Annotated in this window: 57 protein-coding genes and 2 tRNA genes (1 of these 59 running past the window's edge); 30 read left to right on the top strand and 29 right to left on the bottom strand. The window is 44.8% G+C overall.

Annotated features, from left to right (window positions below; all coding sequences use genetic code 11):
- Positions 1–546, top strand: the 3' portion of a protein-coding gene (locus tag QXR92_04730) for an amidohydrolase (GenBank protein MEM0319304.1). Its footprint begins 984 nt before the window's first position; the window shows 546 of its 1,530 coding nt (coding positions 985–1,530); the start codon falls outside the window, past its left edge; it ends in the stop codon at positions 544–546.
- 198 nt (positions 547–744) lie between these two features.
- On the opposite strand, the gene QXR92_04725 is transcribed toward QXR92_04730, so the two are convergent.
- The 6 genes from QXR92_04725 to QXR92_04700 form a co-directional block, all read right to left on the bottom strand.
- A complete protein-coding gene (locus QXR92_04725) occupies positions 745–1,167 on the bottom strand; it encodes a hypothetical protein (protein MEM0319303.1) in 423 nt (140 codons plus the stop codon).
- Between the two features lie 88 nt (positions 1,168–1,255).
- The gene (locus QXR92_04720; GenBank protein ID MEM0319302.1) at positions 1,256–2,344 is read right to left on the bottom strand and encodes an ABC transporter ATP-binding protein; all 1,089 of its coding nucleotides are present in this window, start codon (positions 2,342–2,344) and stop codon (positions 1,256–1,258) included.
- A gap of 6 nt (positions 2,345–2,350) precedes the next feature.
- Positions 2,351–4,159 (bottom strand): iron ABC transporter permease, encoded by a 1,809-nt coding sequence (locus QXR92_04715; GenBank protein MEM0319301.1) that lies wholly within the window; start codon positions 4,157–4,159, stop codon positions 2,351–2,353.
- 7 nt (positions 4,160–4,166) lie between these two features.
- Positions 4,167–5,720, bottom strand: coding sequence for an ABC transporter substrate-binding protein (locus QXR92_04710; GenBank protein MEM0319300.1), 1,554 nt, complete (start codon positions 5,718–5,720; stop codon positions 4,167–4,169).
- A 127-nt stretch (positions 5,721–5,847) separates the two neighbouring features.
- Complete coding sequence (locus QXR92_04705; GenBank protein MEM0319299.1) at positions 5,848–7,200, bottom strand: hypothetical protein; 1,353 nt, start codon at positions 7,198–7,200, stop codon at positions 5,848–5,850.
- A gap of 144 nt (positions 7,201–7,344) precedes the next feature.
- The gene (locus QXR92_04700; GenBank protein MEM0319298.1) at positions 7,345–9,417 is read right to left on the bottom strand and encodes a metallophosphoesterase; all 2,073 of its coding nucleotides are present in this window, start codon (positions 9,415–9,417) and stop codon (positions 7,345–7,347) included.
- 169 nt (positions 9,418–9,586) lie between these two features.
- On the opposite strand from QXR92_04700, the gene QXR92_04695 reads away from it, so the two are divergent.
- A complete protein-coding gene (locus QXR92_04695) occupies positions 9,587–10,900 on the top strand; it encodes an MFS transporter (GenBank protein MEM0319297.1) in 1,314 nt (437 codons plus the stop codon).
- Between the two features lie 5 nt (positions 10,901–10,905).
- On the opposite strand, the gene QXR92_04690 is transcribed toward QXR92_04695, so the two are convergent.
- From QXR92_04690 to QXR92_04670, 5 genes are all read right to left on the bottom strand, one after another.
- A complete protein-coding gene (locus QXR92_04690) occupies positions 10,906–11,982 on the bottom strand; it encodes a family 1 encapsulin nanocompartment shell protein (protein ID MEM0319296.1) in 1,077 nt (358 codons plus the stop codon).
- 40 nt (positions 11,983–12,022) lie between these two features.
- The gene (locus QXR92_04685; GenBank protein MEM0319295.1) at positions 12,023–13,246 is read right to left on the bottom strand and encodes a thiamine-phosphate synthase family protein; all 1,224 of its coding nucleotides are present in this window, start codon (positions 13,244–13,246) and stop codon (positions 12,023–12,025) included.
- A 108-nt stretch (positions 13,247–13,354) separates the two neighbouring features.
- Positions 13,355–13,556, bottom strand: a tRNA-Trp gene (locus QXR92_04680).
- 87 nt (positions 13,557–13,643) lie between these two features.
- Positions 13,644–14,381: a proliferating cell nuclear antigen (pcna) gene (gene pcn / locus QXR92_04675; GenBank protein ID MEM0319294.1), complete on the bottom strand. Its 738-nt coding sequence runs from the start codon at positions 14,379–14,381 to the stop codon at positions 13,644–13,646.
- A gap of 139 nt (positions 14,382–14,520) precedes the next feature.
- A tRNA-Lys gene (locus QXR92_04670) sits at positions 14,521–14,594 on the bottom strand.
- A gap of 191 nt (positions 14,595–14,785) precedes the next feature.
- Here QXR92_04670 and QXR92_04665 point away from each other — a divergent pair.
- The 7 genes from QXR92_04665 (at position 14,786) to QXR92_04635 (ending at position 21,204) form a co-directional block, all read left to right on the top strand.
- A complete protein-coding gene (locus QXR92_04665) occupies positions 14,786–15,667 on the top strand; it encodes a cyclase family protein (protein ID MEM0319293.1) in 882 nt (293 codons plus the stop codon).
- 49 nt (positions 15,668–15,716) lie between these two features.
- On the top strand, positions 15,717–17,360 hold the full coding sequence (locus QXR92_04660; GenBank protein MEM0319292.1) for a hypothetical protein: 1,644 nt from the start codon (positions 15,717–15,719) through the stop codon (positions 17,358–17,360).
- Between the two features lie 5 nt (positions 17,361–17,365).
- A complete protein-coding gene (locus QXR92_04655; GenBank protein MEM0319291.1) occupies positions 17,366–17,536 on the top strand; it encodes a hypothetical protein in 171 nt (56 codons plus the stop codon).
- Positions 17,537–17,573: 37 nt separating this feature from the next.
- Entirely contained in the window at positions 17,574–18,839 is a 1,266-nt protein-coding gene (locus QXR92_04650; GenBank protein ID MEM0319290.1) for a DUF1116 domain-containing protein, read from the top strand.
- Positions 18,840–18,949: 110 nt separating this feature from the next.
- Positions 18,950–19,708, top strand: a complete 759-nt coding sequence (locus QXR92_04645) for a DUF2877 domain-containing protein (protein ID MEM0319289.1) — start codon at positions 18,950–18,952, stop codon at positions 19,706–19,708.
- Positions 19,701–20,594, top strand: coding sequence for an XdhC family protein (locus tag QXR92_04640; GenBank protein ID MEM0319288.1), 894 nt, complete (start codon positions 19,701–19,703; stop codon positions 20,592–20,594). The genes QXR92_04645 and QXR92_04640 overlap by 8 nt, the downstream gene beginning before the upstream one ends.
- Positions 20,581–21,204, top strand: coding sequence for a nucleotidyltransferase family protein (locus QXR92_04635; protein ID MEM0319287.1), 624 nt, complete (start codon positions 20,581–20,583; stop codon positions 21,202–21,204). Before QXR92_04640 ends, QXR92_04635 begins: the two co-directional genes overlap by 14 nt.
- Before the next feature lie 89 nt (positions 21,205–21,293).
- Here the strand turns inward: QXR92_04635 and QXR92_04630 are convergent, their stop codons facing one another.
- The 4 genes from QXR92_04630 to QXR92_04615 all read right to left on the bottom strand — a co-directional run bounded on the left by QXR92_04630 (position 21,294) and on the right by QXR92_04615 (position 25,956).
- The gene (locus QXR92_04630) at positions 21,294–22,028 is read right to left on the bottom strand and encodes a hypothetical protein (protein ID MEM0319286.1); all 735 of its coding nucleotides are present in this window, start codon (positions 22,026–22,028) and stop codon (positions 21,294–21,296) included.
- 63 nt (positions 22,029–22,091) lie between these two features.
- Entirely contained in the window at positions 22,092–22,703 is a 612-nt protein-coding gene (gene iorB / locus QXR92_04625; protein MEM0319285.1) for an indolepyruvate ferredoxin oxidoreductase subunit beta, read from the bottom strand.
- Positions 22,703–24,586: an indolepyruvate ferredoxin oxidoreductase subunit alpha gene (iorA, locus tag QXR92_04620; protein MEM0319284.1), complete on the bottom strand. Its 1,884-nt coding sequence runs from the start codon at positions 24,584–24,586 to the stop codon at positions 22,703–22,705. The genes iorB and iorA overlap by 1 nt, the downstream gene beginning before the upstream one ends.
- Positions 24,583–25,956 (bottom strand): CoA-binding protein, encoded by a 1,374-nt coding sequence (locus tag QXR92_04615; protein MEM0319283.1) that lies wholly within the window; start codon positions 25,954–25,956, stop codon positions 24,583–24,585. The genes iorA and QXR92_04615 overlap by 4 nt, the downstream gene beginning before the upstream one ends.
- Before the next feature lie 68 nt (positions 25,957–26,024).
- Between QXR92_04615 and QXR92_04610 the strand changes: the two genes are divergently transcribed.
- The 4 genes from QXR92_04610 to QXR92_04595 all read left to right on the top strand — a co-directional run bounded on the left by QXR92_04610 (position 26,025) and on the right by QXR92_04595 (position 29,102).
- A complete protein-coding gene (locus tag QXR92_04610; protein MEM0319282.1) occupies positions 26,025–27,020 on the top strand; it encodes an RsmB/NOP family class I SAM-dependent RNA methyltransferase in 996 nt (331 codons plus the stop codon).
- Positions 26,996–27,505, top strand: coding sequence for a hypothetical protein (locus QXR92_04605; protein ID MEM0319281.1), 510 nt, complete (start codon positions 26,996–26,998; stop codon positions 27,503–27,505). The genes QXR92_04610 and QXR92_04605 overlap by 25 nt, the downstream gene beginning before the upstream one ends.
- 82 nt (positions 27,506–27,587) lie before the next feature.
- Positions 27,588–28,349 (top strand): FKBP-type peptidyl-prolyl cis-trans isomerase, encoded by a 762-nt coding sequence (locus tag QXR92_04600; GenBank protein ID MEM0319280.1) that lies wholly within the window; start codon positions 27,588–27,590, stop codon positions 28,347–28,349.
- A gap of 198 nt (positions 28,350–28,547) precedes the next feature.
- On the top strand, positions 28,548–29,102 hold the full coding sequence (locus QXR92_04595; GenBank protein MEM0319279.1) for a rubrerythrin family protein: 555 nt from the start codon (positions 28,548–28,550) through the stop codon (positions 29,100–29,102).
- Between the two features lie 59 nt (positions 29,103–29,161).
- Here QXR92_04595 and QXR92_04590 read toward each other — a convergent pair whose 3' ends face one another.
- On the bottom strand, positions 29,162–30,226 hold the full coding sequence (locus tag QXR92_04590; GenBank protein MEM0319278.1) for an NAD(P)-dependent glycerol-1-phosphate dehydrogenase: 1,065 nt from the start codon (positions 30,224–30,226) through the stop codon (positions 29,162–29,164).
- A gap of 106 nt (positions 30,227–30,332) precedes the next feature.
- Here QXR92_04590 and psmB point away from each other — a divergent pair, with 106 nt between their 5' ends.
- Positions 30,333–30,947 carry an archaeal proteasome endopeptidase complex subunit beta gene (gene psmB, locus QXR92_04585; GenBank protein ID MEM0319277.1) on the top strand — a complete coding sequence of 205 codons (615 nt, stop codon included), beginning with the start codon at positions 30,333–30,335 and terminating at the stop codon, positions 30,945–30,947.
- A 66-nt stretch (positions 30,948–31,013) separates the two neighbouring features.
- Here psmB and QXR92_04580 read toward each other — a convergent pair whose 3' ends face one another.
- Positions 31,014–32,192: a hypothetical protein gene (locus QXR92_04580; GenBank protein MEM0319276.1), complete on the bottom strand. Its 1,179-nt coding sequence runs from the start codon at positions 32,190–32,192 to the stop codon at positions 31,014–31,016.
- Positions 32,193–32,449: 257 nt separating this feature from the next.
- Here QXR92_04580 and QXR92_04575 point away from each other — a divergent pair, with 257 nt between their 5' ends.
- On the top strand, positions 32,450–33,871 hold the full coding sequence (locus QXR92_04575; GenBank protein MEM0319275.1) for a cytosine permease: 1,422 nt from the start codon (positions 32,450–32,452) through the stop codon (positions 33,869–33,871).
- 61 nt (positions 33,872–33,932) lie between these two features.
- Here the strand turns inward: QXR92_04575 and QXR92_04570 are convergent, their stop codons facing one another.
- The 6 genes from QXR92_04570 to QXR92_04545 are packed head-to-tail and all read right to left on the bottom strand — an operon-like array spanning position 33,933 to position 38,029.
- Positions 33,933–34,391, bottom strand: coding sequence for a RecB-family nuclease (locus QXR92_04570; GenBank protein ID MEM0319274.1), 459 nt, complete (start codon positions 34,389–34,391; stop codon positions 33,933–33,935).
- The gene (locus QXR92_04565; GenBank protein MEM0319273.1) at positions 34,388–35,368 is read right to left on the bottom strand and encodes a DNA cytosine methyltransferase; all 981 of its coding nucleotides are present in this window, start codon (positions 35,366–35,368) and stop codon (positions 34,388–34,390) included. The genes QXR92_04570 and QXR92_04565 overlap by 4 nt, the downstream gene beginning before the upstream one ends.
- Positions 35,334–35,897 carry a hypothetical protein gene (locus QXR92_04560; GenBank protein ID MEM0319272.1) on the bottom strand — a complete coding sequence of 188 codons (564 nt, stop codon included), beginning with the start codon at positions 35,895–35,897 and terminating at the stop codon, positions 35,334–35,336. Before QXR92_04560 ends, QXR92_04565 begins: the two co-directional genes overlap by 35 nt.
- The gene (locus tag QXR92_04555; protein MEM0319271.1) at positions 35,881–36,453 is read right to left on the bottom strand and encodes a tRNA (cytidine(56)-2'-O)-methyltransferase; all 573 of its coding nucleotides are present in this window, start codon (positions 36,451–36,453) and stop codon (positions 35,881–35,883) included. The genes QXR92_04560 and QXR92_04555 overlap by 17 nt, the downstream gene beginning before the upstream one ends.
- Positions 36,414–37,520: a GTPase gene (locus tag QXR92_04550; GenBank protein MEM0319270.1), complete on the bottom strand. Its 1,107-nt coding sequence runs from the start codon at positions 37,518–37,520 to the stop codon at positions 36,414–36,416. The genes QXR92_04555 and QXR92_04550 overlap by 40 nt, the downstream gene beginning before the upstream one ends.
- Positions 37,517–38,029, bottom strand: coding sequence for a multiprotein bridging factor aMBF1 (locus QXR92_04545; GenBank protein MEM0319269.1), 513 nt, complete (start codon positions 38,027–38,029; stop codon positions 37,517–37,519). The genes QXR92_04550 and QXR92_04545 overlap by 4 nt, the downstream gene beginning before the upstream one ends.
- Before the next feature lie 85 nt (positions 38,030–38,114).
- Between QXR92_04545 and QXR92_04540 the strand changes: the two genes are divergently transcribed.
- The 6 genes from QXR92_04540 (at position 38,115) to QXR92_04515 (ending at position 43,357) form a co-directional block, all read left to right on the top strand.
- Positions 38,115–39,293: a proteasome-activating nucleotidase gene (locus QXR92_04540; GenBank protein ID MEM0319268.1), complete on the top strand. Its 1,179-nt coding sequence runs from the start codon at positions 38,115–38,117 to the stop codon at positions 39,291–39,293.
- Positions 39,294–39,408: 115 nt separating this feature from the next.
- Positions 39,409–40,932, top strand: a complete 1,524-nt coding sequence (gene radA, locus QXR92_04535) for a DNA repair and recombination protein RadA (protein MEM0319267.1) — start codon at positions 39,409–39,411, stop codon at positions 40,930–40,932.
- Between the two features lie 15 nt (positions 40,933–40,947).
- Positions 40,948–41,457 carry an HIT domain-containing protein gene (locus QXR92_04530; GenBank protein ID MEM0319266.1) on the top strand — a complete coding sequence of 170 codons (510 nt, stop codon included), beginning with the start codon at positions 40,948–40,950 and terminating at the stop codon, positions 41,455–41,457.
- A gap of 74 nt (positions 41,458–41,531) precedes the next feature.
- Positions 41,532–41,741 carry a hypothetical protein gene (locus tag QXR92_04525; GenBank protein MEM0319265.1) on the top strand — a complete coding sequence of 70 codons (210 nt, stop codon included), beginning with the start codon at positions 41,532–41,534 and terminating at the stop codon, positions 41,739–41,741.
- Positions 41,716–42,123 (top strand): hypothetical protein, encoded by a 408-nt coding sequence (locus QXR92_04520; GenBank protein ID MEM0319264.1) that lies wholly within the window; start codon positions 41,716–41,718, stop codon positions 42,121–42,123. Before QXR92_04525 ends, QXR92_04520 begins: the two co-directional genes overlap by 26 nt.
- A gap of 13 nt (positions 42,124–42,136) precedes the next feature.
- Positions 42,137–43,357 carry a threonyl-tRNA synthetase editing domain-containing protein gene (locus QXR92_04515; GenBank protein MEM0319263.1) on the top strand — a complete coding sequence of 407 codons (1,221 nt, stop codon included), beginning with the start codon at positions 42,137–42,139 and terminating at the stop codon, positions 43,355–43,357.
- A 48-nt stretch (positions 43,358–43,405) separates the two neighbouring features.
- On the opposite strand, the gene QXR92_04510 is transcribed toward QXR92_04515, so the two are convergent.
- The gene (locus QXR92_04510; protein MEM0319262.1) at positions 43,406–44,269 is read right to left on the bottom strand and encodes a DMT family transporter; all 864 of its coding nucleotides are present in this window, start codon (positions 44,267–44,269) and stop codon (positions 43,406–43,408) included.
- Between the two features lie 100 nt (positions 44,270–44,369).
- On the opposite strand from QXR92_04510, the gene tenA reads away from it, so the two are divergent.
- The 3 genes from tenA to QXR92_04495 are packed head-to-tail and all read left to right on the top strand — an operon-like array spanning position 44,370 to position 48,113.
- Positions 44,370–45,056: a thiaminase II gene (gene tenA / locus QXR92_04505; protein ID MEM0319261.1), complete on the top strand. Its 687-nt coding sequence runs from the start codon at positions 44,370–44,372 to the stop codon at positions 45,054–45,056.
- A 57-nt stretch (positions 45,057–45,113) separates the two neighbouring features.
- Positions 45,114–46,955, top strand: a complete 1,842-nt coding sequence (gene glmS, locus QXR92_04500) for a glutamine--fructose-6-phosphate transaminase (isomerizing) (protein ID MEM0319260.1) — start codon at positions 45,114–45,116, stop codon at positions 46,953–46,955.
- Between the two features lie 6 nt (positions 46,956–46,961).
- Positions 46,962–48,113, top strand: a complete 1,152-nt coding sequence (locus QXR92_04495) for an NDP-sugar synthase (protein ID MEM0319259.1) — start codon at positions 46,962–46,964, stop codon at positions 48,111–48,113.
- Positions 48,114–48,228: 115 nt separating this feature from the next.
- Here QXR92_04495 and lysA read toward each other — a convergent pair whose 3' ends face one another.
- Complete coding sequence (lysA, locus tag QXR92_04490; GenBank protein MEM0319258.1) at positions 48,229–49,473, bottom strand: diaminopimelate decarboxylase; 1,245 nt, start codon at positions 49,471–49,473, stop codon at positions 48,229–48,231.
- Positions 49,474–49,544: 71 nt separating this feature from the next.
- Between lysA and dph5 the strand changes: the two genes are divergently transcribed.
- Positions 49,545–50,330 carry a diphthine synthase gene (gene dph5, locus QXR92_04485; GenBank protein ID MEM0319257.1) on the top strand — a complete coding sequence of 262 codons (786 nt, stop codon included), beginning with the start codon at positions 49,545–49,547 and terminating at the stop codon, positions 50,328–50,330.
- A complete protein-coding gene (locus tag QXR92_04480; GenBank protein MEM0319256.1) occupies positions 50,327–51,079 on the top strand; it encodes a DUF357 domain-containing protein in 753 nt (250 codons plus the stop codon). The genes dph5 and QXR92_04480 overlap by 4 nt, the downstream gene beginning before the upstream one ends.
- Here QXR92_04480 and rtcA read toward each other — a convergent pair.
- Entirely contained in the window at positions 51,060–52,112 is a 1,053-nt protein-coding gene (gene rtcA, locus QXR92_04475) for an RNA 3'-terminal phosphate cyclase (protein MEM0319255.1), read from the bottom strand. The genes QXR92_04480 and rtcA overlap by 20 nt on opposite strands.
- A gap of 163 nt (positions 52,113–52,275) precedes the next feature.
- Between rtcA and QXR92_04470 the strand changes: the two genes are divergently transcribed.
- Genes QXR92_04470 through QXR92_04455 form a run of 4 tightly spaced genes read left to right on the top strand, consistent with a single transcriptional unit; the run spans position 52,276 to position 55,403 of the window.
- Positions 52,276–53,256, top strand: a complete 981-nt coding sequence (locus tag QXR92_04470) for an ATP-binding cassette domain-containing protein (protein ID MEM0319254.1) — start codon at positions 52,276–52,278, stop codon at positions 53,254–53,256.
- Positions 53,256–54,023, top strand: a complete 768-nt coding sequence (locus QXR92_04465) for an ABC transporter permease (protein MEM0319253.1) — start codon at positions 53,256–53,258, stop codon at positions 54,021–54,023. The genes QXR92_04470 and QXR92_04465 overlap by 1 nt, the downstream gene beginning before the upstream one ends.
- Positions 54,024–54,075: 52 nt before the next feature.
- On the top strand, positions 54,076–54,867 hold the full coding sequence (locus QXR92_04460) for an SAM-dependent chlorinase/fluorinase (protein MEM0319252.1): 792 nt from the start codon (positions 54,076–54,078) through the stop codon (positions 54,865–54,867).
- Complete coding sequence (locus QXR92_04455; protein MEM0319251.1) at positions 54,855–55,403, top strand: nicotinamide-nucleotide adenylyltransferase; 549 nt, start codon at positions 54,855–54,857, stop codon at positions 55,401–55,403. Before QXR92_04460 ends, QXR92_04455 begins: the two co-directional genes overlap by 13 nt.
- Positions 55,404–55,411: 8 nt before the next feature.
- Here the strand turns inward: QXR92_04455 and iadA are convergent, their stop codons facing one another.
- From iadA to QXR92_04440, 3 genes are all read right to left on the bottom strand, one after another.
- Complete coding sequence (iadA, locus tag QXR92_04450; GenBank protein MEM0319250.1) at positions 55,412–56,584, bottom strand: beta-aspartyl-peptidase; 1,173 nt, start codon at positions 56,582–56,584, stop codon at positions 55,412–55,414.
- Entirely contained in the window at positions 56,584–57,552 is a 969-nt protein-coding gene (locus QXR92_04445) for an ABC transporter ATP-binding protein (GenBank protein MEM0319249.1), read from the bottom strand. The genes iadA and QXR92_04445 overlap by 1 nt, the downstream gene beginning before the upstream one ends.
- Positions 57,552–57,671 (bottom strand): oligopeptide ABC transporter ATP-binding protein (locus QXR92_04440; protein MEM0319248.1); only part of this gene is annotated, 120 nt, incomplete at its 5' end. The genes QXR92_04445 and QXR92_04440, both read right to left, overlap by 1 nt.

Genomic DNA, 57,671 nt, shown 5'->3' with positions numbered 1-57,671 from the left:
GACAATGTAATTGGGGCTTTTAAGAAGTCGGGAATTAGAGGAAACCTGGGGAGGGTGGAGCATGCCTCAATTGTTATGGACGACCAGATACAAAAACTGGCTTCACTTGGTATTGGAGCTTCGGTACAGCCTCATTTCATAATATCAGACTGGTGGCTCGTGAAAAGGCTTGGCATGGAGAGAGCTAAATATGCTTATCGATTCAAAACAATGATGAAAGCGGGTATAGATATTGGCTTTTCAACCGATTCTCCTGTTGAGCCTCTTGATCCTTGGATCACGCTCGATGCAGCTGTTAATAGAGGAGAAAAGGAGGGGGTGGAGCTGTTCAATCTAACTAGAGATGAAAGGCTGAGCATCGAGGAGGCTCTCCATGCTTATACAGCTGGTTCAGCAAAGCTGATGAGAGCAGAAGGCATTGGAAGGCTAGAGCCTGGGAACTTTGCAGACTTCGTAATTGTCAGCGGTGATCCTTTCAACGAGGATCTAGCATCACTTCGAGTGCTTGAAAGCTATATTGGTGGGAAAAGAGTACATCCTATTTAATCTTCTGCACATCGTTTCGCTTTTTTCTATGACGGGTAGGCTCGCCCCATTATGCTATGCATCTGTAGGATTGAGGTCTGACGTCTTTTCCGCGCTAAAGGGTGAAGCTTTCATTTGTAAATTGTGAAAAGCTGAATCCGACAATCCATCGTAGGAATACTTACAAAAGCCCGGTACAGAAGAAGTTGAGAGATAACGCTATATCTCTTCGCCCTCCTCAGGAGTGAACAGCTCGATGTTCTTCAGCTTCTCCATGACCTCCTTAACTAAGTTTTCAAGTCTATCCAAATCTCCCCCTTTCTTTTTATACTCATCCATAACTATTTTTTCCACGATTCTATAGCTCTTGTACCTTTCATTGAGTGCTCTCCACTTTACTCCTATGAGTTTTGATGCTAAATCCTCATTATATGGAAGGGCTCCTTTGAGCATCATCAATGCCAGTATGGGGTAGCCTATGTATCCTCTAAACTTGGTGCCATTGTCGGTTGATGATGCTATGCCCCTATCCAGATCCAAATAAACTTTATATTCTCTCTGCTCGTCTGAAGAAACGACTGTAGCCTCCTTATCGCTCAGTTGCTTTATTCTTCCCTCAGCTACAGCTGAAAGTGCCTCCAAGATCTTTATTCTGGGAGGAAGTGCGAGTTTTTTCAGTTTCGGTGCACCAAGTTTCTTTAAACTTTGTTAATAAAAAGGCTTTTCTATTTCATTTTTTAGCTTTGAAGATAATTGCCCTTATTGCTGGTATCTCTATTTCTATATCCTGTCCAACAGCTATAGATAGATCGGATGATGCAGAAGCGTAGATGAAGGGACCTTCCTCCCCTTTCATGCTTATCTTTATCTCCTGGCTCACTCCCGTGAACATTCTCATGACTACTTTTCCGGTAAGCTTTGTTGTTTCTCCTGAGCTGCTTCTGCCTCTTCCCTGTACGTATATATGCTCTGGTCTTATGACGACCTTTACGCTTTCCCCTTCCTTGATTTCCTCTTCACTGACGGCTGGAGTTGCCTGAATCTCTATGCCATCTCCTATCTCAACTCTCCCCTTTCCGCTATACTTTCCATCTAGGATATTTGGCTTACCGAAGAAGGTAGCAACGAACAAGTCTTTCGGTGAAAAGTAAAGTTCCTCCGGTGTTCCAACTTGAGCTATTCTTCCTGAGTTCATCACAGCAATTCTATCAGAAAGGCTCATAGCCTCCTCTTGGTCATGCGTGACATAAATCGTGGTTATCTTCAGCTTTCTCTGAAGCTCCTTCAGAAAGCCCCTTACCTCAACCCTTACCTTGGCATCAAGGTTGCTAAGGGGCTCATCGAGCAGAAGAACTCTTGGCTGAACAACGAGTGCTCTTGCTAGAGCAACCCTCTGCTGCTGCCCACCAGAGAGCTGTGAAGGATGCCTATCTTCCAATCCAGAGAGCTTGACTAGCTCGAGAACTTCCTTTACTCTTCTTTTAATCTCGTCTTCCTTGACTTTCCTTATCTTCAGTCCATATGCTATATTTTCAAAGACAGTCATGTGAGGCCATAGAGCATAGTTCTGGAACACCATAGCGGTGTTTCTCTCATATGGCTTCTTATAAGTAACCTCCTCATTACCAAAGAATATTTTTCCGCTATCCGGGAATTCGAAGCCAGCTATTAGCCTAAGTGTAGTCGTCTTCCCACAACCACTTGGACCGAGGATTGTGAAGAATTCCCCCTCATCGATTGATAGGGATACATCATCCACTGCTACTACTCTTCCTCCACTATATGTTTTCCTTAGATTTTCCAGCACAACTTTTACCAAATTTCATCACACTCCTATGAAGGCATAGCTCTGCTTGAATATCATTGTTATAATAACAATAACAGCTATTTGGATCCCCATGAGCAGAACTCCCAGAGCGGCTGCCAAGTTCACTCCAGCCAACCTCCCACTCGTTATTAAATCCAACATTACCATGGTTATTGGTCCCTTATGGTTTGGACTGGATACGTCTCCGCCCAGCCCTCCAAGGGTTATGCTTGCACTGGTTTCTCCCATGCAGTAAACAAAGGTTATCATTGCTCCGCTTGCTATATTTAGGGCAATCAGAGGAATCACTATATAACCCAGGGTTCTTAGCCTAGAAGCCCCTAAATTGAGGCTTGATTCCTCCAGGGAAATATGGGTTTGCTGAAGCCCTGCGAACACGCTTCTCGAGGTGAATGGGAGCCTTCTCACTGAATAGACTAGTATGAGTGGGAGTGCAGGGTTGTAGAGGGGATCCAGTATTGTATTTGGAAAATATTCATGGAAGAAATAGAAGTAACCAAAAGCAAATATTAATCCTGGTATTGCGAGAGGCATTGTAGACAAATAGTCAAGCAAGCTTATACCTCTGAGCCTGATTCTCGCTACAACATAGCTGGCGCTCAGTCCTAGAAGAACAATAATGGCCACTGCTGCAGTTGAATAGAAAAGACTATTTAGTATTCCCCTGAAGACCCCCTTTATTTCAACAAGCTGTACAAAGTTCGATATTGTGAATCCTGATGGGAGCGGATCCGATCCCCATCTTTCCGAGAATGCCAGCATGAAAACGCCTATTTGGGGAAGCATGGTTATTATTACCAATGGGAAAACGAGCAGGTATACTGCTAGCTTCCCTTTAATCCCGAGACTTCTTTCTCTTGGGATCCACCTTCCTCCCTTGCTTATCATGGCATATTGCCTCAGGCTCGTCTGTCTCCTTATGAGAATGAATATTGTTAGTGATATTAGCAACATTGTTAGGGCTAGAGCTCCTGTCTCAGGCGAGGTCACATTCACCCTTACTCCTTGGAAGTAGTTGTAGATCTGGTATGAGAGAACGTCCCTTACCCCGAAAATTATTGGAGCTCCAACATCTTCCAGGCTAAATATGAAGACGAGAGCAGATCCAGCTATTAGACCTGGAAAGCTCAAAGGGAGAGTTATGCTGCGAAAAAGCTTAAAGCCCCTTGCTCCCATATTTTCTGCCTGTTCCTCCATACTTGGGTCTATATTCATCATTGATGAGAACACGTTCAAGTAAACTATTGGATAATATGTGATTATCTGTGTGAGTATAACTCCGGCTATTCCACTGAATGATAGCCTTATGTCCAGTCCTGTTAATCCATGTATTATCCAGCTCAAAGTATTGTAGCCAAATCCAGGCCCTATCAGCTTCTTTACGACGTAGGCGTTTATAAATGGGCTCATGAGAAGGGGTATTATTGCCATGATCCTCAGCGCCATCTTAAACTTGAATTTGTACCTAGCTAGTACAAATGCCACTAGAATTCCCAGTAGGCTAGCGAAAATTGTTACTACAGAAGCAACTATTATGGAGTTCAAGATAACCCCAAATGAAAGGCCAGTCACTTGTATGAAAATTGTATCTCCAAACCTATTAACAGAGATTGGAGATCCTATCGGATGCAGATTGAAGTACATGGGCTGAAATAGAAGAGATAGGCTATAGTTTCTAGCTGAGAGAAGAATTGTGAGAATAGGAAGAATCATGAAGATAACCAGATAGGTTAAGGGGAAAAAAATTTGAAACATGAGAAGTCTATCGAGCTCGAACCTCAGCCTTCTAAAAATGGCAGAGGACATTCCTCTTTCATCCTCCTATTGCCTGTATGACCGCCGCATATTTCTGAGCAGCAGCTGTTCTCCATTGGGACATCAAGTTATCGAGCAATGAAGGATTGCTCAGAACTGCGCTATTCAGTTGAATAGCAACATCCTGTGTTAATGTTGTCTTATTCCCAGTGAGGGGATTAGTGAACACAATGAAGTCTGTGAGCATTTGCTGTAGCTGCTGGAACCTTGTTTGGTTAATTTTTCCGCTTGTATATGCCTTTACCAGAGCTATCCAAGCATTCTGCAGATTCTGAGCCTGGTCTGTGAGAGTCGCCTTGAAATAGTTCTGCATTATGTACTCATAGCTAAGGGCAAGGTTATCGCTAAAGTTTATTGAAGGTGTCTGAGATGCCGCTAGGAATGCTTGATAGAGATCCTGTCTTGCCTTCCCTTCTGTTGTGTTGAATATGTTTGGATTAGCTGGTAGCCTGTTTATGTTCTTGTCAAGCCAGACCTTCTGCCCATCAGTTAATACCCATGCAATAAATGCTTGCGCTTCGACGGGATGCTTTGAAGTTGTGAAGAGAGCTATGGGATCTCCATTAACGATGCTCTCGTTGGCAGGAATTATGTATATGCATGCCGGGTTCTGGTAATGCGCTGTATAGCCATAGAAGTCTATTGTTATGCCAACTATCCTCTCTCCCCTTATTACTACATCTCTCACTTCCTCGCTGCTCGATGAAATATATGCATTAGCTGCCATAAGGGTTAGAAGCCTCCACCCCTGGTCCCATCCAAATGCCTGAAGGATTATCTCATACATCCTTGTGTTGCTAGTACTGCTTGTGGGATCTGCTATAGCTAGAGGAGCTTGCCCAGTACTGGCAAAAACCTTTCCGAAAGCTAGTGATCCTAGGTCCTCCCATTTTTGTGGTATTGGAAGATTATACTGTTTTGCCAAATCTGTATTAACCGTGAATCCAAACGAAGATATTGCTGCAGCAACCCAATATATTTCTCCATTAGGCCCAACTCTCTTCATTGGAACACCGGCTATTTGGTTTGGAATCTGGGCTGATGCATTCAAGGCTAGTGGAAGTGTTAGAGGAGCTGTGAGATTGTTCAAGTACATCGTATCAAAGAGTGTTGGACCCCCTCCCCAACCTAGGTCAACACTCTTTGCTACGGCCGTCTGGGGCCAAAGGCCTGGAGGAACAACGATGAATTGAAGATCCACAATATTGTACTGCTTGGCAATTGTGGAGTTAAGGAACATTCTCCTTGCCAAGTCAAGTATATCTGTAGAATGTCTTGTGAGAATTGTCAGTGTAACTCCTTGTGCTTGGGGTGTTGTTGTAGTTGTAGGTGTTGTAGTTTGCGCTGGCGTGGTTTGTGTTTGCGTTGGAGCTGTTGTGGTTGTTGTCATAGTAGGTGTTGTTGTAGTCTGTGTGGTTGTTGTTGGAGAAGGAGTTGTTGTGGGAGCTCCACCTCCTCTTGTGGCGAGATAGGCTCCAACGATCGCAATAGCAACAACGATAATAACGATTCCAACTACTAAGGTTGTAGAGATGGATCTTTCTCTATTCATTTCTATCGCCTTTCTGAATCTCCCAATTTTTATATTTTTTATAATTAAAATTTTCTCCCTTTTTTCCAATGGAATCTTGTATGAGAGCATTTAAAAAATTAATTGAATATTGCTAGAAGAGAAGCTCTCACTTCTTCGGCTTCATTGCTATAGCAACAATTGCTACTATGAGGGCAATCAGTCCAAGGGCTAATCCACCATATGCTAGACCTGAGCTTGCAGCTCCGCTAGCTGTTTGAAGCGCTGAATTGGCTGTGGAGTTGACCTGGCTCAGAGAAGCTTTGAGCTGATTAAGCTGGTTAGTTAGCTGAGAGATCTGGTTGTTGGCCGAAGACAGAGCACTCTGTGACTGCTGCAACTGCTGCTGAAGCTGCGAAATTGTCTGCTGCGCAGCCTGCAGGGCACTTTGCGAATTTGAGAGCTGTGTACTCAAAGTCTGCTTGTCAGCTATATATTGCTGCACAAAATTGAGCTCGCCCATATAGCCAGATATCCAGAGTATTAGGTTTCTGAAGAATCTGGGACCATCGAGGTTCACACCAACGTAGGAAGTGGATATTCCTGGCTGATAGCCTCCGATTGGAGTCTCTCCGCTCACAACAACGAACCTAGTTCCGTTGGTCCCCCCTATATTAAGTATCATTTTCTCAGCAGCCAAGAGAACGTATTTTCCAGTATCTCCTGCGCTTGCTGTCTTTCCTAGGTCACCAGGAGCACCAGGTTGCTGTGGCTGATTCTCCGAAATCTTTCCCTGACTAGTTGTCCACACAATTCTGTATATGTTTGGAAGCGTCGACGTGTTCAAGTTGTGCCAATTGCCTTGATCGTCTACATAAGCAACGATTCCTGGGCCATGGAATAGAACCTTCTGCGCAGCAAATCCAACAACTTCTGCTCCTGGATCTGGCTGAACAAGACCAACAACTCTGTATGTTGCTCCAGCATTGCTTGCATAGTCATCAACTGAGACAAAGTCCTCCCTTAGGTGGGAGCCTATAGCTTCGGCGATCTTGTCGATCTGATGCATTGCTATTTCCTGGCTACCTCCCTGTGCCGGATAGTCGCTATCTCCCGCAAGCCATATGGCTTTCTGCATTGTTGCTGTAGTGTTGAACCAGTTAACTATGGCCTGTATCTCTGCTGGTGAGAAAGCCATTGTTGGCTGAGGAATTATAATGACGTTGACGTTCTTGAGATCGTTTGTAATTGTATCAAATGTTCCGATAAGTATCTTGTAGGCTAGCTCTTTCACTATTGGGGAAAGAGAGTTCGCTTGATCTTGGCTTGAGACCAGAACGTAGAATTCAGCTTCGGGAAGAACCTTTATAGCTATATCTAGACCAGCGGCTGATTCACCATGAGCAAGATCCACGAGGACAACGATTCCTGGCTCCGATGCTCTTGCCACAATTGCTGGAGATGCAATGGATGCCAACAGCAGTGCAACAGTTATGAAAGGTATTATTTTTTTATTTAACATAATAAATTCACCCCAATTTTTGCAATATAGTTTTAATGGGATTGTATAAAAACATTACCTATTACTTTCTCTGATGGTCATTATAATTAAACTGGAGAAAATTGAGCCAGTTTTCAAAAAAGGAAAATTGTTATTTGAGGAATATCACTTCTTTCTAGTTAGAAGAGCTGCCAGAACTCCTATGATTACTATTACTACTACTGCTATAGCTATTGTTCCAGTGGTTCCAACACCTCCAATCGCTTGAGTAGTAGTTTGCTGGACTGTAGTTGTAGGTGTTGTAGTTTGCGCTGGCGTGGTTTGTGTTTGCGTTGGAGCTGTTGTGGTTGTTGTCATAGTAGGTGTTGTTGTAGTCTGTGTGGTTGTTGTTGGAGAAGGAGTTGTTGTAGCTACAGAAGTTGTTGTTGGTGATGAGGTTGTTGTAGCAAGCGTTAGGGAAAGATTGCTCCAGCCAGTTTCACTCTGTAAGCCCCCAGCATTTTCAGCTACAATATCATAGAGGAGGTATGGAACGCTTATTGGTGGTATGCTTGCTTCATAATATCCCTGTCCCACACTCCTCATCAGGAGCTGTGATTGGGTACCGTTGGGCAGCTTGAATATGAGAACTACTTTTCCAATGCCCCATTCGGGATCTGAGACCTGGACATCGATTGTGATGCTGTCTCTGCCAGCTATTGGCTTCTTCGGAGAAACTAGAGTCCCGCTTATTGAGGGTGGTGTAGTATCGTTCACTGAGCTAAGGATTATTCTCGCATTTTGATCGGATGAAAGTGGCAAAACCAAGTTTATTATGCAAGATGTTGGGCCGCAGCTCATAGAGCTGGATGATATGTTGCCCAGAGTTATCAGCTTAGCTCCCTGCGGAATAGTGCTTAAGGGAACATGTATGGATAGATTCAGCTGTGCTCCCTTACTAAAAAGCTGAAGCTCCTTGACTCCGTTTGTCTGAAGTATCCATGCTTCTGTAAAATCCGTCGCTACGTATTTTGAATATATGTTCTCAACCGATATCGAAGTTGGTCCAGAAAATACATCTGGATTGTCCGCTTTTGGAACAACAACGACAGTTCCATTAGCATAAACATCAATGAGCCTGAAGCCGTGATAATCAGCATGTCCATGATATGGTGCTGTGCTTATGGGTCCAACGGGCCCTCCTAGAGCTGTAGTGGTAATGAACCACGTTTTTCCGTTGTAGAGCACTGCACCATCGCTGTGCACGTGACCGGAAAGAACTAGAGAAACATTATACTTTTCGACGAGTTCAAGGACTTTTGAGGCAAGGGTTAAATCATCTGCCCATGAGCTGTAGAAGTACTGCTGAAGGGCAGCAATGTTTGTGTATGAGCCATTTATTTTTCCATAGAGGTCTGTTCTAAATAGGGGGTGGTGAAATGCTATGATTTTAACTGAAGCATCAGTGTTGTTTTGGAGAACCTTCTCAGCCCAGGTGAGCTGATCAAGTGGAACTGTTCCTGTGGCGCCAGAGTCAAGAGCTATTATGAGATAGGGCCCCCATCTAAGGTAGAAGTAGTTTGCACCAATATATTTGCGCCAATTTGTTAGCGAGGAATCACCTGAATAGTCATGATTGCCTGGAAGGATGATCGTTGGGAGCGATGAGAACTGTGTTATCTTCACAAAGTCAACATATTGTTGCGCAACCGCAGCAGTATCTGCTATGTCTCCAGTCTCAATTATTACATTGGCTCCAAGAAGCTGTGCAAGGAAGAGGGCATTAGAATATAAATCTATGGCATCCTCCGTCTTAGGATAGCTGTTGACGACTCCTATATGAACATCGGTGAACTGAGCAACTCTGAGCTTTGAAGGCCACTCCTGGAAAACTACAACGGATCTGTAGGAGTAAATGCTCTGGTTACCTGCTACTATGAGAACATCATAGAGCCCTGGCTGAATGCTCCCTATGTTGGAGTGCAGCACCAGCCCTGTTCCAGTGACCTCATAAGTGTAGTTCAAATTGTATGTGAGGTTCCCAGAAGAGAGCATCAGGCTGAGTCCAGAAGGGTCGGTTATTCCAGAAACAGTAACGTTCAAAATGCTTCCTGGAACCACAGCTTCTGGCTCGCTGAAAAGCGGGAAAGAAATCGATGGAGCAGTAGCAGCATGCGTGACAATTGGTGATAGAAGACTGACAACCGCAACGAGAACAGCAATTGCTAGAAAACCCTTTATCGTTTTGTTTTTGTTCATCCTTTTATCACCATTATTGTTAATAATGAAAGGTAGGAATATATATAATAAATTTTGGTTTGGAAAATACAAATGTGAAGATTGCTGAATTGTTGATTGAACATTCAATAAATATTTTATAGGTGCATTTATAACCTGTTTATAACACATAGATATTTTGGTGTTGATATTGACAGCTGATAATCCCTTGGACAAGGCTCCACTTGGATGGGAGCACTGGAAGCTCTTCACTATAATTTCAATGAGCCTTTTTCTCGACGGCGTCCTCTTCTCTCTGGTTCCAACTACACTGTACTTGCTTCCTGAGCTTTCATCAAGAGCCTCAACAATTTTAATGGTGAACTCCCTTTCCTTTATGCTTGGCTCTCTCACCTTTGGAGTTCTCTCAGACAGGGTTGGAAGGAGAATTGGACTCATTCTTTCTCTATCGATATACACTATTTCTGCTTCCCTATTTGCAATTCTGACATACTCTGGAGTGCTCAGCTTCATTGAGGCAATACTGCTAACTAGCCTGATAAACTATGGAGTTGGGGCAGAAGTCGGACCATCTTATGCAGCTCTCTCCGAGCTCATGCCAGCTAGGCATAGAGGAAAGATGCTCATGCTCTCTCTCAATTTCTGGAATGTTGGGGCTGCAATCATTGCGTCTCTCTCTCTATTCTATACAAAGCTCACAACTGACCTGCAAACAGTCATGATATACACACTTCTGACTGCCATCTCTCTTTCCATTTTAGTGTTTATTGCCAGACTCCATATTCCTGAATCTCCCAGATGGCTCCTTCTGAGAGGTAGGAGGGAACAGGCAGAAATGATAGTTGAGAGATTTACTGGAAGAAGAGACATTGTTTCCATTGCTAGCGAGAGCAAGGCAATTTCCCTCTCACAGGCCCTGAGTCGCTATGTTGGAAGATTTACTGTTCTTATCATTGTGGTTACATCGCAGCTTCTGACTTATAACCTGGCAGCCTATTACGTTCCATATGCTCCAGGCTTCACTTTCGGAGAACAATCAGCGCCGCTTGTGGTTGCTATATCTAATCTTGGAGCTTCGCTCGGAGCCTTGCCATTCATATGGCTGATAGACAGAAGCAGAAAGCATGCATTGCTCTTCTCCTTTGCTTTTGGCTTCTTCTCGTCTATTTCGTTAATTGCTCTGTTGGAAAGCACTTCTTTTGTTCCCTTTGCTATATCGCTATTCATAAACATGATATTCGCTGAGTGGGCATATGGCTCGATAGCCGTGCTGGAAGGAGAGCTCTTTCCCACGGGCATGAGAGCATCCGCAGCGGGGTTCATAACAGGAGTAGCGTGGCTTCTCAATTCTGCTTTTGTAGGTTCAATGATTCTATTGGAAGCGAAGACCATGCTAGTTTTGAACTCGTTCATCTGGTTTCTTGGGGTTATTGCTTCGGTATATTGGATGAGCAAAGGCAAGGAAACTGCTGGCAGATCCTTGGAAGAAACTGAAAAAGTGTAAAAAAATTACTTCTTTTCCAGAACAACTATTCCCGCTGGATACTTTATTCTGAGCAGTATTGTTTCCCAAACTCTATATTCTACTTCATCTTCCCTCGGCCCAACCTCATCTACCTCAGTATCTCCGCCCAGAACAATATCAGCAACTACGCTGTTCAGAGAGAGGGCTACGGCCTTTCCCTCTTCAAGGCTTGGAATCATCACTACTCTGTCAAATATCTCCTTAATTCTCTGGAGATCGGAAACTCCAGTTCTCTCTGTATGTCTGAGCAGATTTGCATAATCTCTTGGGCTTAGAAGCAGCGCATATGGTCTGGGAGCGCCCTTGGAAAATAGGGCTCCAATAGCAAGCGCAGCATCGGCCACGCTGTTGTTGGGCTGACTCCAGTCACTTATTTGTAATCTCTGCACAGATTCACAAGTGAGCAGTCCTGGATATTTTTCCTTCTCTGAACCTCTAAGTATGAAGTCGTCCTCGAGCATAGCCAGCTTTATTCCAGCATTTTGTGCCTGGACCAGCTCGGGTATTTGTCCTGTTTTCTTCCAAAAATCAAGTTCTCTCTGCTTTATTGAGAATGAGAGGCTTATTTCATGCAGTTGGGAGAATTTTAGTTCACCGTTTGATGATACAACTTGAACGAATTCCGTCCCTCTTCCTAGCTTGAGGACAGGAAGGATGTTTCTGAGGAATCTGGCTCCCTCAGCTGCATCTAGAACCTTTTTGCTGATTCCTTCCAAAAAAGTTCCGTTCCTAGAGCCCAATTCTGCTTGGGAAATGGGGGGATCCTCTGCTGATATTCCTGTGAGTTTCTTCACCTCTTCAGCCCCAGCTGCAAGCTCTGCTACTTGCTCTGGATCTAGGCTCTTCAGCAGAGCAAGGAACTCACCAGCGTGAGTTTTCTCCTCCTTTGCTATATCGAGCAGAACCTTTCTAACATTATCGTCTGAAGTGTAGTTTGCTAATTGTTCGTACAGGTTCACTGCATCAAGCTCAGCAATTATGTTGAGCCTCAGGGCCTCCATTATTTCCTCCCTTGAGAGCTGTCTCTTGGGAGGAAGCTCCAGAGGATGTTTTGAGAGCATGTACATTCCCCAAATATCTTTCTCATCGTTATATATAAAATCACTTGAGAGCTTCCTCTGCTGTTTTTATCAGCTTTTCAACTGCTTCCGGTGCTGTTCTCCCAAAAAAGCGAATCATTGCCTCTTTTCCTACATCTCCCACATCATAAATTGCATCTGGAGCCTCTCCCCCAAGCATTCTATAGGCCTCTGATATTACCCATCCCATGGTAGCTCCTTCCTTTTCCCTGATTTCTGGAGGCTCCTTTCTTCTGTCCACAAATACTATCTTCAGCCCAATTCTCCTTGATGCCTCCACCAGTTCTGGGCTGTATGCTATGTTTACGACTCCTCTGATGGAAGATGAGTGCCGGCAGCTCTCAATCAGCGCTCTAGCAAGATGACTCGAAGCACCTAGCTCCACACATCCAACCTGCCTTAGAGTATCTTTGACCCTGACAATTCTTCCTTCTACGGCAGCGACATCTTCCCTTCCAGTTATCAGCCAGCATGGGACGCTCTCTGCAACGTTAATACCAACCTCAGGAGAGATTTTGCTCAGAAGCTCGGACCTCTTTATTATCATATCTACTGCTGTTTTCACGGATCTAATTGCCCTCATCCTCTCCTTCTCTCTTATAAGGGGAAGGATTGGGTTCGAGTGGGATCCTGATAATTTGAGCAGGTCTTCCAGCTCGCTCTCTGCACGATCGACTGCACTCTCTGCGTCAAAACCAGAAGCGATAAGAGCTGTTATATGAGCTGAGAGAATCTCGGCCCTCCACCCAGGTTCTTCCCCTCTCTTTGTGAAGAGCTTAGTTCTTCCTTTCGAAAAGAAGATGTCTTCGTCTCTGTCCAAGAGTAGAACATGGGATGATCCTGAGGACGAGGAAACGCATTTTGCCTTCTCTGTAGAATCACCCATGCATCCTAAGCCAGTTGGGATGCTCTCGTCAGCCAAGATCACCGATGGTCTTATGCCAAGATCTGCTACAGAGAATATTGCATCTTTATCCCTCGCGTAATGTATGATAGGTGTGTCGAGCTCTGATATGAACCTCAAAGCTTCAGCTGGAAAGTCTCTGGCAAAAAGAGCTAGCTTAACTGCTTTTGTTTGCTTTAGGATAGCATTTTCCCTCCCCAATGTTTTGGAGAGCATGGGATCGATTATTATCGCTTCAATGTTGTGAATGGAGAAAACAAGTGAGTCTAGAAATGCTCCATCCTGAGATGCTCCGCTGAAGTAATTAAAAGTTGCTGCTTTTCCTATCCACGGCTCTACCATTTGGACAATCCCTCAATTGAGAATAATATCTATCTCTAAATTAATCTACTTTATTTGAGAGGGAAAAGTGGAGGACCGAGATGCCAGGAGCCCTTTTTCCCTTATATGTGGTGGGCCCGGGGGGATTTGAACCCCCGACCTTCGGGTCTCTCTCAAGCTATCCTATTCCAGTCACATTTCATCCCCAATGGGTCAACAGACCCGTCAAGTTATAGCATGACGGGCCAGGCCAGCGATAGCTGACTGGAGCTTCAGCCTCCGGACGGGAATGCCCGAAGACCGCTGCTCTGCCTGGCTGAGCTACGGGCCCTCTACTGAGCATCATTTATTTTTTAAATGAGAGCAATTTTATATTTTTCCTCATTTAAAAAAAGGGAAGAATAACTCCATCTGAAACTCAGACTTGAGTTGGGGCGAGGAAATAAACTATTTTCCCCTTCCCCATTACCTCGAACTCCATTTTCAATGGTGCCTGCGATGAAAACTCCAAGGAGAGGGAGTCGCTCACTTTAGTCAGAGAGAGAATGTTAGAAAGATAGAGAATATCATAGGAGCTCTTTGCTCTCTCTTTTACCGTTAGCTCAAGAACAGAGCTGGAGTCTTTGGTTATTTCAGTTCTGTATTTTCCTCTTTCCTCGCTGTAAATAAGCAGCTTTCCATCTTCAGTTGCCTCAAACACAGCACTGCTCCCAGCCAGCTCAGCATCCTTCAAAATAACCTTTAAGGGATCTGATAGCAACCTAACCTTCACAGTGAAGCTCAAGTTCAGCTCTGGGATTTCCTGTGATGCTACCTCTATGTTTCTCAGCCTGTATTCTCTTCTAGACGAGGATATCAGCCTCATGAGCACGTTTTCCTCGTCTGCCTCTATTTCTAGCCTGTCTCCTCTCCTCGCCCTCTTCATCACCTTCAGCACTGTGCTCAAGCTTAGCCCAACGCTCATTGGATTCTCTACCTGGTACTCTGAGAATGAATCCTGGGTGAATGATACGTCGATGAGGGCAACGTTGCTAGGATCCATGGCTTTTATCTTCATTCCTTCCTCTGAAAAGGATATTCTTACCTCCTCAAGTAGCTTTGATATTGCTTCGAATAGATTCTTGAAGACTGCAGCTTCAGGATATTCTACGAGCACTTTTGACAAATTGAATCACCATGTAGACAAGCACTCACTTCTTTATAACTTGACCATCCATTATTTTAGATTTGTGATCGATTTCTTTGTATTTTAAGGAGCAGAGAGCATCAAGCTCAAGCAAGTGAGATATGAGATGCGGGCCCGCCGGGATTTGAACCCGGGACCAACGGGTTAAAAGCCCGCTGCTCTACCTGGCTGAGCCACGGGCCCGCAATCATTTCAACAATAAAAAGATTCCGTAAGGGAATTTAAAACTTTGCAGGCAAGAGGCTAGGATTGGAGGTTAAAATGGAGCCAAATTTATGATGATGGATTTTCTGCCTGAATTCAGGTAATATTAGAGGAAAACTTTTATAATTGTTAAGTTTAGTTATTAATAATTGTAATAAAAAAGTGAAGTGATGGAATTGAGCATAAACTATTCTTCTAGGTTGGAAAAACCATACATAAAGGCATACATACCAAAACCAAAATACAAGTGGAGCAAGCTCATTAATTGGGACGAGGCAAGAATTTACGACTTGAGTCAGCCCCTCGGTATATATGCGCCGCCCTTTCCAACATATCCACCATTCAAGATGTACTGGATAAAGACTCTTCCTGAGAACAAAGTCCAAGCGCAGGCTATTGAAACTGCGTGGCACATCGGAACACACATGGATGGTCCAATTCATTTTGACCCTGGAGCCCCATCAATAGACATGATTCCTCTTGACCATTTTGTTGGAGAAGGAGTGATCGTTGATATAAGTGATGAAGTGGAGGATCTGAGTATATACACATCGGAAATGATTGAGAGGAAGCTGAAGGAGCACAACCTCGAATTGAAGCCAGGAGATATTTTGATTATTCACACGGGATATCACAAGTATCAATGGGATCAGCCAACCGCTGATACTGTGAGGTATCAGCTAATGCATCCCGGACCTACTGCTGAGTTTGCTGAGTGGTGTGTTAAGAAGCAGCTCAAGTGGACTGGTGTAGATGCCATAAGCCAGGACCACCCGCTCGATACAGTTATTAGGAGAGTTAGACCAGATATTGCAGATCTCTTCAAGGAGAAGTTTGGAAAGTCTGTTGACGAAGTGATGCCGTGGCCAAAGAACTACCAGGTGCTTCACACATACACTTTCCCAAGAGGAGTGCTGCATGCTGAGAACCTCGGAGGGGAGATATCAAAAGTTCTAAACAAGCGCTGCCTCATATCTGGAGCACCAATTAAGGTGGAAGGAGCAGAATCGGCCTTCGCAAGAATATTCGCGATATGTAATGGTCCTGAGTAATTTTTTTAAAAATTTTTTCCTCTTTTTCGCTATTCATAGGTGAGAAATAGTGTCGCAGGATAGAGTAAGTGGGGTTATAGTTGAAAAGAACCTTATGAGAGATAGTCTTCAGCTCATGAAAATAAGCGAGGAGCTGAAAAAGCTCAGCGGGGTTCTCGAAGCTATCGTGGCAATGGGAACTGAAACCAACAAGGAAATAGCCAAGCAGCTCGGACTTCTCCTTCCTGAAGTTGAAAAGGCCGGTGATTCTGATCTCTTTATTGCTATTGCTGCGAAGGACAATGCTTCGCTGGATAATGCATTAGCAAAAGCAAGGGAGCTTCTGAGCGCCCCGGTATCTGGTGGAGAAATGGAGTACCTCGACCTGGAATCAGCAATTAGCGCATTGCCTGACGCTAACTTGGCTATAGTCTCGGTTCCAGGGGAATATGCTAGGGACGTTACTATGAAGCTTCTCGAAAGAGGAATCCATGTCCATTTGTTCAGCGACCATGTTCCTGAGGAGCATGAAGTTGAGCTGAAAAAATACGCTTATGAGAGAGGTCTTCTCGTTCTTGGACCTGGAGCAGGAACATCAATAATCAATGGAAAAGCCATAGCATTCGCAAACGCCGTGAGGAGAGGACCAATTGGAATAATAGCAGCAGCAGGAACAGGTCTTCAGGAAGTGAGTTCACTAATTCATAACATGGGTCTTGGAATCTCTCATGGGCTAGGAGTTGGGGGAGGAGATGTTAAGAACTATGTGGGGGGGCTAATGACTAAGCTTTCTCTCCTCTATCTGGAGAGGGATCCTTCCACAAAGATAATCACAATAGTATCAAAGCCGCCGCAGCAGGAAACGCTGGACTCTATACTTAATTTTGCAGCCGAGAACACAAAAAAGCCCATCGTTCTTGGCTTCATGGGAAAGGTTGATATGAGGATACCTGAAGGAATGGGAGAAAGGGTAAGTGTCGCTAGAACTCTGCACGCAACGGCACTTGAAGCTGTTAGATTGGTTTCACAATCAACATATGAACAGATATGGGAAAAATACACAATACCTTTTGGGAAATTGAGAGATTCTCTTAAGCCGCATTATGAAAAGCTGAAAAGCTCGCAGAAGTACATTAGGGCACTATATACAGGAGGCACGCTTACCAGCGAGGCTCTAATGATATTCGATCTCCTTGGAATAGAGATATACAGCAATGCCCCACTAAAGGGACAGAGAAAGCTCGAAGATCCTTTCAAGAGCGTTGGCAATACGGTAGTGGATCTAGGAGAGGAAGAATTTACTGCTGGCAGAGCGCATCCAATGATAGATCCAACCATCAGAAGGATAAGACTTATAGATGAAGCTAAGGATCCCGAAGTTGCTGTTATACTAATGGACTTCGTGCTCGGATATGGAAGTCACCCAGATCCTGCAGGAGCTCATCTGGATGCTATAAGGGAAGCAAAGAGAATAGCTGAGAGAGATGGTAGGCATCTCATTATCATAGGCTATGTGTTGGGAGTTAAGGAAGACCCCCAGGGATTTGAGGAGCAGGTGAGAAAGCTGGAGTCGGAGGGTGTGCTTGTCTATCCAACAAACGCGATATCGGCCTTGGCGGCAGCAACTGCTGCCCTGAGAGGAAATTTGGATAGCAAGAAGCTCGATGTTCTCTATGAAGAATATCTCAAGGCATATATGAAGCAGGGAAGGTGATATGCATGTCTCAAGCAAGAAAACTATTCGATGAAGATTTGAAAGTAATAAATGTAGGGCTAAGAATATTCTATGAGGATCTCAAGAGGCAGGGCGTGAAGGCTGTCCAGGTGAACTACCAGCCTCCGCCAAAGCTCGAAAAAGAGCTGGCGGAGAAGCTCTCAGATCTACTCTAGTTTTTTAAAAGTTCATAATTTGAGGGGCGTGAGAAAAATGTCTCTTAAGGAAAAAATTGAGGAGGCAAACAAAAAGGCAGTAGAAAGAATGATGGAAGCAGAGCCATATTTAGTGGATACAAAATTAGCAAAGGATGCTATCCCTGGTCTGAAAGAGGATATGCTAATCCATGCAGGTCCCCCAATAACCTGGGAAAGAGCTTCTGGTCCGATGAAGGGGGCAATAATTGGTGCTTTGATATATGAGGGGAAGGCATCAAGTGAGGAGGAAGCAATAAAGCTTGTAGAGAGAGGAGAAGTAATACTTAGACCAAATCATGAGTTCAATGCTGTTGGTCCGATGGCTGGTGTTATTTCCTTCAACATGCCAGTCTATATTATTGAAGATAAAAAATTCGGCAACAGAGCATTTAGCAATTATAATGAGGGTATAGGAAAAGTACTCAGGTATGGAGCTTATGACAGCGAGGTCATATCTAGGCTGAATTGGATGAGGAATGAACTTTATCCTGCACTGAAGGCAGCACTGGATGAGGCCAGAAAGGATAAGGGTGGCATAAACTTCAAGTCGATAATCCAGCAGGCTCTCCATATGGGAGACGAGTGCCACAATAGATATGTTGCTGCAACTAGCAAGTTCATGAACGAAATAGCAACATATCTCGTGAGGGCAGATGTGCCCAAGGATGTGTTCTCAAGAGTATGGGAGTTCATGAAGAATAACAATTTCTTCACATTGAATATAGGAATGGCTTCAGCGAAAGCAATGACGTTGGCTGCTCACAACATAGAATATAGCACTATAGTCACTGTCCTAACCAGAAATGGTACAGATGCAGGAATATGGGTTAGCGGACTGGGAAATAGATGGTTCACAGCACCAGCTCCTGTTCCGAAGGGAGTGTTCTTCCCTGGATTTACACAGGATGATGCCAATCCAGATCTAGGAGATAGCGCGATAACCGAGACGGCTGGATTTGGTGGATTTGCGATGGCAGCAGCTCCTGCAGTGGTAAGCTGGGTTGGCGGCTCGGTGGAGTTCGCTGTTGAGAACACGAAGAACATGTATAATATAACTTATAGCAAGCACAAATACTTCACAATACCCTACTTGGGGTTCCAGGGAACGCCAACTGGAATAGATATCAGATACGTGCTGAAGACAGGAATAACTCCAACAATCAATACAGGGATAGCTCACAAGAAGGCTGGTATAGGGCAAGTTGGAGCAGGGATAGTCAAGTTTCCGTTTGAGCTATTCAAGGACGCATTCAAGGCATATGTTGAGAAGTACGGAGCGTAAAAAGGGTAATGTACTGGAGAGAGATCAAAGCAACGAGCTATGGTTCCCATATATTTTTTTTCCAAACCTCCCTTTTCAAAATTGAACATGTTTTTAGAACAACTGTTTACTTGAGAAACATAAAAGACGATGGCCTTGTTTTAATCTCTGCCCACAGATGGAGATCTCCGTTTACCATAAATGTCCCCTTATCTCCTCTCGATACGTTTTTCCTGCCTGGCGAAATTCTCGAGGTTACCTCTGAGGCCATAAGAGGCAATAGCACTAAGATACTTCTAACGGAAGCTGAGCTGTATAGACAGAAAGAACCAGAGATTGAGGAGTGCAGAGGAATTGAGGAGGAGGATTTCAAATTTCTCAAAGGAGCATTTGTAGTTCTCTCAACTGCGTGGAACAATTTCTTCGGCTCCGAGACAATGAGAAGGATATGCAAGAACAGGGACTTTTTAACTTCGGGGAGTGCTCTGAAAGAGATAATTGGAGCCGGAGGTGGATTCACTCCTTCTGGCGACGACTTTCTCGCTGGAATGCTCTCTCTTTTCAGCATTGCAAGAAAGTGCGCTTCATTTGATGAGAGTTATTTCCCAAAGATAGATAAAGAGCTTTTGAGAAGAACCTCGTGGGCCAGTTCTCAATATATCAAATATGCCTCAATGGGTTTATTGGATGAGCTAGTCCTAGATAGTGCCGTATCCCTGCTGCGGGGAGATGAGCAGGATGCATATGATCTTTTTCTGCAGTTACTAAGAAGGGGGCACGATAGTGGTTTATATATATGGCTAGGACTTATAACTGCCTACAGCATATATAAATATCGAAGAGTCTTGTTCTTGGAGCATGTGTGCAAGGTGATGCCGGTTGATGGGTGAGTATCCAAGTGACCCTGTATTCTTTAGATGGGTGCTAGAGAGGCTCGAGCAAGGAAAGCTTGTTGCCATGATAGAGATAACAAAGAAAGCAGGGTCGGCACCTCGGGGACCGGGGACAAAGATGTTCATTGACGAGGATGGGAACGTCATTGGAACCATAGGAGGAGGGGACTTCGAGAGAAAGGTAATAGAGGAAGCCAAGAGGGTGCTAGAGACCAGAAAGCCCGGAGAGAGAAGGGTGGCTCTTTTCAGAGAAAGTCTTTATGAGGAGGTCATAGCAACTGAACAGCTATGCGGTGGTGTTGTTAATGTGTTCATTGATGTTTTGAAGCCCGTGCAGAGGCTGGTTATTATAGGTGCAGGCCATGTGGCTAGGCCTCTGGCTAAGCTGGGAAAAATGCTCAACTACAGGGTAATTGTCGTTGACAACTTTCCACAATATGCCAATAAGGAAAAAATACCAGATGCGGATGAAATCTATGCGTCCTCGAATATTTTAACCGAGCTCGACAGGATAAAGATAAACAAGAATGATTTTGTAGTTATTGTTCACGGTGATGGGAACCTAGAAGCAGAAGTGCTCAAGAAAATCTTCAAGGAAGGCATAATACCCAGATATCTGGGACTCCTCGCTGGAAGGGGGAAGCTCGGTTATATATTGAAGTCTCTTATCAGCAGTGGAATAGATCCGGGAATAATCAAGGAAAAGCTCGTCTCGCCAATTGGTCTAGCCGTTGGAAGCGAGACGCCTGAGGAAATAGCGATAGCTGTTATGGCCGAAATTATGAAGATCGATAGGGGTGCTCAAGGGGTTCAGGAGAATGCTGTTCCCTCATTGATTGAGCAGATCATGAAGGGGGGAGAGGAGAAAAGTGGGAGAAAGTAGCATTGCAGCAATTATACTAGCAGGAGGTCTCTCAACGAGGTTTCCAGGAAACAAGTTGCTATATGAAGTAAATAGAAGACCCATCATACTGCATACGGTTGAAAAATTCATAGCTTCTGGATTGGAGAAAATAATCGTGGTCCTCGGAAGAGACCATGAAAGGGTCTTCAGTGCTATAGTAAATGGAGTTCATCAAGATGATCTCTCTCGTGTATACTTTGCATTTAACTCAAGCTATGCTAGCGGAGGTATGAGCAGCTCAATAAAGGTCGGCATGAGAATTGTCAATCAAGGAGAGAGCGTTTTAATACACCCAGGTGACGTTCCTTTCATACGTCCTGCATCAATCAAAAAGACGATACAGTCTCACCTACTAAGCAGCATGCCAATTACTGTAGCATGTTTTAATGGAAGACATGCTCATCCTATTATATTCAAGCCTGAGCTTCAGAACGAGATAAAAGGAATAAGCGAAGCTGGAAGAGGGCTGAAGAGCGTTGTGGAAAAATACAGAGATAGGATCTTATGTGTGGAAACGGGAGATCCTGGAACGTTGAGAGATATAGATACACCTGAAGACCTCGAAAATGCGCTGAAAGAGCTCTTTTAGGTTGTTGTTTCTTTTAGCATATCATCTGTTCTGGCTTAGGAAATGCCCGGCTGAAAATTTAAAAAAACTTATGCTTTGTAGTCTTAAGCTCAGATCTCTATTTCTATCTTTTGCGGTGGCCTTAGCTCATAGCTCTTCTTCAGCAGATCCTCTGGAACTGGCCTTGTTCCGAAGAATGGCTTCAGCTCCTCTCTCTTCTTGTGGAAGTTGAACCAATCGTCAGCTGTCATGTAGAAGACGGGAGATCCTCCTAGCTCGTGCTGTACCTCTGGATAGGGCTTCATGTAATGCCTGAAGTACATTCCGAGTCTGAATCCGAACGGACTTTCAAAAGTTGCCCACCACTCCTTTGCTCCAAGGACCTCAAATGCATATTCCGCCTTAGCAGCATATCCTGCTGTGCCAATGCCACCCAGCCTCTTGAACGTGATGCTGTGGAGGCTTATTGCTATGTCCTTGTTCCACATCCTCGCGTTCCAGACTCCTATCAGCTCTCCATCATGAACTCCAATCAGGACATATTCATCTTTATATCTTGACTGCACCCATGCGAGAACTTCACCGTAGACCCTAGTAGCAACCAGATGATAGAGATCCTTATCGTATTGAGGATCCATCAGCTTCTTTAGTGTGTTGAGAATTATTGGGGCTTCTTCCTTCTTGGCAAGCCTGAAAACTATCTTGTCTCCCTGCTTTGTTGTATATAACTTTGGCACATATTCCTTGCCAGCAACAAGGTCCTCAGAAGAATGGAGGTATGCTTCTATTAGTTCTACCTTGAAGGGTATTTCATTGACTGATATCGGAACGGGTGGTTTGACCATTATAGATCACACTCAAGTTATCTGGAAAGAGGAAGTTAATAAATTTTTTAAAGCTAATAAAATTCAAAAAACTTTTTCCAGCAGCTTCCTTCCCTCCTGCATCCCAAGCTCCAAAGCTCTTATATTTAGATCTACAAATCGCCTTGAGATAGTTCTCTCCAATGCTGAGATTGCTGATTTCGTTGAAATAGGTATGCCTGGAGCAGAGAGGGCAGCACCAAGCATAACTGAGTTCTGCGCAATTGCGTTTCCGGCCTTCTCGGCAATCTCTCTGGCATCGAGCTCAAGGACTTTTAAGCCAAACTTCTCTGAGGATATTGCCCTAATCTGCTCGAGAGAAGGATATTTGAAGAGCTCCATGGAGACTTGGGGAGGCTCGATGGGTCTTCTATTCAAAATGAGGATTGCTCCTTTTTTCATGTATTGCAAATGCCTCAGTGCCTCTGCTGGCTCAAGGGATAGCAGCATGTCTCCCTTCCCAAGCGGGATTAAGCCGCTGTAAATACTATTGCCCATTCTGACATGAGCAAACAGGCTTCCAAATCTCTGGCTGAGACCGTGAATCTCTCCAACTCTTACTTTTAGGCCTTCCAGCAGAGCAGCTTCTCCTATGATCCTTGCAATCGTTAGAACTCCCTGTCCTCCTATTCCCGCGATCACTATATTGTATTCCATTACTTCATCACCTCTATAGCATTGTAAGGACAAACCTGGGCACAGCCCCCACAGCCCCAGCAAAGTTCGGGATCTATATAGGCTTTTCTCTTATCTCTGTTCCACTTGATGGCTGGACAGCCATAGGCATTTATGCATACTTTGCATCCCGTGCAGAGATCTTCGTTAACTCTGTAGACATTCCAGCTTTCTCCCCTCCTCCTCTTGTCGGAGATGACCTTCAATGCGCAATCTCTCCTAGCTACTATTACCCTTACTCCTCTAACATCCATTGCCTTCCTTACAGCTGCCTCAACTGACTTAATGTCATAAGGATCGACAACTTCAACGTAGTCAGCTCCCATTGCTCTAGCTATATCCTCAATGGATAGTCTCCTCTTTGTCCCCTCTGTGCTTCCTGGATTTGGCTGGTGTCCAGTCATAGCTGTCGTGCCATTGTCCAGAACAACCAATATGAAATCCGAGCCATTTGCTATTGCGTTTGCCAGAGCAGGGATCCCTGTATGAAAGAACGTTGAGTCTCCTATAGTTGCAACTACTGCTTTTCCCTTCTCTTCCTTGGAAGATCTCGAGATCCCATGGGCAATTGATATTGAGGCCCCCATATCAACGGTTGTGTCAACGGTCTTTAGAGGAGGGAAAAAGGCAAGCGTGTAGCATCCAATGTCGCTTGGAAAAATCGAGCGAGGAGACGCCGCTTTCCTTATAGCATAGAAGGTATTTCTATGAGGGCATGCTGGACATAGTGTTGGTGGAACTGGAGGAGCTAATGAGGAGGCTTCCTTCCCTTTGCTTTCCAGCTCCTCAAAGTCTATTGGGAGATCCTTTTTCATGAAAGATGCGATTGCTTTAGCTACTTTTTCTGGAGAGAGCTCAAAGTCTCTTGGTACAAAGTCCTTTCCATGAATCTCCACTCTCATTCCTTCCTCAAACGCAAGCAGTTTTGCCTGTTCCTCTATAACAGGTTCAAGCTCCTCTACTATCAAGATCCTGTCAACATTAGAGAAAATTTCCTTGAGCGGATTTCTGGGCAATGGATAGGGCATGAGGACCTTTGCGATTCTTACTTTGCTTAATCCCATCCATTCCAATGCTTCCTTTACATACCCATATGCTGTTCCACTAGCTATAATGCCTACCTTGGCCTCCTCATCTCCCTCAAGTTCTATGAAGCTCGCACCTTCCTCCTTTTCTAGTCTTTTAACAACAGAAGCGTGTTCTACCTTCAGCCTTCTGGAGTTCTGGGGAAGGCTAACAAATCTAGAAGGATCCTTTTTGAACTCTCCTACTCTTCTTTTTCCCTCAATAATTTTCTGGGGAAGGAAACCGGTCCTCACGTCCCCTCTTGTGTGGGAGAGCCTAGTTGTAGTTCTCAATATGATGAGTGTTCCATATTTTTCGCTGAGCTCAAAAGCCCTCTTAGTGAGATCGAGAGCTTCCTGAGGAGAAGAAGGCTCTATTAGGGGAACATTTGCAAATTTGGCAAAGAGCCTGGTATCCTGTTCATTCTGGCTGCTCCACATATTTGGATCATCAGCCACGACTGAGACGAACCCTCCTCTTGTGCCCATGGCAGCAGAGCTCATGAGAGAATCTGCTGCTACGTTTAATCCAACGTGCTTCATGCTGGTCATAGCCCTCAGACCGCTCCACGATGCTCCCAGACAGGACTCAAAGGCGATCTTCTCGTTCACGGAGACTTCTGCATAGATTCCAACAGAATCTGCCAAGCTCAACATCGCATCTAAGATTTCACTGCTGGGAGTACCTGGATAGGCAGCGAAGAAGTCAAGGCCTGCCTCCAGAGCTCCCCTGACTATGGCCTCGTTTCCCAATAAGAGGAGCTTCTGAGGATTAGGATCTATGAGGATTCTTTCACTCAAGCTCCTTCGCCTCTCTTCATTCGGGAGAATTCATGAAGGGCCCAGACTGCTGCTGCTGCATCCTCCGGCCTCTCATAGACTGGTATCCCCTCTGCTTCAAGAATCTCCTTGGATGGAGAACTTATGTCTCCTGCCATGAACAATGCGATGACTGGCTTCTTTTTTCCCCACTTTCTGACGGAATCGATGACCCCCTTTGCGTGCTCATCCCTGCTAATTCCGCCGAACGTAGGAACAACTGAAATAGCTACAATGATGTCGACAGAATCTTCCTGGAACATTAAATCCATTGCTCTTCTGTAGTCCTCCCCTCTGGCACTAGCTATCATATCTACTGGATTTCTGAACGAAGCAAAAGGTGGGAGAAATGTCTTCAGCTCTCTTACAGTCCCCTCAGAGAGCCTGGGAACTTGGAGACCTCTCTCCTCGAGCTCATCGGAGACAAGAACGCCCCCTCCCCCGGCATTAGTAATTATTCCAACTCTCTTTCCTTTGGGCAATGGCTGCGAGAAGGCTCTTGCCATTGAGAAGGCTTCATCGATTGTCTTCGCGACTATTGCACCGGAGTGACGAAGGGCTGCTCTGTATATTTCCCAGGAGCCCGCTATGCTTCCTGTATGCGAGGATACAGCTTCTGAGGATGAGGCCCCTTTTCCTCCCTTAATCACGATGACTGGTTTTTTCTCTGTAGCCTTCCTTATCGATTCAATCAGCCTTCTCCCATCTCTCACTCCCTCGAGATATAGAACAATAGCATTGCTTTCGCTGTCTTCAGAAAAGTCAATAAGGAGATCTGAAAACTCGATATCTGCCATGTTTCCAAGGCTGACAAACCTTGAAATCCCAACTTTCTCCTTCACGAATTTGTAGATAATACCTGCTCCAAGAGCTCCGCTCTGTGATATGAAATCTGTTTTTCCCTGTCTTGCCGACATTATGAATGTTGCGTTGAGCCCGACAGAGGTGTTCATGATTCCAACACAGTTAGGTCCAATAATTCTAATTCCCCACTTTCTCGCTTCATTAACTATTTCCCTCTCCTCCTTTTTCCAGGCTTCCTCGCCTGTCTCTCCGAAGCCAGCAGTTATAACTATGGCCCCCTTAACTCCCTTTATTCCGCTCTCCCTAACCACATCCCTAACATGCTGTCTTGGAACAGCAATTACTACTAGGTCAATTTCATCATCAATTTCTCCTACACTTCTGTACGCCTTTCTTCCTAGGACCTCTGCCTCTTTCAAATTCACAGGGTATACCTTTCCTCCATAAGAAATGAGATTCTTGAATATATCGTGACCTAGCTTGCTCGGATCTCCTGAAGCTCCAACAACAGCTATGCTCCTCGGCCGGAAGAAGAAATCCAGGCCCAAGATATCCACCCTCAACAACGATATTAGCTCGACCATTTAATTATGTTTAGTATGGTGTTTCGAGCTTCATGGAATATGACAGAATATTCGATGTTAAAATAGGGGCTGAAGCTATTAAGCTCTCGAGGAAATTCGGCGTTCTTCCCTATATGGCCCAGAGATATATTCTTTTATTCGGAGCTGAGGGAGCAGAGTCATTTCTGGAAGCAGCAATAAAGGGCATTCCCAGGAGCATTCGTTGCAATACGCTCACCATGAGGGACTGTGGCGAGCTAGTGAGAAGAATGGAGGAAAGAGGGTTCTCTCTAAGGAGATCGAGAATTGTCCCATATGGTTATTATGTTGAACATGAGCCCTTCTCCCTTGGTTCTTCTCCAGAGCACCTACAGGGGCATTTCTTCATACAGGGAGTAGGAAGCATGGCTTCGGTTGTTGCCCTTTCCCCAAAGCCAGGTGAATCCGTTGCCGATTTGGCTTCCGCTCCGGGAGGTAAAACTACACATATGGCACAGCTGATGAGAAATGAAGGCAGAATAATGAGCGTTGATGTAGATGCGAAAAGGATATCCAAGCTCATCTCAAACATAGAGAGAATGCATGTGAGGAATACTGTAGTTGTTCTTGGAGATATTCTTAAAATTAAGTTTGGAGAGGGAAGCTTTGACAGAGTAATGTTGGATGCTCCATGCACTGGAGAGGGGCTCATAGTATACAAGAAGGAAAGGCTTCTTACGAGAACCATGGAAGACCTGAGGAGGATGAGCAGCTATCAGGTTGAGCTCCTTTTGAAAGCATATAAGCTTCTCAGACCAGGAGGGATAATGGCATATGTTACATGTAGCATAGCTCCTGAAGAGAACGAGCTGGTTCTCTCTAGGGCTCTGGAAAGAGAGGAAAAAATTGAGATTCTTGAGACGAGATTGGAAGGAGCAAGCAATATTCCTGGAGTTGAGGAATTCAACGGTGTTCCTCTGAGAAGTGAAGTGAGGTTGTGCTTGAGGCTGTATCCTCACACCGATGGAACCGAGGGGTTCTTCATATGCCTGCTAAGGAGGAAAGAATGAAGCTAGATAGCTGTGCAGAGGAGAGGGAAAAGCTCTTTGCTTTCTTAAGAGAGCTGGGGATCCGCTCATTCGAATGCAGGAATCTTGTTTGCCTCAGCAGCTCAGATAGGACAAGGATTTTCTGTGCAGAGGATCCCGTGTTTGAGCTCGCTCTTAGCTTGTATAAAGTAGGAGAAAATATATATCATGTGGGAATGCTCCTTGGACATATAAGAAATAATGTCTTTATTCCATCTCTTGAGCTTGGCTGGAAACTTGCTGAGATAGGGGCCATCCCCCACAATTCAATTGTTGTCTTGAGCAGTGAATTGGAGAGGGAGTTCACGTTCGGAAGAACGATAAGGCTTGATGGAAAAACTAGGTTTTCCCCGGAAATAGTGGCAGTTTTCAATGAGAGGAATGAATTTCTCGGATGGGCAAGGTTCTCTGGAAGCTCCCTGACCCCTATTATTGATGTTGGCTCTTACATTAGATTCAGAGACTGAGCTACATAACAAATCTTAATAACCTTCCTTTTCCAAAAGCTCTTTCTTAGTTAAAAGCGATAAGAAAGAGGTGCCAGCATATATGACCTTCAATGAGAAAGACTTCATAATTGTGGACTACACTGCAACTGTCAAGGAAACAGGAAGCGTTGTTGATACAACAGATGGAGAGACTGCAAAACAGAACAACATATTTGATGAGGAGAAGATATACGAGCCTATTCTAGTTGTGATAGGAGAAGGAAGAGTTGTGAAAGGGCTAGAGGATGCTCTGAAGGAAATGGGAGAAGGGGAAGAGAAGGTCGTTGAGATTCCTCCTGAAAAAGCCTATGGAGAGAGGGATCCATCAAAGCTCAGAAGGATCCCTATCAGAGAGTTCAGAAAGGGTGACATCGAACCGATACCGGGCAGAATAGTTGAGATAAACGGCGTTCCGGCAGTGATAAGGGACGTAAGTGGAGGAAGAGTTCTGGTTGATTTCAATCACCCGCTTGCCGGAAAGGTTCTAGTATACAAGGTAAAGGTAGTCAAGCAGCTCAGGACGGATGATGAGAAGATCAGAGCTCTTTTGAAGAGGAGATTCAGAGCTAGGGAGCCGGAAAAGTATGGTATAAGGATATCCAAGGAGGAAGGGTTGGTTGAAATAAGGATACCGGAGCAGGATATGCTGAACCAGGAGATTCAGCTAGCAAAGAGAGCTCTAGCAAGAGAGATATTCAACTATATAGATGGAATAAGTAAAGTTGTGTATGTAGAGGAAATAGCAAAGCAGAAGGAGGAGAAATCTGCACAGCCTGAGGAGAAAAAAACTGAAGTTGAAGCAGAAAATAAACAGCCAGCCTAACCTGCAAAAATGGAAAAAAAGTAGAGAAGAATTATTTTTAACAAATTAGCTTTCAATCAGTTTCATGTTAATTAAAAGAGAATTCTCAAAGGAGGATCCTTGATTATTTTGTAGGCCATATTCTTCTCCTTCGAACCAGCACGCATTTCTATAAAAATTTATAAAAAAGTTCTTCCAATTTTCTAAAGGTGATCCTGTTTGGTCAAGGATATGACAAAGGAAGCTCTTCTGTCAGCGTTCAGCGGAGAATCAATGGCACACATGAGATATCTGATTTTCGCTGATGTGGCTGAAAAGGAGGGCTACAAGAATGTTGCGAGACTGTTTAGAGCTATCGCATATGCTGAACAAGTTCATGCTTCAAATCACTATAGAGCTCTCAGAGAGTACAACGAGGACGCCAAAGGATGTGGAGGTGTTCCAATTGGACCTGGAAATACAAGCAAGAATTTGGAGCTAGCCATAAGAGGGGAGGAGTTCGAGGTCAGAGAGATGTATCCTGTTTATATTGAAATTGCTAAGTTCCAAAAAGAGAATGAAGCTGTTCGGAGCTTCAATTACGCATATCAGGCTGAGCAGATACACGCAAAGCTCTACAGAGAGGCAAAGGAAAGTGTAGATTCTGGAAAAGATATGGAACTGAAGGGTAAAGTCTGGATATGTCCAGTGTGTGGATATACTCATGTGGGAGATGAGCCTCCAGAGAAGTGCCCAGTATGCGGCGCTGAGAAGGATGCTTTCAAGTCCTTCTAGCCTTTTTTATGTCCATCTCAACTTTTTCAAGGTGTTTTTCACTAGAATAATACCGTGTGCTAAGATATAACTCCCGTTTCAGCTGCTAGTCTCTCCGCAGCTTCCCAGCTTAGACCTCTATCTCCAAGAATAGTGTATCTCTCTGGCCTGATCTTGTGAGCGATAGTGAGGGCCTCAATTATTTTGTCCTCTGGAATCCCGAGCTCCTTCGCGTTTGTTGGTGCTCCAATCATCTTCAAAACTCTTCTGATTTTTTTCCAGTTCATCCTATGCAGCTTTGCCATCATTATTGTCCCAACTCCTGTCTGTTCGCCGTGAAGGGCGGGCCTTGGTGCAATCTTGTCGAGCGCGTGACTGAAGAGATGCTCGCTCCCGCTAGCAGGCCTTGTGGATCCCGCTATGCCCATTGCAACACTGCTGTTAATCAAAGCTTCCAGCACTATCCTTGTTCCTTCTGTTGAACTCTTCGCAATGATTCTCCGATTCCTCATTATATGCTTTGCTGAAAGGAGCGCAAGGCCAGCAGCAAAGGAGCCATAATATTCGTTTCTCAGCAAATGAGCTAGCCTCCAGTCGGAGACTGCTGTTAGCTTTGCTATTGCATCTCCTGCCCCTGCTATAAGAAGTCTCCGCGGAGATGATGATATTATGTCGAGATCTGCTAGGACTAGGGTTGGCTGCTGTGCCTTAACTGAGGTGCTCCATCCTCCACCTTTCAGGCTGGCGAATGGGCTCGCTATGCCGTCGTGGCTAGCAGCTGTTGGAATGCTAACGAAGCCTCTTTTATTCTCATTCGAAGCAAATTTCGCAAGATCTATGCTCTTTCCTCCTCCAAATCCTATGAGGATATCTGCATTAATTCTGGCCGCTTCATCTGCTATTCTTTTCGCTTCATCTATATGAGGATTCTCTGATATGTGCACTTCGTAATTTATTTCCCCTGATTCCAGACCACGAGAGAGCCTGTCTCCATATGCCCTCCAAACATTAGGTCCAGTGACTACTAGGGCCTTGAATACGCGACCTCTCAACCTCTCTGGAAGGAAATCCCGCAGGTTCTCAATGAGCTGCTTTCCTATTACAACTCTCTCCATGAGATCTATAACATGTTTTGTTGAGCTCATGAAAAATCCTCTCAGAATCAATGCTCTAATGATATTAATCCGTTAATTATATTTATCTGGAAGCACTCTGAGATAATGAGGCTTTCAAAAGCGGTGTGGTATAATGATGCCTGAAAAATTGGAGGAAAGAGGTCTCCATGGGACTACAACTGTAGGTCTGCTGGCAAAGGATGCAGTAATACTTGCGGCAGACAGAAGAGCGACTGCTGGGACTTTCATTGCTCATAAGAGAACAAAGAAGATACTGAGGGTGGGAGATAGAATGGCTCTAACCACGGCGGGCCTCGTTGCTGATGCTCAAGTTCTTGCAGATTGGCTCAACGCGCAGATAAGATATCTTTCAATTACTAGAAGGCAGGCCGTAACTGTCAGAGAAGCAGCGCATCTTCTCTCCCTCATTCTCTATAGGTACAAGTATTTTCCTTTCTACGTACAACTCATTCTGGGGGGATATGATAGCTCTCCAAAGCTATTCTCTCTAGATTTGTTTGGAAGCGTGCTCGAGGAGAAGTATGCTGCAACTGGCAGCGGATCTCCCATAGCAATAGGGGTGCTGGAAGAGGGTTATAAGGATGAGATGGAGCCAGAAGAAGCTAGAAAATTAGCTGTCAGGGCTGTTCAGATGGCCCTCAGAAGGGATTCAGCTACTGGAGACGGAGTTGACAGCGTAATTATAGGAAAAGATGGAATAAAAGAATTCTCGGATCCTGTCCTCCCGTAGGGATTTCCACGATCAATTTTCTAATTTAGTTAACTGATCAAGAAAATACACCAGATTATTATGTTCTCACAGAAGCTGCATTACAGCTACGATGGTGAAGATGAGGGGAACTATGATGACTGCTGCAGGGATTCCTATTGCTAGTGCTACACCTGCTAGCAGGGACCCTGTTAAAGTGCCAAGCTCTCTAGATATGAAATAGGAATGGGCTCCGTATCCGCTGTTTATTTCAGAGTAGAGATTGAAGAGAGAGGCATCCATAGCCAGACCAAGAAGATACATGCCTATTAGATAGAAAATGAGAGTCTCCTCTCTATACATGAGTGGCATAGCAAAAGAGAGCCACAGGCCTCTAAGAGCAACTATGGCTATGGCAATTTTTCTCTCTCCACGGAGAGCTCTGCTGATGAGCGCTGCTGAGAGCCCAACCGCAATCCCAGTTATTCCTTGAGCCATCCAGTAGTTCGAAAGAGATATTGATGATTTTATCAGCAATGGCATTGCAGTGAAGACGAAGTCTCCTGTGGCGATTGCAAGCAGGACCGAAACAAGCACTCTTCCTCTGCTGAGAGAGCTGGAGGACCCTGAAATACCGAGCATCCCAACAATCCCATTTCTGATAGATGATGCTCCTTCCAATGCAGATGCCAGAATACCTCTGCTGCTAGCAAATCCAACGAGCTCATTAACTTCCTTGCCTATCATATGCAGCTTTCTCTCCAGACCTAAGCCAACCGAGGGGAGGAGGAGGACATTCAGCATTCCTACAGCAGAAGAGAAGACGAGTATGTGCTGTAGGGTTATACTTAGTATCCCAGAGGAAATTAAAATTAGAGTAAATCCCCTTAGGAGATTCTGCAGAATCCTCTGCAGTGTTGAATATCTCCACCAGCTTGAGCTATCAAATAGCTCGTATACGCTTGTGCTCATGGAGAGGTTTGCGCTTGAGACAGCTACAGCGTGGAACATATAAGCAAGTGTAACTGATCCTAGAGTATTTCTGGAGAAGAGCAGAAGAGCTATGGTTATTGAGAGAAATCCGGAGACCATCAGCTCTTTGTTCTTTCCTCTATCTCCGAGAGCTGATAGAGCCTTGTTTGTAAATATGTAGACAATGCTCCACATTGCTGCTACAATGCTGTAGTATATTGGCGAAACCTTGAACGTATAGCCTATGTAAGTGAAGATTGCCATGTCCAGGAGGGAGAGCATTGCCATGAATGTGACTCCGAAGTAAAACCACAAACCCTCAAACACCAGAAATAGTTCTGTTGTTTAATTGAGATTTTAAGAGATAGAACCAACATTTTTCTGCTTCATTATCTCTATCATCTTTATCTATAAAAATTATCTATAAAAAAAGATAGCAAGTGCATAAAAGATAAAATTGTCAATGAGCAATTGCTGTTTGACTATTTTCAATATTTTTTTAACACAATATTTAAATATTAATGGTAGATCTATCATTATTAGAATTCACAAACTGTGGTGGTAATCTGAGTATGAGTGGGAATGTTGAACCAAAGGGATATAAGGAGAACCCAGTACTTTTGCCAATGCCGTCTGATAAAAGGCTGTATGGCGTCAGATCATTCTCATGGATGATGTTCGGTCTGAACGTCTGTATACCTATGTTCTTCCTTGGAGTAATAGGTCTGAACCTCGGTTTAACGCCAGTGCAGGTAGCTGTAGGAGCTGCTGTTGGTAACTTTGCTGCAGTTGTAGTTCTCTGGCTTAACGGAATCGTGGGAGTGAAGTACGGAATACCATATCCAGTGCAGCTAAGGCCATCATGGGGATTCAGAGGAGCTGAGATCGCAGTGGTTCTGAGAGGAATTGTCGGCTTCGGATGGTATGGGATTGAAGCCTATAACGGAAGCCTTGCGATAATAATGATATTGCTCTATGCATTAGGATATGGAGGGAGAAATCCTGAGCTCATATCGGCAGCATCATTCAGATATGTTGGAATAATCGTACTTCCCTACGTTGCCCTAGCTACCTTCGTTATGTGGAAAGGACTGAGAGCAATAGCTAGATTCGTGGACGTTGCTGGACCTCTCATCGTCCTTTATTTCATATGGCTTCTTTACTACCTGAGCGGTAGGACTCCGGTAGAACAGGTGCCGGCAGGAGTTTCATATTTCTCAATGCCGTTCGCAATATACTTAGCTGTTCAAACAAATTGGTGGGCAACAGTAGCTCTCAATATAAGCGATTTGTCAAGAGGTCTATATGCTGACAAAAGAGGAGTCAACGCTCTAATAATAGGACCTTTATTGGGAATAGTTGTTGGGCAGATTGTGGGATCTCTCCTTGGATATTACCTCTCAGTATATACAGGCAGGGTAACTCCACAAGAGATCATTCTGTATGGTTCACCAGGTGCTTTGGCGATGCTCCTAGGGGAGATCTTCGCATTTGCGGCACCGTTCAGCACAGACATAACAGCCAACATACCCGCAGCAATAAACATACTGACTTCAACGCTGAGGCTTCCTATAAAGTGGGCTGCTATAGGCTCTGGAATCATAGGATTCTTCCTAGCGCCATGGTGGGCAGTTGATAGCGGACCAGGAATAGTGAACTATGTCACTGCCTTCTCATCTAACTACGGCATAATACTGGGACCAATCGGAGGAATAATGATAGCTGATTACTACTTGTTGAAGAAGAGAAGCTATGACCTGCAGAAGCTATATACAAAGGGACCTGAGGGATACTGGTACCACGGAGGATATTCATATGCTGCAATAGTCTCATACGTTCTAACGATACTGATAACCTATCTATTCAGCTGGGCAATTGGACAAATATCCTGGACAGGACCAATACCGTGGCCGACGAATCTGAGCTGGTACATAGGAGTAGTGCTGAACTTCATTCTGTATATACCGCTAGCAAAAGCGTTCAAGGAAGCATAAGCTGAGAAACACTAGTATTAAAAATATTTTAGCTATTTTTTTAAGAATTATTTCTCTTTCTTCAACAGAGAATCATGTGAAGCGTCAGACTGAGAGCCGATTCTGGTGGAATTTCCTTTGGGGCTGCTAAGGATCTGAACGCGAGTGCTTCTTCGAGAATTTCCTGGGCTGTGAATCCTGCATCGTTTCCCGAAAAGATAATCAATACTTTGTCTTTTGCAAAATCGATACCAAGCTCCTCTTTCCTTGAGATAGGTTTTCCCTTAGATGCTGAGTACTGCATTATTTTATAATCCTTGAAAATATCCCTATAATCTTCTATGTCCTGCAGAACAAGAAACCTTACTCCTCTCTTGAAAAGTGTCTTGCTGGCCTCAGGAAGTCCGTATTGAGCTGCTGCTCCCGTTATCCTTGAAAAAATAACAAGCTCAACTTCTAAATTGAAGGAGAGAAGAGTTCTTACGAAGTCCGTTAATCTTGTTGTGCTGCTCACATCGTGAAGAGCAACTGCTATTCTCAAAGCCCATCCTCCTTCCTAAGATAGTTCAGAACTTCATTAGCTATAGCGGATGATAAAGTTACTGGAACGCTCTCTCCTACCATGTTATATTGTTCATCTCTTCCTCCTATGAAAACATGATTGTCAGGGTAACCCATTAGCCTTGCCTGCTCCCTTACAGTGAGGAACCTATCTTCGTAGGGATGAATGAATCTGCTGCTTCCCAGAACTGTTGGAGCTATATCATCTGGATCTAATCTGATGAGATTGGGCAGGGGTTTTCCTCCAAAACCTTCGTAGTATATCATGGCCTTCCCCCGCTGAAGTCTTCCGATCTTTTTCTGCTTTCTTGGACTAATTGATGGGGGCTCATGATTTGGGGGAAAGCTGGGGTTGGGAGGGGGAAGGTCGCCTATTGCTTCCCAGACAGTTACCCTCTTGTTGCATCTCTCGGGAGAAATTGGGATGTTTGAGAGAAAGAGCCTAGTTCTCCTGCTCGGAGTGCAGTAGTCTTCCGCTCTTAGAACGTTGAAATAGATTCTGCTGTATCCAGCTCTTCTTGCTTCTCTTGCCAGAGAGTCCTTTAGTCCGTTTTCCATTATGGCTGGAACGTTTTCCATCACCCAGACTTTTGGCTTAACTTCGCTCAATATCCTGAAGAAATTCAGCGTTAGGATGCCCTGCGGATCGGAGTAGAGCCTATCAAGAGGATCTCTTTTTCTCTGTTTGTTTGCAGCAGTGAATGGCTCGCAGGGAGGGCTTCCTATCAGCACATCCACATCTCCAACGAGGCTCTTTATTGTTTCGCCAGTTATTTCCTTGATATCCTCGGCAAGGACCACAGCTTTGGGAAAATTTGCCTTATAGGTTTTGGCAGCAGACTTCAGGTTATCAATGCCAAATAGGATGCTGAACCCTTTTTCCTTGAACCCTCTCGCGAAGCCCCCTCCACCACAGAAAAGGTCAGCTACTTTGAAGCCTTCTCGATTCCTCTGCAAGCTCCTTTTCAATCCTCCTCACATAGTCCTCCAATATTGATATCTGCTTAGATCTATCAACGTAGTCCAAGGGAGTGTGGCAGATTGGACAGGAAAAATCATTGGAAAGAGCTTCCTCGAATCTATATTCTCTTCCGCACTTTCTGCATAGATAGACTATTCTGTTCGTTGATTCATATGCTAGTCTCTGCTTCAGCTTCTGGAGAACCTCCTTTTTTCTATACAACAGAGAGATTGCCAGCCCCTCCCAATTTATCTTCCAGTAGTATGTGTTCCAGTTCGTGCTTTCCTCCTTAACTGTTCTATATACTAATACATTGAGGTCGTGGAGTTTATACAGAATTTTCCTGACAATGTTTTTGCTTGCTCCCAATATTTCAGCTATTTCGTCCTCTGTTAGCTCCTTTCCTTCGTCTCTCAGCATGCGGAAAAGGGTTAGAGATCCCTTGGGAGCTAGCTTGTAAATATATTCTTCGAGGGAATCTTGGGGATCCTCCTCCTTTATTAGCTTCTCAAACTTGGAGCTCATTCTCGCTTTCCTCCACGAGCCTAACCTTCTTTCCTGTCCTTGTGGGCTCTATTACGGCCTTTGCCCCTTCATATTCAATATATAGCTCCTCCCCATTATATAATCTATCTAAGAAAATCGCCAGCGCTGCTACTTCACTATGTGGTTGATTGCCCACAGAGACGTTGAGGTCTGCTACTTCATAGACTTCCCTGGGAACTTTTTCTGCTCCAACAACTATCAAAATGGGCTTTCTGTAGCTCTGAGCTTCCTCGATGGCTCTATTTAGAAGTTCTCCATACATCGTAAGGTGCACTACCTTTCCTCCAACCGATTTCCAATTAGCTATATACTCCATGTAATCCAGACCACATGAAGCGTGCTTTATCCCTCTCCCCCATCTATCTTCGACGGAGAAGAGGCTCCTCATAACGCTAAGATCGCATACATCGGAAAGAAAAAAGTATGAGGCGCCGAAAGCTCTGGCAACAAGCGCCACGTGTGTTGTAACTCTCTTGTCTCTCTCCGGTCTATGCCCTATCCTAAGTACTCCTGTTTCTGGTTCAAGGCGCGCCAAATTGACCCCTCCAGCTTATCTACACCTTCTCCTCTGAGGGCGCTAATGGGGAATATCCCAAGCTTATTTGGAAAAAGATCCCTCTCCAGTCTTTCCATCTCTCTCATCTTCTTCTCTTTTTCAAGGCCTTTAGCGACATCGATTTTGTTGGCAGCAATTGATATTGGTTTGTATATAGAATCTAGGTTTGAAAGTATGCTCGCTGCCTGGATCATCTGCTCTCTTATAACTTCCTCCTCTTCGCTTATGTCTATCACAAATATCATTCCTCCAGCCTCACCTATCTCCTCAAGTGTCCCATAGAATGCTTCAACAATCTCTGGAGGCACATTTAGAACAAAGCCAACAGTATCCACTAAAGCTATGGGAAGAGATCTGTGCCTGGAAACCTTTGGGGAAATTGTTGTGAAGGGAATCGGACCAACTGTTCTATTGCTTCCTGTCATGAAATTGAATAGAGAAGTCTTTCCTGCATTAGCATAGCCAACTATGGCAATTGATGGAAGGCCTATTTCCTTTCTTCTTTCCCTCAAGAAAGCCCTTCTCTTCCTTATCTTATCAAGTTCCTCCCTCGACTTCGCTATCTCCTTTCTAATTTGCCTATAGTGTCTGTCTATAGCATATGTTCCGCCTGACATAAAGCCAGGAAGCTCCCCTCTTTTACTCCTGTTGATCAATTCTCTGAGCAGGGGTAGCTCATGCTTATGCTTCGCTACCTCTATTTGAAGCTTCGCCTCTCTGGACCCAGCATTTCTCTCGAAGACCTCAAGAAGAAGCATAGTTCTGTCGATGACCTCAGCACCTGTTTTTTTCATTATTGCAATTTTTTGGCTGGGAAATAGCTCTGGCTCGAGAAGCACAATATCTGAGTTGCTCTCAATCAGCTTTTTCTTGAGCTCATTTAACTTGAAGTCGCTTATTCTCGTTCTTGAGCTCCCATTTCTTATAGAAACACTTTCCACTATAGCTATCCCAACCACTGAAGCTAGAGCTGACAGCTCTTTCAGTATATACTGAGGAGCTCTTCTATCGTAGAGGAGGACCGAGTTTCTGGTCGCTCCAATCACCCCTTCTTACGAATATTCACAATGTCTCCCAAGGTTACCTCAGTTTCATCTTCTATCTCGGCAGACATCTTGCTGCTGCCTTCATCGACTACCGGCTCTAAAAGCTTAATTCCCAGAGCCTTCTCCAGCCTTCTTGCTAAATCTATGGATGGCCTCAACCTACCTTGCTCTACTCTCTTGAGAACTGTTTCCTTCTCCATCACTTTTTGGGAGAGAACAAGCAGAGAGAGACCCATTCTTTCTCTTGCCTCCTTTATCCTTGTAGAATAGTCATCGACCACCTCAAGCTCTATCTCCTTCTTTGCCTTTTGTTTGACATTTCTTGAGCTGGTTTCCTTCAAAGCATGCTGAGCCCTATTCTCAACAGGCATTGCCTTCTCCTTAGCTTTAGCGCTCTGCTTTCTGTAGCACTTCTCACATACTGTGAGGCTAACTCCCTCTACACTCACTTTATATGACTTCCCAACTATGGGAGAGCCGCAAAGCTCGCAATAAAGCACTTCTGGCATACTAATAAAGCACCCTATTCCATTTAAACTGATACAATAGAATAAATTAGTGTAGTTGTTATAAAATATTATGAAAGGGGTTAATATGGAGAGCGATGGTGATTTCACGGGAATAGAAAGTGACAGCTTAACAGAATATGTTAAGTATCTGGAGAAAAAGATAAAGGAGCTCGAGGAAGAAAAGCTTGTTTTAAAGCGAGAGGTAAAATACTATAAGGAGGAGATGGAGAAGCTACTCGCTCCTCCACTAATCGAGGGGGTAGTATTAGATATCCTGCCAGATGGGAGGGCTGTTGTTAAGAGCTCCTCGGGACCAAATTTAATTGTAACCATTGGGGGAAACATACAGAAGGATAGGCTATATCCTGGAGTCATAGTAGCCATAAATCAAAGAGGATCCAGCATTGTTGAGGTTCTTCCCAATAGAGAAGATCCGTATGTTAAAGCGATGGAAGTTCTGGAAAGGCCGGAAGTTTCGTACTCAGACATAGGAGGTCTGTCGAAGCAAATTGAGGAGATCAAGGAAACAATTGAGCTCCCTCTCCTAAAGCCAGATCTATTCAGAAAGGTAGGAATAGAGCCTCCAAAAGGAGTGCTGCTCTACGGTCCACCAGGCACTGGAAAGACACTGCTAGCAAAGGCGGTTGCCCATGAGACAAAGGCAACATTTATTAGGGTTGTTGGGAGCGAGTTCGTTCAAAAATTCATTGGCGAAGGGGCGAGAATAGTTAGGGAGGTATTTGAGCTTGCAAAGAGAAAGGCTCCTTCTATAATATTCATAGATGAGCTGGACGCCATAGCAGCTAAGAGAATAGATATGGGAACGAGTGGAGAAAGAGAGGTTCAGAGAACGATGATGCAGCTGCTTGCTGAGATGGATGGTTTTGACCCGCTCGGAAACGTCAAGATAATTGCGGCAACTAACAGGATAGATATATTGGATCCAGCCATTCTGAGACCTGGAAGGTTCGACAGGATAATTGAAGTGCCGCTTCCAGATAAGAGAGGAAGACTAGAAATATTCTCGGTTCACACGAGGAAAATGAATATAGGGAAGGACGTAGATCTCGAAAGGCTGGCTGAAATTTCTGAGGGTTTCGTTGGTGCTGAGATAAAGGCTACATGTGTTGAAGCTGGATATTATGCCATTAGAGATGGAAGAGATGTAGTCACTATGTCTGACTTCATAAGAGCAGTGGAGAAGATAAAGAACAGGAAAAAGGAGACGGCCTTGGAGATGCCGCAAGTCTCTCTGGCTTTTTAGATGCAGTGTGTTTCTCCTTTTCTATTCTTGCATGTCCAAGGAAAACAATATTTTCGGATAACTACTTATTTAAACAATGAAGTATAGGTATTAAAAAGAGGGAAGAGGGAAAAGGTTGGGAAAATTGACTCCTAAAGCTCAGAAGGAGGAAAGAGGGGAGGATTTAGAAAATGGCACCACAGCTGAAGAGAGAAAAATAAAGAGCCTAACTGATCTTCCAGGAGTTGGCCCTGCAACAGCAGCGAAACTCGTTGAGGCTGGCTATGCTTCCCTTGAAGCAATTGCTGTTGCAACTCCCCAGGAGATAAGTGCTGCAGTCGGCATTCCTCTGGTGACGGCACAGAAGGCCATAAAAGCAGCTAGGGAGGCTCTAGACATAAAGTTCAAAACTGCTCTAGAGCTGAAGAAGGAGAGGCAGACGGTAGGAAAAATCACGACCGGAAGCAGAGCTCTCGACGATCTTCTGGGAGGAGGAGTTGAGACAAGGACGGTTACCGAGTTCTTTGGAGAGTTTGGCACAGGGAAGTGCTTCACTCCAGATACAGAGATAGCAATCTACATAAATAAAAAATTCATTCCAGCGATTTCTGTTTCAGAGATATACGATATGGCTCTGAGTGAGGGAAAGGAGAAAAAAATAGACGGAGGAACCTCCGTGGAACTAAACAGAGCTGAAGTACCAAGCATTTTCTTCAGAGAACTGGTGAAAATGCCGGTTCCCTTTATCTACAGACAGAGGGTTGGCAAGATAGTCAGGATAAAGCTATCCGATGGCACCGAGCTCGGAACGACCCTGAATCATCCATTCCTTCTGCTGGGAAGAAATGGGCTGGAATGGAGGAGGAGCTCAGAAATCAGACCAGGTGATAGAACAATAGCAATTAGGAGAATGGATTCAAGAAAAGCTAGCACAGAAACTCTTGAAGTTAAGAACTCCAAAATAGAAAAGTACAATGGCTATGTATATGATGTTGTTGTGCCCAGGCTTCACTATTTCATATCTTCAACTGGTTTAATCCTGCACAATACTCAGATAAGTCACCAGCTATCAGTCAACGTTCAGCTTCCGCAAGAAAGGGGTGGACTGAACGGAAAAGCTGTTTACATAGACAGCGAGGGCACTTTTAGGTGGGAGAGAATAGAGGCCATGGCAAGGAATTTGGGTCTTAATCCAGATGAAGTTATGGAGAATATACTTTATGTAAGGGCTGTTAACAGCGATCATCAAATGGCAGTTGTAGAGGAGGTTTCTGAAATAATCCCAGAGAGAGGCGTGAAGCTCGTGGTTGTGGATTCAGTTACAGGTCACTTCAGAGCTGAATATCCTGGAAGGGAGAACCTAGCCTCCAGACAGCAGAAGCTGAACAGGCATCTTCATCAGCTCATGAGAATGGCCGAAGTCTATAACATAGCTGTTGTTATAACAAATCAAGTGATGGCCAGGCCGGATGTATTCTATGGAGATCCTACCCAGGCAGTCGGAGGTCATGTCTTATACCATGCACCAGGGGTGAGAGTTCAGCTTAGAAAGAGCAGAGGGAACAAGAGAATTGCGAGGGTTGTCGATGCCCCTCACCTTCCAGAGGGAGAAGCAGTATTTGCTATAACCGAGAACGGAATAAAGGATGCTGAGGAGTAGGGGGCAGATAGAGGCTTGAAAATACTCTGGGCTCCCTGGAGATCTAGATACGTAGCTTCCTTTTCCTCTCCTCAAGAGGAGAGGAAAGAATGTGTGTTTTGTGAGATGCTCAGAAATGGAAAGAGCGATAGCGAAAACCTGATAGTCTATAGAGGAAAAAGGGTTTTTGTTGTTCTAAATAGATTCCCCTACACCTCAGGGCACTTCATGATAGTGCCATATCGACATGTATCAACTCCAGAGGAGCTAGATGAAGAGGAGAGAAAGGAGCTAATGGACCTTGTTGCCTTATCTACCAAAGTACTGAAAAGCTCATATAGGCCAGATGGAATAAACATGGGGATAAATCTTGGAAGGGCAGCTGGAGCTGGGGTTGAGGGACACCTTCACATACATGTAGTTCCAAGATGGATCGGAGATACGAATTTCTTGAGCGTCATTGGCGAGACGAGAGTTATATCGGATTCTCTGGAATCCTCATACAAAAAATTAAAAGAAGCATTCGATAAGGTCAAAACTCCTTAATTACCAGTATATCAAATAAAACTTGGCGATGATTTTGTCTTCGATCGCTGAATATTATGATGAGGGCGTTGATTATGAGCCCAGGAACATTTGAGCTAACATTGATTGAGGAGTATGAAATAAATGGATCCAGAAGATTCAAGTTCAGAGAATTGAGAACAGGGATAATAATTAATGTATCTGGAAAAGATGTTGAAGATGCAAGGGAAAGAGCTTCACAAGTTGCTTCCCTCGTAATAGGAAATGAAGGTGGTAGTGTTGCCAATGATACAGATTATAGTTGAAAGAATTAGTGGAGAAAAGATATCGGAGGCTCTTCCGCAAATTTTCAGATACAATACCCAGATGAGCGTTACGAGAATAAGCGAAGATCCCTCCTCGGGCACTGGACTATATGAGTTCAAGGTTAGCCTGAATTCGGATCCTATGGCAATAACAATTAACCTAGGAGGAAAGGCTAGAATCCAGACACAGAATCAGGAGGAGAGGGTTGAGTTTTTCGAAAAGAGGAAGCAGGAGGAGAGAATAGCTGTTGTATCTTCTCTCATATTCCCTCACATTATGTCATCACTCATATTGATATCGAGAGAGCTTCAAGTACCTCCTCCTCTTCCCACACTTCAGCCTCAGCAGACTGGAGAAAAGAGAAGCTTCCTATCTATATAGCAGTGATCTCCAAATGAGAACTCTCCAGATTCATGCTAAGAGGTTCAGCTACAAGATAAGAGAGAAGGCGTTGGACAATGCTGAGGATGAAGGGTTTGGAGAAGGGGCCTCAGCTGAGAACGCTCTAGTTGTTTTCACAACAATAGAGAGAGGAGATGGAGAAGCGGAAGTAGAAGAAGTCGCGAGAGAGATCTGCAGTCATGCCTCTAGAGTAAAAGCCTCAACAATAGTCATTTATCCCTATGCACATTTATCAAGCAATTTGGAGTCTCCAAATAGATCTATCCAATTGCTGAAGGAGCTGTTTGAGCGTACTCAAAGATGTGCCAGCTCGGTTATGAGAGCTCCCTTCGGATGGTACAAGGAGTTCCTCATAGAAGCTTACGGTCATCCTCTGGCTGAGCTTTCAAGGAGCTTTGAAAGAAAGAGAGGAAAAGAGGCCCTCAGGCTTTCTAGGAAGATCCACGAGAAGCTTGTAAATGATTATTTCCGGAGATTCGGCCTCGATATTTCCAGGGAGTTCGCAAAGTTCAGAGAGCCTTGGTCTCAGATTATCATGGAGAGGGTCACTCCCTCTCATTTCATGTGCACGGCCTCCTCATTAGATGAGGCAGCCAAGCATTGCGAGGGGGGAGGGAACATAAAACTGTCAATATTGCCCGGAGGAGAGTCCTTAGTTGATTTTTTCCTACACTCTCATGGAAGCCCCTGTAGGAGAGACTTCAGAAAGCTCAAGCTTGAGGAGAGTGGAGGGATTATAATCGCAGAATATGGAGAGGAAATATCCATTCCGGTTGGAATCCAAACCGAACAAGAAAAATACATGCTATTGAATAGTTTTATAGTTTCCCTTATAGCCGACAGACTGATAGCTCTGGAAGAAGGATTGGAGGATCCTCCATCCCTACCTATTGAGTTTTCCCCGTATCAGGCAACTGTGCTGAGAATAGGCGATGCTTCCGAGAACTACGCTAGAGAAATAGCACAGGAGCTGAGAAAAGCAGGTCTCGCTAGAGTTTTCATTGATCTCTCGCAGAAGAGGCTGGGAGAAAAGCTGAGAGAGTGGGGGATGCTGTGGACTCCTCTCATTATTGTGATTGGAAAGAAGGAAGAAGATACCAGCTCAGCTGTTCTAAGAATAAGGAGGACGGGGGTGCAGCTGCCTCTCAGGAAGGAAGAAATAGCTGAGCACATAGCTAGATTGCTGAGCGAGGAGCAGATGATGAGAGCGTAAATGGAGATCGGATGATCGAGTGAACCTCCCCTGATGCTTCCTCTTTGATCAAACTTCAACTTGAAGAGCTTTCCTTGTGGAAGTCTGACTATTGTTCTTCACTTTTGCTGATATGATTATTCCAAAAAGGGCCAGTCCGAGGCCAGCAATTTGGATAATATATGGAGAAATTTTGAAAATGAGGAATTGAGTCAGGAGAACTCCTATCGGAACGAGATAGCTCTCAACTGTTGCTTTCTCAACCCCATCTATAAGCAGAAGCTTGTTCCAGGAAATGAATTGAAACGCACCTCCTGCTATGGAGAGCCAGAAAAGATCGATGATATAACGAGGGCTCAGAAGGGCTTCAAGGGGAACTCTCTCAAGAAGGGCTGTAGGAATGGACATCAGTGTGAGAACAGTGAATATTGCTGCATTTGTCTCCAGGGGATCATCGTTCCTGCTCTTTCTGTAGAGAACACTGTAAAGTGCCCAGAAAAAGGCATTTGAGAGAGAGATGACTGCCCCCTCAATGCTTCCTCGAGTGGAAATAGGATAAGCATATATGATGAAGCCAAGAAATGATATAATAGCTGGCCAAAGCTTTTCCCTCTCACCAAGTAGCACCCAGCCGAGAAATACTGCTATTACGGGCATAGAGTAACCTAGAACTATGGAGTCCCCTGGTGTTAAGATAATGAGACTCTCGAGCCAAAGTATGGTGCTGATATAGATGAGTGCTGCCATGAGAACATGATATCTTTCGATTCTGGGGAAGCTCATTCTGAGAAATATTAGAACAAGCATCATAACAAGCGAGCGGATTGCCGTGAGAAAGAAGGGATTAAACAGTAACAGAAGATCTTTGGCGATGAAGTTGAGCGGTATGCTCACTGCAACGTAGATGACTAGATACTTCTGAGATCCCCTCAAGCCAAATTCCCTTTTTCCTGAAACTCTCTTTGAATTTCAAGAAGAAACGTGAAAAGTAACCTTATATTTTTTAAAAACAAAAAAACCATGGTGTTCAAGTTTGGCCGAGAGGCCAACGCAGAGGCTCTGGAAAAGTATAGCTGATGTATTTGAGGCAATAATTGCTCATCCATTCTTGAAAGGGCTCACTGATGGCTCGCTCAATGAGAGGCTTTTCAAAGTATATGTGGTTCAGGATACGATTTACTTGAGGGGGTTCGCAAAGGCTCTTTCGGCCCTTGCTCTTAGAGCTCCGGCGGAGGAATGGCAGAGGATCCTCATAGAGGATGCTCTGGGAGTATATGAAGTTGAAAAGAGCCTGCATGAGAGCTTCTTTGCTGTCTGGGGGATATCGAGGGAGGAAATAGAGAGAGCTTCTCCGAATCCAGTCAATGTAGCTTACGTCAATCATCTCCTTTCTTCAGTACTCTCGAGGGACTTTCCTGTAGGCCTCAGTGCCGTGCTTCCGTGCTACTGGATATACTTGGAGGTGGGAAGGCAGCTGGAGGCAAGAGGTTCCCCAAAAGAGATGTACAGGAAATGGATAGAAACTTACTCCACAGGAACTTATGAGAAAATTGTGAACAGGATCCTCAGGATAGCTGATGAAGTGCTGGAAAATGTTGATCAGAAAAAGTGGAGAGAGATTGAGGAAGCATTTAGACTTAGCTCCATTTATGAATATCTATTTTGGGATGAAGCATATAGAGATGAAAGCTTTCCATTTCCGCTCAAATTTATTCGCTAAGGATATAAAGCATCAGTTCAATGCACCAGTATCATGAGTAAGTAGAGGTATCCCAGCTTGTGTGGAATAATAGGAGTTGCCGCTAGTTCACTATTAGGAGACAGGGTTAAGGTTGCTGAAATGATCACGAGAAGTCTAAAGTCCCTCGAGTACAGAGGATACGATAGTGTTGGGATTGCAATGATAGATAGCAACAGGGACAAAATAATTGTCAAGAAGAGCGATGGCATGCTTGACCAGGTTGCTAGGAGATACAACTTTACTGATACGCCAGGATTTGTTGGAATAGGCCACACCAGGTGGGCAACCCATGGCTCTCCAACACAAATTAATGCCCACCCACAGGTTGACTGCAGGGAGGAAATTGCTATAGTGCACAATGGCATTATAAAGAACTTTCTCGAGCTGAAAAAGATGCTCCATGCAAGGGGGCACATCTTCAGAAGCGAGACCGACACAGAGGTAGTTGCCCATCTCATCGAGGAGCTCTCTAAGAATAATGATGATTTCTTCAAAGCTTTCAGAAAAGCGGTATCCATGCTGGAAGGAAGCTATGCGATTGCTGTTATTTATAGGAAAGAGCCAAAAAAAATATTCTTTGCAAGAAAGGAGAGCCCATTGATTGTTGGTGTTGCCAAGGAAATGAATTTCCTGGCAAGTGACATACCAGCCATGCTGGAGTACACTAATGCATTCATTCCCCTCTCTGACGGAGAACTAGGTTGGATATCTCCCGAAGAAGTTCACATTGAGAGCCTGAATGGAGAAAAGGTAGATGTTAGTAGGAGATTGCTCCTCGTTGAGTGGAAGTCGGAGATGGTTAGAAAGGGGGGATATCCTCACTTCATGATAAAAGAGATACATGAGCAGCCTCAGGTTCTAAAAAGCACATACGATGGGCTCATGAGCGATGACATACTCGATAGAGCGGCTGATGTACTGGCCAAGGGAGAGAGGATATTCGTTACTGCTGCCGGTACGAGCTTCCATGCTTCCCTCCTTCTTAAGCTTTATGTTGAAATGCTGACTGGAAAAATAGTATATCCGTTCATAGCATCTGAATATAAAACCGTGGGAAGCTTGGCTAGAAAGGGGGACATAATAATAGCTGTCAGCCAGAGCGGAGAAACCATAGATACGATGAAGGCGATGAGGACCTTCAAGGAGAGAGGAGCTATAGCAGTGTCAATAACTAACGTTATGGGAAGCACTATTGGAAGAGAGTCTGACTTCACAATACCTATGAGAGCTGGCCCTGAAATAGGAGTGGCTGCCACGAAGACCTTTCTTACCCAGGCTCTAGTTGCATCCCTCCTCTCAATAAAGCTGGCAGCAAAGGTAGGAAAAATCACTACCAAAGAGGAGGAAGATCTTTTGAAACTCATGGGCTCTGCTGGAAAAGTGGCAGGTGATGCAATAAGCTTAACGGAGGGTCCAGCCAAGATGATGGCTGAAAGAATAGCATCAGTTCAGAGTCTCTATTTTCTTGGCAGAGGGCTTGGAGTTCCCCTGGCATACGAGGCTGCACTCAAGCTGAAAGAAATATCCTATATTCACGCTGAAGCATATCCTGCCGGTGAGTCCAAGCATGGTCCAATAGCCCTGGTTGAAGCTGGTTTTCCTGTCTTCTTCATTGTTACCTCTGACTCACATGAGGATATCGCGAGCAACATAGCAGAAATGAATGCGAGAGGGGCGTTTACAGTAGCTATTTCCTTCAGAAGGATAAGCGAGAGGCTGGGCGCAAAGATGGTTTTAGCTGTTCCGGAGGCAGAATACCTGCTCGAGCCCTATGCCCTCACTCCCCCATTTCAGCTCCTCGCATACTATACCGCTGTAAGGAGAGGGCATGATCCAGACAGACCAAGAAATCTAGCAAAAACAGTCACAGTGGAGTGATGTGAGATGGTCTCAGTAGTGTATGTAAGCCATACGAGTTTTGAGAACCTATATCCTCTGACAAAAAGAGATAGATCTGTCTCAAACATATCGATCCTTGGCAAGCCAGTTGCTGTATGGATGACGCAGAGCGTTCTGGATTCTGGTTTCACTGACTTCATAGTTGCTTATCCATATATTTCACAGGAGGTAAGGGCTGCAGTAGGGGAAAGAACAACGCTGATTGAATGTGAGGAAGGAAGCGAGATCCTATGCGCCCAGCAGGCTATTTCGAGGGCGAAGGAAAACGATATAGCATTTATAGCCGGAAGCCACATGTTCTCTTCGGACTTTCTACAAAGCGCTCTAGCAGCGTGGAATGAAGCTGGAGGGAAGAGCCTAGCTGTTCTTGTCCCAAGCCAAATTCCACATGAAGAGCTAGCAGGAAAGATAGGTGTTGAGGTTGAGTTCATAGGAAAATATGTGAAGCGGGCTGCTCTGATGGGAGATATAGGATCTCCATATTTATTCACAGGAGTTATGTTTGCTGAGCGGGACAGCATAGTCAGTAGGTTGGAAAATTCCAGGAATTTGAATGAGGTTCTATTGAAGATGCTCAATGAGGAGAACCCATCCTTCTATATATATTCTGGAAAGTACAGCCCGATTTCATCTCCATGGCAGCTTCTCGAGATAGTGAAATCGCTTCTCACGGAGACTGTCGGCATGCATATAAGCTCGAGCGCAAAGGTAAGCCCTACTGCCATATTGGAAGGTCCCGTCATAATTGAGGATGATGCCGTCATTGACCATTACTCAATAATAAAGGGACCAGCCTACATATCTAGGGGGGCATTTGTGGGAGCACATACGTTGCTTAGAGCAGGTGTTTCTGTTGAGCCCTATGCTATCATTGGCTCGGGAGCTGAAGTAAAGAGGAGCTACATAGGAATGAGGGCAACTATAGGATCTCATTCAAACGTGACCGACAGTGTCATCGGAGAAAGAGCTACTCTCAGACCTCTCGTTGTGACGCTCAACTTTGATGTACATGAGGCCAGAAAGAAGGGAGAAGCTTATAGAAAGAGGGGGGCTATAGTTGGAGAAGGTGCTATAGTTAATGGAGGTACTGCCCTGAGGCCAGGCTCCATTATCGAGCCAGGACAGATCTATCCCTAGCTTTTTCTTTTTCCCAGGATCTGTCATGAAAATGCGTTTTTCAGCAATACTGAAATGATTCGATGATTTCTATTATAGGTTCGTGCTGAATCCAAGCCCAGCTTCCTATTGAGATTCATTTGATTATCATTCCTCTTACCATGTCTTCGAAGGTTTCTCTCCTTCTAATTAGCTCTACCTTTCCTCCAATTCTAACCATGACCTCGGCAGGCCGGGGCCTCATATTATAGTTGGAGCTCATTGAGTACCCATAGGCTCCTGCATCCAGAACAGCAAGCAGATCTCCCTCTCTCATATATGGAAGAATTCTATCTAGAGCTATTATATCCCCGCTCTCACAGTAATTACCTACTACATGAGCCCTGATTCTCTCTCCCACTTTCTCTCTCACTGGAACCACTTCGTGATATGCTTCATAAAGGGCTGGCCTTATGAGATGACCCATTCCGCTATCTATCCCAATGAATGCCTCTCTCTCCTCTCCATGCCGGATCTCCTTCACATCAACCACTCTAGCTATGAGTGCTCCTGCCCTTGCAACTAGGAACCTTCCTGGTTCGATTCTGAGCTTCACGCTTCTGCCAATTTCCATGTTGAAGGAATGCATCATTCGGGAAAGCTCGGCTCCTACTTTTTCAATTTCAATTGATGGATCCTCCTTTCTATATGCGATGCCAAATCCACCGCCAACATCAACAAATTCCAGGCCATCAAGCTTTCTGGCCAATGTGAGAAGATCCTTTAGAGCCCTCACATAGAGTTTCCAGTCAACTATTCCAGAACCCATATGAGTATGCAGACCAATGATTTTGATTCCATTTCTCATAGCTATATCGATAGCGAGATCCAGATCTATTGCATCTATTCCAAACTTTGTTCTTCCTCCAGTCACCAAATATGAATGATAGCCGCTTCCATAGCCAAGGTTTATCCTGATCGAGACCTCTCCTCCCGGGAAGAGAGATGCATATCTTCTGAGCTGCGATATCGAGTCAATATTAATCAGAGCTCCTGCCTCTATTGCCATTCTCATGTCCTCATTGCTCACACTGCTTCCAGTGAATAAAATTGACTCCGGAGCAAATCCTGCCATCCTTCCCAACAAGACTTCATAGGGAGAAACAGCATCAAGCCCAGCACCCAGTTCTCTCATTATCTTGAGAATGTGGATGTTGGAATTTGCCTTAGCTGCATACATTATTTCAAGGTTCTCGTAGGAAAATGCTTCCCTTATTCTCTCATAGCTCTTGCGAATTGTCTCCTCATCATATACATATATGGGGGTTCCAAACTCCTTGGCAATTTCCTCAGCAGAGATGCCTCCAATGCTCAATATTCCGTTAATGTATGCAATTCCCATACTTCATCATCTGTGAATGAATAAATAGAGCTATCGAACTAATATTTCACTCGCTCCGGGGAATGATTGTCTTGAGCAGATGCATTGGTAGAATTGCGTTCATTGGACTCGGCCTCCAAGAAGGACACATAACGCTTAGAGCTGCTGAAGCTCTAAGGGAGGCTGATCTGGTCTACTTGGAAGAGTACACTAGCTTCTACTATCCCGAACCAATCCTTGCCCTGGAGAAAATTGGTGTGAGAAGGGAGAAAATATTCAGGCTGTCAAGGAAGGATCTGGAAGAGAGCTCTGGGGAAAAAATTCTCAAGGAAGCATTGGTTGGGAAAGCCGTAGCTCTAGCTGTTATAGGGGATCCCTACATTGCAACAACTCATTTAGCTCTCAAGCTGCACTTCATGCAACGAGGATGTCAAGTGGAATATATACCCTCGGTCAACATATTTTCCTATTCCGTTTCAGCAACTGGCCTGTTTCAATACAAGTTTGGAGAGAGTGCAACAATAGTTTACCCAAAGGATGGAATTATCTCAATCTATCCTTATTTGGTGCTAGAGGAAAACAGGAGAAGAGGACTGCATACTTTTTTCTTCCTTGATATTGATGAGAAGCTTGGACCCCTCAGCGCTGCAGAGGCAATAAAGCTTCTAATGCAGGCAGAAGGGATTGAGAAGAGGAAAGCGTTCTCGGAGGATATTGAGGTGGTTGTTGTGGAGAGAGCCTCCTGGCCCGATGAGAGAATTATCGCAGGAAGAGCCGGAGAATTGATGGAAATGCATTTCAATCCTCCAGACTCGCTCATTGTTCCGGGAAAGCTGCACTTCATGGAAAAAGAGGCGCTTGAGGTGTACAGGAAGTGAGCGATGCATGTAGCAGGGCATCACTCTATATATCAATGGTCAAGGACGCATTGGCTCAGGCGAAAAGGAGTATGGAGCAGCTACCCCCCGAAGATCTCAAGCTTGTGGAGCTCTCAGAGCTCTATGTCAAGGATGCTGACTACTACCTTTCAAGGGAGGACTGCACAACCGCGATCGCCGCCATCTCATATGCAGAGGGTCTCCTGGATTCTCTGGCATTGAGGGGGAAGCTGAAGATAGAGTGGAAGAGAGAGAAAGCCAAAAAGGTTGTAATAGCTGGAACCTTCGATATACTGCATCCTGGACACGTGTACTTCATGAAGCAAGCTGCTCAGTTCGGAGAACTATACGTGATTGTTTCCAGAGATGTAAATGTGAAAAAGATCAAGGGGAGAGAGACTATTTTTCCGGAGAAATCTAGGCTCGAAATGGTGAAATCCATAAGATGGGTTAAAGATGCTGTTCTGGGAGATGAGGAGGATTTTCTGAAGAGAGTTGTTGAGCTTTCTCCTGATATACTTATTCTCGGGCCAGACCAGAAGGTCGATGAGATAAAGCTTAAGGAAGAGCTGGAGAGAAGGGGGGTTAGGGGAATTGATGTGAGAAGGCTGGAGAAAAGAAATACAAATGTTTTTCCAAACAGCACTACTTCTATAATACTGGAGATTGTGAGGAGATTTTGTCTACCAGAGAGGGAGAAGGGTGAAGAGTGTGAAACAGCAGAACATGCTAAAGGATCTTCAGAGTAAATGGCTCCCCCTTTCTTCCACTTACTTCAACCCTTACCCCCAGAAGCTGCTTGACTATCTCGACATTAGTTGCAGCGTGCTCTGTTAGCTTAGCTCCACCCAGCTCGCTTCCTCTGCCAGCGAGGGCAGCAATAGGAATGAGCATATCGGACATGTGCCTGTCTAGGGCCTTTCCTGTTGAGAGATCCTCTATGAGCTTCTCTGTAGCTTCCTTTCCAACGACTTCCGCCCTCTTTCCTCTCTCTCCCAGGGAGTCAGAGCCGAGAAAGGATTTTTCAGTGCGTGCTACTATCGCTATAGAAGATCCCGGATCCAGAGGCCTCTCTCCTTTCGAGTCGTCCTCAATGACTCTCCTTAGCTTCACTTCTCTCATAGCACTTTGCAGCATCTCAGCTGCTGAATTTGCCTGCCTCTCTGCAACATGTCTGGGAAGATTGTGTGCAGTGCTCAAGATGATTATCTCCTTTAGTTCTCCCCTCTCAATAAGTTTGAAGGGTCTGATCTCTCCTGGGGGCTCGTCGATTTCTATGATAACTCTGCCTCCTCCCTTTGGATAGTACCCTCGCTTCACAATTTCGAAGGAGAACTTCAGCCCTATCGCCTCAGATATCCCAACAACGACAGTTGAGAAATAATCAGATGTGGGACTCCAGGGAACATCTGTTCCCCCAATTATTTCGATCTTCGTTCTTCCGGGAAGAAATGGAAGGATCGGTAAAAGAGCTTGGGCAATTAGGGTTACGCTTCCAGCAGTACCAACATCTATTCTGAAGTTCCCAGATCTTAGCTTACCTGGCACAAAGAAAACTTCTGTGCTTCCAAGGGTTGCTCCAGAGATCCTTCCCTCAGAGATCATTGCTATGGCGCGGATAGCAGATAAATGCTGATGCTGAAGTCCGGGATTCTTCCTCCTAGCTCTTATGTTGAAGATCTTGACTGGTCTACCGCTGACTGCGGAGAGGGCGATGGATGTTCTGACTATTTGCCCTCCTCCCTCTCCATAGCTTCCATCTATCAGCACTGCGCTTTCCATGCCAATCTACCCCACCTTTCTGGATAAGCCTAAGATGAAGATGAAGCAAAGAAGAATAATACTGTTTCCACTAACTTTATTCGGTTAAAGAATAAAAGGGCATGTGTGGATACAGAGAATTCGTAGAGTTCTCTGGAGGCGTTTTTTTACGAATGCAATAGAAGTGAAGAACTTAGTTAAAATTTATAGCGGAGGAGTAAGGGCTCTAGATGGACTAGATCTCTCGGTAGAAGAGGGAAGCATACATGCGATCCTAGGTCCAAATGGAGCTGGAAAAACAACTCTAATTAGAATATTGACAACCCAGCTATTGCCTACTAGTGGAAGTGCTAAGGTATTTGGATTGGATGTTGTCAAAAGGGCAGCAGATGTGAGGAATTTCATTGGATATGTTCCCCAGGAGGTTTCTCTCTGGACAGATCTAACGGGATATGAGAATTTGCTCATATATTCGAAGATCTATGGAATTCCTTCGGAGCAGAGGAAACAAGCAATAGATGAGGTCCTCAATATCATGGACTTGGAGGAGGCCTCTCACAGGCTGGTGAAGACCTACTCTGGAGGAATGTTCAGGCGGCTAGAAATAGCGTGTGCTCTCATGGTGAAGCCAAGGCTCATGATTCTCGATGAGCCCACTATTGGCCTGGACCCCAATGCCAGGAGAATTGTTTGGGAGAAAATTCTTGAATATAAGAAGGAATTTGGCACTACCATATTCTTTGCAACGCACTACATGGATGAGGCAGACAAATACGCCAATTTTGTCAGTCTAATTGTCTCAGGTAAAATAATCCAGACAGGAACACCTGAAGAGCTTAAGGCATCTGCAGGAGGGGACAGAATTTCCATGAGGTTGGATAGGCAGATAGATGGAACAAGTGATCTTCTGCTGAAGATAGACAACATTAGGGTCGAGAAAATTCAGGGAGATGAAATAGAGATCGTTGCTAGAGGAGCTTTCAGTATTCTCCCCTCTATAATCTCCTTCATGCAGAGTAGAGGAATAAAAATAAGGGAAATAAAAGTTCAGGAAGCTACCTTGGATGAGGCCTTCATTGCTCTAACTGGAAAGAGGATAACCGAGGAGAGTGGAAACATAAAGGAGCTTGTAAGCGAGAGGAAGATGATAAGGAGGGGAGGATGATGAAGCTGGAGATGAAGAGGCTTGAAACAATAATTGCTATGGCAGAGCTGGAGCTAAGGAGAATTTCTCATGATCCCATTGAGCTTTTTACGAGAGCTGTGCAGCCCATATTTTGGATAGCGATTTTCGGAAGCGTAATGGCGAGGGTGAGGGCCTTTCCATCTACTGGAGACTACATCACATTCATCTCTCCAGGAGTCATTCTGCAGTCCTCGACGTTCATTTCACTATCCTATGGAATCATGCTTGTATTTGAGAGAGAGTCTGGAGTGCTCAAGAGACTTCTTTCCTCTCCAATTCCGAGGAGCTTCATAGTAATTGGAAGATCGCTAGCCGGAGGGCTCAGAGCATCTACGCAATATATCATCGTTCTCCTGGCTGCAGTGGCAGTTGGAGCGAAGATAACATCGGATCCTCTGAAGCTTATCTTGGGATATATCGTTCTAATAATAGCCAGCATGGGCTTCACTGCTCTCTCAATTCTGATTGCTTCAGGTCTCAAGACGAGGGAGAGATTCATGGGGATAATCGGTGCCATAACAATGCCTCTCTTCTTCGCAAGCAACGCTCTCTATCCAATAAACGTCATGCCCAAAGCAATTCAACTGCTCGCTGAGGTGAATCCGCTCACCTATACAGTTAATGCCCTTAGATCCCTTCTTGTTGATGGATCATATTCCATAGGGTGGGATATGCTGAATATTGTTATCTTCGATGTTGTTTCCATACTGGTTGCTCTCAAGCTGCTGCATAGGATAATAGAATGATTTCTAGTCAACCTTTTAACTCAAGGCTTCCAATTTTTCATTGTGAAATGATATGAGGACCATAGTGCTTCTCTCAGACTTTGGCACCAGGGATCCCTATGCTTCCCTCATGAAAGCTGCCATAAAAAGGATAAATCCAAGCGCTATAATAGAAGATCTCACCCATGGCATTCAGCACTTCTGCATCGTTTGTGGAGCATATGTGCTCTATACATCCTATCTCTGGTATCCCGAGAACTCGATATATGTCTCAGTTGTGGATCCTGGTGTTGGAGGCGAAAGGAGGGGTATTATCCTGAGAGTGGGAGATAGATATTTTGTTGGTCCAGACAACGGCCTCTTGTGGCCCATTGCTGAGGGAGCTGAGGAGATTGAGGCCTATGCTATAGATGAGCACAGAGTTTCTTTCTGGCAGGTCTCATCAACTTTCCATGGAAGAGATGTTTTTGCTCCTGCTTCAGCCAGGCTGTCGCTCGAGGAGGAGGTTGAAAAGTTTGCGGAAAAAATTGATGTGAAAAGCCTCAAGAGGCTTTCCCTAAGGTGGTCAGAGATGTCTGGAGAGTGGAGGTGCTTCAAAGTTATATACATTGATTCGTTTGGAGACACAGTCTTGTCTGCAGCTGAGGAAGAAGCGGAACATGTGCTTTCTTTGGGTAAATTGGACGTGAAGATCAGCAATCAAGAGGTGGGAAAGGCCACAGTGAGCAGAACCTTCAGCCTAGTACCTGAGGGGGAGATGGCGGCGTATATCAATAGCTTTGGTTTTTTGGAACTCTCAATTAACAAGGGTAACTTCGCAGAGAGGTTTGGCATAAAGGTAGGTGATCTGATTTGTCTGAAGTAGCTGAGAGATTGAGAAGAATAGTGTTTCCTGGAAGGTTCCAGCCGGTGCATAGAGGTCATATTGAAGTCATCAAATGGCTTCTCGAGAGGGCAGATGAGGTGATAGTAGCAATAGGGAGCGCGCAGAAGAGCCACACCCTCGAGAATCCTTTCACTGCAGGAGAGAGGATGCTCATGTTCATTGAGTCACTTGATGAGGAGAAGATTGATAGAAGGAGGGTAATGGTTGTTCCAGTTCCAGATATATCATACAATAGTGTGTGGGTAACTTACCTAGAGTCACTTCTGCCACCCTTCGATGGAGCAGCATCGAGAAATCCTCTCGTTGTTAGGCTTTTCAAGGAGAGGGGGTACCAAGTTCTAGTTCCGCCGATGTTCATGAGAGGCGAATACAGTGGAAAAAGGATAAGAGAAAAAATGCTCAATGGAGTGGAGTGGAGGAATCTAGTTCCATCGGCAGTTGTCAGGATAATAGAGAAAATAGGTGGGGTTCAGAGGCTTGTCAATGTTTCTCTCACCGATGAAGTTGAAGGATGAGCATGCTTTCATTTTTTCAGCGTGGAAAATCTCAGCTCCCCTTGGGATATAACTGCCATTGGTTTCAAGGAATTCTCATCAAGAATAAGCAGATCGGCATCATAGCCTCTCTCAACTTTTCCTTTTCCCTTCAGCATCAAGTGCTCTGCCACATTAGCTGTAGAAAACCTCAATGCATCCTCCAGCTTAATTCCCTCAACTAATACCAGATCCCTCAGCTCATTTAGAAGGGAATCCACAGGAGAGACCAAAACGCGAAGGAGTCTTCCGCTCTCGTCAAATTCCGGCATGCTCCCGTTTCCATCACTGCTCATTGTTATCCTATATGGAGATATTCCGTTCTTCAATAGGAACTGTATCGCTTCGGAAGGCTTGACAGATCTGCTGAACCCGCTCTTCTTGGAAACTCCTGTTGTAACATCCAAAAATCCTCCTCTCCTTCCGAACTCCAGCGAGCTCTCTAGGACTTCTCTGCTTCTGTTAACATGTGTTGGAGCAAACTGGGTAATTGGGATGTCAGTTTCATCTGCTATCTCTATCAAGATACTGAACCTGGTTCTCTCTTCCCCCATGTGCACATGGACCACCCCTGCCTTCCCGCTTAGAATTCCCCCAACTCTTGCCTCGCTTGCTATCCTGAGAACCTCCTCCTTGTTTGGATGGCTTGATCTGTGGTCCGAGAGAGCTATTTTCACTCCCAGAACCTCTTCTATCAGTATTATATCCGATGATATGGAGCCTGTTAATGTGGGGGAAGGTACCTGATAGGAACCTGTATAGATGTAAGCTGTCACTCCTTCCAGTGTTAGCTGCCTGGCCTTCATGAGGAGATCTCTGAGAGATCTCGTTATTCCATCTGTGCCTAGCAGTCCAACAACTGTGGTTATTCCAGAGCTGAGGAGATCTTGGGCTCTAACAGGGGGAGTTCTATAGAGAGGCCCACCCTCGCCGCCGGCTCCATTTATATGAACATGCTGGTCTATTAGCCCAGGAACGATCAGTTTTTCCTCTGCATCTATTACCTCGATCCTTCCCAGGGCCCTCTCTAAATCCCTTTCATCGATTTGCTCTCTCATTAAAGCTATTTTCCCTCCCCAGATAAGCAGATCCTGCGTTCCTCTTGGTTCCGGAGAATACACTTTCCCTCCTCTTATTAGGATTGGAAGCGGCTCGGGGGACATCATGCACTACCTCCATACAGATGACATGCAACGAAGTGATTTCTCTCCACCTCAACAAGCTCTGGCTCTTTCCTGGAGCATATATCCATAGCTCTTGGGCATCTTGGATGGAATCTGCATCCTGGAGGAGGAGAAGCTGGATTTGGCGGCTCCCCCTCTGCTAATATCTCTATTTTTTTCCTGGGATCTGGCTGTGGTATGCTCTTGAGCAATAGGCTTGTATATGGGTGAAGTGGGTTGAAGAAGACATCATCTGCTGAGCCGCTCTCTACAATCTTGCCTGCATACATTACAGCTATTCTATCGCTCATATAGTAAACAACGGAGAGGTCGTGGCTTATGAAGAGATAGGATACCCCCATTTCTCTCCTAAGATTCCTGAGAAGATTCAGAAGTTGGGCCTGGACGCTTACGTCCAGAGCACTAGTTGGCTCATCGAGAACTATGAGCTTTGGCGCGGGAGCTATTGCTCTTGCAACAGAGACTCTCTGCCTCTGCCCTCCAGATAGCTCGTGGGGGTATCTATAGAGCAGAGACTCGCTTAGACCCACCTTCCTGAGAAGCTCTGCAACTGCTTCTCTTTTCTCCTTCTCGCTCTTGACTAATTCATGCACTTCAAGAGGTCTGCCAACAATATCTATTATTCTCATTCTCGGATTCAGGCTGGAATAGGGATCTTGGTGGACGATCTGCATGCTCTTTCTTAGTCTCCTCAGCTCCTTCTCCTTGGTATGGGTTATTTCCATTCCCATGAAAATTAGCTTTCCTCCAGTTGGCTCTATGAGCCTTATTACCGCTTTTCCCAATGTTGTTTTTCCAGAGCCGCTTTCCCCAACAATTCCCAACACCTCTCCTTCCCCGACGTTTATACTCACACCATCTACCGCCCTAACTGAAGGAGAGCTCCTGAATAGTCCAGCTCCCTTGAAGTAAACTCTTAGTCCTTCAGTTGAGAGAATTGGGGACATCATGCACTACCTCCATACAGATGACATGCAACGAAGTGATTTCTCTCCACCTCAACAAGCTCTGGCTCTTTCCTGGAGCATATATCCATAGCTCTTGGGCATCTTGGATGGAATCTGCA

This window comes from Fervidicoccaceae archaeon (assembly GCA_038734945.1).
Taxonomy (GTDB): domain Archaea; phylum Thermoproteota; class Thermoprotei_A; order Sulfolobales; family Fervidicoccaceae; genus ARK-14.
The sequence above is the reverse complement of the archived record's forward strand: the minus strand, read 5'-3'. Positions and strand labels throughout refer to the sequence as shown.

Bases quoted from the DNA above. Each gene is read 5' to 3' on its own strand.
- QXR92_04690 (MEM0319296.1), bottom strand. From the start codon at position 11,982: ATGCTCTCAAAACATCCTCTGGAGCTTCCTCCCAAGAGACAGCTCTCA.
- QXR92_04655 (MEM0319291.1), top strand. From the start codon at position 17,366: ATGTCTCAAGCAAGAAAACTATTCGATGAAGATTTGAAAGTAATAAAT.
- QXR92_04575 (MEM0319275.1), top strand. From the start codon at position 32,450: ATGAGTGGGAATGTTGAACCAAAGGGATATAAGGAGAACCCAGTACTT.
- QXR92_04465 (MEM0319253.1), top strand. From the start codon at position 53,256: ATGAAGCTGGAGATGAAGAGGCTTGAAACAATAATTGCTATGGCAGAG.
- QXR92_04540 (MEM0319268.1), top strand. From the start codon at position 38,115: ATGGAGAGCGATGGTGATTTCACGGGAATAGAAAGTGACAGCTTAACA.
- QXR92_04685 (MEM0319295.1), bottom strand. From the start codon at position 13,246: ATGGTAGAGCCGTGGATAGGAAAAGCAGCAACTTTTAATTACTTCAGC.
- lysA (MEM0319258.1), bottom strand. From the start codon at position 49,473: ATGGGAATTGCATACATTAACGGAATATTGAGCATTGGAGGCATCTCT.
- QXR92_04515 (MEM0319263.1), top strand. From the start codon at position 42,137: ATGAGAACTCTCCAGATTCATGCTAAGAGGTTCAGCTACAAGATAAGA.
- QXR92_04710 (MEM0319300.1), bottom strand. From the start codon at position 5,720: ATGAATAGAGAAAGATCCATCTCTACAACCTTAGTAGTTGGAATCGTT.
- QXR92_04445 (MEM0319249.1), bottom strand. From the start codon at position 57,552: ATGTCCCCAATTCTCTCAACTGAAGGACTAAGAGTTTACTTCAAGGGA.
- QXR92_04650 (MEM0319290.1), top strand. From the start codon at position 17,574: ATGTCTCTTAAGGAAAAAATTGAGGAGGCAAACAAAAAGGCAGTAGAA.
- QXR92_04460 (MEM0319252.1), top strand. From the start codon at position 54,076: ATGAGGACCATAGTGCTTCTCTCAGACTTTGGCACCAGGGATCCCTAT.
- QXR92_04590 (MEM0319278.1), bottom strand. From the start codon at position 30,226: ATGAGCTCAACAAAACATGTTATAGATCTCATGGAGAGAGTTGTAATA.
- QXR92_04545 (MEM0319269.1), bottom strand. From the start codon at position 38,029: ATGCCAGAAGTGCTTTATTGCGAGCTTTGCGGCTCTCCCATAGTTGGG.
- psmB (MEM0319277.1), top strand. From the start codon at position 30,333: ATGCCTGAAAAATTGGAGGAAAGAGGTCTCCATGGGACTACAACTGTA.
- QXR92_04605 (MEM0319281.1), top strand. From the start codon at position 26,996: ATGCCTGCTAAGGAGGAAAGAATGAAGCTAGATAGCTGTGCAGAGGAG.
- QXR92_04705 (MEM0319299.1), bottom strand. From the start codon at position 7,200: ATGTTAAATAAAAAAATAATACCTTTCATAACTGTTGCACTGCTGTTG.
- QXR92_04640 (MEM0319288.1), top strand. From the start codon at position 19,701: ATGGGTGAGTATCCAAGTGACCCTGTATTCTTTAGATGGGTGCTAGAG.
- iorB (MEM0319285.1), bottom strand. From the start codon at position 22,703: ATGGAATACAATATAGTGATCGCGGGAATAGGAGGACAGGGAGTTCTA.
- iadA (MEM0319250.1), bottom strand. From the start codon at position 56,584: ATGTCCCCCGAGCCGCTTCCAATCCTAATAAGAGGAGGGAAAGTGTAT.
- QXR92_04630 (MEM0319286.1), bottom strand. From the start codon at position 22,028: ATGGTCAAACCACCCGTTCCGATATCAGTCAATGAAATACCCTTCAAG.
- QXR92_04665 (MEM0319293.1), top strand. From the start codon at position 14,786: ATGGAATTGAGCATAAACTATTCTTCTAGGTTGGAAAAACCATACATA.
- QXR92_04715 (MEM0319301.1), bottom strand. From the start codon at position 4,159: ATGTCCTCTGCCATTTTTAGAAGGCTGAGGTTCGAGCTCGATAGACTT.
- QXR92_04525 (MEM0319265.1), top strand. From the start codon at position 41,532: ATGAGCCCAGGAACATTTGAGCTAACATTGATTGAGGAGTATGAAATA.
- QXR92_04600 (MEM0319280.1), top strand. From the start codon at position 27,588: ATGACCTTCAATGAGAAAGACTTCATAATTGTGGACTACACTGCAACT.
- QXR92_04700 (MEM0319298.1), bottom strand. From the start codon at position 9,417: ATGAACAAAAACAAAACGATAAAGGGTTTTCTAGCAATTGCTGTTCTC.
- QXR92_04495 (MEM0319259.1), top strand. From the start codon at position 46,962: ATGGTCTCAGTAGTGTATGTAAGCCATACGAGTTTTGAGAACCTATAT.
- QXR92_04560 (MEM0319272.1), bottom strand. From the start codon at position 35,897: ATGAGCTCCAAGTTTGAGAAGCTAATAAAGGAGGAGGATCCCCAAGAT.
- QXR92_04610 (MEM0319282.1), top strand. From the start codon at position 26,025: ATGGAATATGACAGAATATTCGATGTTAAAATAGGGGCTGAAGCTATT.
- rtcA (MEM0319255.1), bottom strand. From the start codon at position 52,112: ATGGAAAGCGCAGTGCTGATAGATGGAAGCTATGGAGAGGGAGGAGGG.